Origin of the sequence: Paracoccus yeei ATCC BAA-599 (assembly GCF_000622145.1) — a bacterium.
GTDB classification, from domain to species: Bacteria; Pseudomonadota; Alphaproteobacteria; order Rhodobacterales; family Rhodobacteraceae; genus Paracoccus; species Paracoccus yeei.
Genome location: NZ_KK211402.1, coordinates 87,069 through 143,176, shown reverse-complemented (window position 1 = coordinate 143,176; position 56,108 = coordinate 87,069). Strand labels below are relative to the sequence as shown.

Below are 56,108 nucleotides of genomic sequence, written 5' to 3'. Positions count from 1 at the left end.
GGCACCGGAAACGAGCGGCTCGCCCGGCGAGCCGTCTTTTCGCATGTCCGGCGCCAGGCGGATCGTCACAGCGCCCCGGAAAGGCGCAAAGGCGCGCAGGAAGGCTGAAAATGGGAACGGGCCGTTTCCTGGAAACGGCCCGCGAGATCCAAGGAGATGGTCCGGTTAGGGTTGGTGCCCACCGTCCCAGTCAGGGTTCACGACCCTTGGGGCTGCCCTTAGGCCACGGCCCCCCTGACTGTCCCGACACCTCTCTCCACTATCACTCTCGACACTGGACCACCTCCTTTCAATGTGTTGCCGTATGGGTTGAGCCTGCCACAGCGGTCTTAACAGTCAATGAATTTGGACCGTCTCTCGATCAAATTTCCGACGATGATCCGGAAGGGGATCAGGGCGACGATCGCCTGGGCCATTTTGACCAACCAATCGGCAACTGCCAAGGAAACCCACAGCGGCTGAACGGGGCCATGGCCCAGCATCGGAACCAGTTCATTTGCCCAGGAAACGTCGTCGCCGGGAAACAGCGGCGTCAGTCCCGACGAAAAGGCGATGGTGAAAAAGACGGCGGTATCCAGCACCGAGCCGACCAGGCTGCCCGCAAGGGGTGGTAGCCACCAGTTGTATTTTCGCAACTGGTTGAAGATTGTGATGTCCATCAGCTGCGCCGAAAGGAACGCGGCGCCCGAAGCCACCGCGATGCGCAGCGTGGTCTTGTCGAAGCCGGCGGCGACGACCGAACACAGGACGCCCGTGATGAAACCCGCAAAGACCACGCGCCGCGCGGCCTGGGCGCCATAGACCCGGTTCATGATGTCGGTGACCAGGAAGGCCACGGGGTAGGTCAGCGCCCCCCAGGTCAGCCAGTCGCCCAGCAGATGCTGGACCAGGATGTTCGAGGCCACCACGACGATGGCCATGGCGATGACGCCGGGCAGGATGCGGGACATGTTGGATTCCGTTTTGACAAGGTCGCGGAGACTCGGCCCCGTCTTCGGGGCAGGGCCGCATAAGCTCCGCGCGGGGCGGCTGTCAACGCCTATTGCATCAGGGCGGCGGCCATTTCCACGGCAAAGGCGCCGTTCATCCCTTCGGTCGCGGTGTTGGTCATGGCCAGCAACGTCAGGTCGCGCGATGGCTCGATCATCCAGCTGTGGCCATAGATCCCGCCCCAGCTGAGGCTGCTGGGGGCAAGGTCCAGTCCCGCCGCCGCCGGATCGGCCAGGACCGCACCCGCCCAGGCGTGACCCCAGCCGGGCCCGCGCATCGGGTGCGGCCCGGCGATGCGGTTTTGCAGCGCGGCGCGGCGCAGGGCGTCGGGCAGGAAGGGTCCGGCCCGCAGCGCCTCGAGAAGCGCCAGCGCCGCCCGCGCCGTCCCCGACATGCCGCCGCCGCCCGAAGGATAGGCGTCGGGGTCCGTCGCGCGCTCCGGCAGATAGGAAAACATCAGGCCGTCCGAGCCCGGGATCGGCACCCGGGTCAGGCCCTGCATCCGCAAGGGGCGGGGCCGGGCGTCGGCATAGTTCGCCGCCAGCCGGGCCGGGTCGGCCAGGAAGTCGGCCTCGAGCGCCAGCGGCTCGGTCACGAGCGCGCGCATGGCCTGGGGCAGGGGCTGGTCCATGACCGATTCGATCACCGCGCCCAGCACATCGGTCGCCACGGAATAACGCCAGCCTTCCCCCGGCGCCCGGTCCAGGGGGACCGAGGCGATGCGGCGCAGGTTCTCGGCCAGGGTGATTCCGGTGTCGCCGATGCCGTCCGACACCCCGGCCCGCGCATAGGGTCCGCCCGGCGGCTGGGCAAAGCCGTAGTCAAGCCCCGCCATATGGGCCATCAGTTGCGCCACGGTGATCGTCGGCCGGCTGCCGTCCGGCAGCGCCGGGCGAAAATCGGGCAGGTGGCGCGTCACCGGGTCGTCGGGCGACAGCCGGCCCTGCGCCATCAGCCGCAGGGCGGCCATGGTGGTGAATGGCTTGGTGACCGAGGCATAGCGCAGCCAGATGTCCGGAGTCATGGCGCGCCCGGCCTCTCGGTCGGCCATCCCGGCGGCGCGGGAATACAGGGTGCGGCCGCCCTGCGCCAGCAGGACCACGCAGCCGACGATACGCTCGTCGGCCAGGGCGGCGTCGATGCCGCGATCAAGGGCTTGGGTGATGGCGGCAATCGGCATGGGTCCCCAGCGGATCAGTCGGTGATACGGTATTCGACCAGTTCGGTGCGCTGCAAGCGGCTGAAATTGTCGTCCGAAATCATCGTGACGCGGATGCCTTGTCCGTCCTGCCAGACCGCGAGCCCCTCCAGATTGTCGTATTGCAGCGGATAGGAGGTCAGCAGCACCTGTTCCCCCGAGACGCCCGCGTCGGACAGGTCAAAGCGGCGCAGGCGGGTGCGGAACCCCAAAAGGCCCATGAAATCGCGCTCCAGCAGGTAAAGCCGGCCGTCGGGGCCGACATCGGCATCGACCGCCAGCCAGTTGCCGCTGCGCGGAATGGAAAAGGGCTGATCCCAGGCGCCGTCGCGATAGCGCCAGACCGGGAACGGCCGATGCAGCGCGCCGGACCGTTCGGGGATCGCCAGCAGCGTGCCGTCTGGCAGGATGGCCAGCGATTCCAGCGAGGAATTGCGCTGCATCGCCTTGAAGGCGGCGGGGCGGGGCAGGGGCTGGGCGGGGTTTTCGGCGCGGTCGTGCAGGACGACGCGGGTCAGCCCCTCGAAGCTGATCCAGAGCCGGCCGTCCGATCCCACCGCCAGTCCCTCGCTGTCGCCGCGCCAGCCGGGGGCAAGCTTGCGCCCCTCGCTGTCCTTCAACCGGGCGTGGCCGGTGGCCTCGACCCCTTCGATCCGGCCCTGGGCGTCGCGCAGGATGCGGCCCCAGCGCAGCGTCGCCCGGTCCGACAGCGCGGTAAAGCGGCTGCCGTCCTCGCGCAGATCAAGGCCCGAGAACCCGCCGAAGTCGGGCGCGTCGATGTGCCAGACATAGGTGCCGAGATGGTCGACGCGCGGGGCCAGGGCGGCGGGGTCGTGCCCAGTCGCCCCCTGGCCGGCGACGGGATTGGTCAGCGACACCAGCACGACCGCGAGCGCCAGCGCGATCCCCGTCAGGGACCGGACCGGCTGCCGCAGGACCGCGCCCGATGCCCCTAGCGGGCGGTGGCGACGGCCTGGCATTGGCGGGGCATCTCGCTGAGTCGATAGCTGCGGGGGTGGCGATAGTTCGGGTCGGGCGGCACCGGCTTGACGCGGCTGGGGTCGATCCTGTTGCGGATCCATTCGGCGGCTTCCTCGCAGCCGTCGCCGGGCGGCGGCGGGTCCTGCACCCGGCAGGCCGAGCCGGGCGGGCAGGACAGCCGGACGTGGAAATGATAGTCATGGGCGTTGATCGGACGCACCTTGTTCAGCCAGGCCCGGTTGCCGCGCTCCATCCGGCACATCTCGACCTTGGCGACGGGATCGACGAAGATGCGCTCGACCCGCGGATCGCGGGCGGCGGCGCGGATGATCTGCATATGCGCCGTGCTCCACAGCGCCGACGGGCCGGTGCCGGCCTTGTTCACCACCGATTGCGAGCTGATCTTTTCGCGCTGGGCGGGCGTCAGCGACAGGGTTTGCGGCGGCAGCATCCAGATGTCGGCGTCCAGCCCAAGCTGGTGGCTGGCATGGCCCGTCATCATCGGGCCGCCGCGCGGCTGGCTCATGTCGCCGATGTAAAGGCCCGGCCAGCCGGCCTGGCGGGCGGCCTGCGACAGGCCGATCAGGAAGCCGACCAGCTCGGGATGGCCCCAGTTGCGGTTCCTGGACAGGCGCATGGCCTGCCAGGTGGGGCCGGTTTCCGGCAGTTCAACCGCGCCCGAGACGCAGCCTTTGGAATAAAAGCCGATGGCGGCCGGCGCGCCGCCGGTCGGCCCCGGCGTGGTGCCGAACACGTCCTTGGCCAGCGGATCGGCTGAAACAGACAGGGCGGCCGCGACGGCCAGGGCCGCTGCGGTCAGGAATGTGCGGATCACGGCTCGGCCTCTCCTTTTGCTTTGACCCAGATTAGCAAAACCAGCGACAGAAGGAACATCACGATCAACGGAGAGATGCCAAGGCGCAGATTGCCGCTGAAATCGGTGACCAGCGCGATCAGGAAGGGCGCCAGAAAGGTCGTGGCCTTGCCCGAAAGCGCGTAAAGGCCAAAGACCTCGGTCGCGCGGTCGGGGCTGGTGTGCAGGACGACCAGCGTGCGGCCGGCCGATTGCAGCACGCCGCCCGCGCCGCCGATCAGCGCCCCGCAGACGAAGAACAGCGCGTCGGGCAGCCGCGATCCGGGCGTCAGCGGAATGCCCAGGACCTGGCTGCGGTCCATGCCGACGACGATGGTGCAGACCAGGATCAGGACCAGCGTGCAGGCCGCCGTCACGGCTTTCGGGCCCCAGCGGCGGTCCGCCCGGCCGCCGATCCAGCTGATGACCGCGGCCGAGATGGCGGCGACGATCCCGAAGATGCCCGACAGGATCACCGGCCAGTGCAGCACCGCGCCCGCGTAAAGTCCGCCAAAGGCGTAAAGCCCGTTCAGCGCGTCGCGCGAGAACATCGACGACAGCAGAAAGGCGCTCAGCGACGGACGCCGGCGCAGGCCCCGGATCAGCCGCCACAGGTCCCCCAGGGCCGCGCGCAGCCGCAGCCGGCGCCGGGGCACGGGCGTCTCGCGCAGCCACAGGAAAAAGGGGATCATGAAGACCAGATACCACAGCGCGGTGAAGGGCCCGGCCGCGCGGGCGCCTTCGCGCGCCGCCGGGTCCAGGCCCAGGATCGGCGGGATCCCGATCAGCGTGCGCCCGGTCTGGGCGCTTTCGGCCAGAAACAGCAGCATGACGAACAGCGCGATCACGCCGCCCAGATAGCCGAAGGCCATGCCCGAGCCCGAGACGCGGCCGGTTTCCTCGCGCGAGGCAAGGCCGGGCAGCAGCGCGTTGGTGAAGATGGTGGCGAATTCCGATCCGATCAGGCCGATGCCGAAACAGAACACGGCCAGATAAAGCTGCGGGGCCTGCGGCGTCAGGAACCACAGCCCCCAGGCGCCCGCGACATAAAGCGCCGAGAACATGTATATCCACACGATGCGCCGGCCCGAACTGTCGGCGATGGCCCCCAGAAGCGGCGCGAGCAGCGCGATCACCGCCCCGCTGATCGCCAGCCCATAGCCCCACAGCGTCTGGGTCTGGGCCGCCGCCGCCTCGGGGGTCAGGCCCTGGCCGACGAAATGCTGGCGCGCGACCTCGCTGAAATAGACCGGAAAGATGAAGGTGGTCAGCAAGGTGGCATAGGGCTGGCTGGCCCAGTCAAAGAACCACCAGCCCCAGATCCTGCGCTTGTCCATGTCCCGTCCCGTCCGGCGATGCGCCCTGCGGGGCGCTTTCGCGCAACCCTAGCGGCGGTGGGTGACGGTGGAAAGAACCCTCAGCCCGGCAGGTCGCCGCCCCGGTCTTCGGGGGCAAGCTCGGGCAGGACGGGCGGCCAGGGCCGTTGCGCATCGGCTGCGATCCAGGCCCTGACCCAGTCGGGCAGGGGCGGGCTGTCGGGGTCGGCGCCGGCCGCCTGCATCACCTCGGCGGGTGAGACGATGCCGCCCGGGCCGGTGAACGCCCCGCGCAGCAGCATGTGGTTGCAGCATTCGCCCCGCCGCCACATGCTTTGTTCCATGTACAGGAAGCGCCCGTCCCAGCCCAGCGTGCGCGACACCATGGTAAAGCGGTGGAACGCCCGGATGCGGCGGCGATAGCGCACCGAATTGCCCGCGACCGTGATGCCCCAGCCCTGCCGGCGCAGCGTGGCGATGATCCCGGTCCGCACCACCAGCGGCACCCGACCCAGGTCGTAAAGCGTCAGCGTGCGGCCGTTGTTCAACTCGACCCAGGGGTCGAGGTCCCAGGGCCAGCAGCGGTGGGTCGAGACATGGGCAACCAGCATCCCGATCCGGGGCTTGCGGCCGAACTTCAGCATTTCCTTGGCAAAGCGCAGCATCGGATACATGGCGGGCCCTCCTTGACGGGGCGGGGCTAGCCAAGACGCCCAGGGGCGTCAATCGGGACGCTGCGGCGTCACGGCTTGCGAAAAGGGGGCGGCTGGCTTACCTCTCCCCCCGGAAACCCCGGCGAGGATGCGATGGGCACGCTTTACGAAGCACTGATGCTGATACTGGACGTGGTGTGGTTCGTGATGATCGCCCATATCATCATGTCCTGGCTGATCAACTTTCAGGTGCTGAACCTGCGCCAGCCGCTGGTCTGGCAGATCTGGAACGGGCTGAACCGCCTGCTCGAGCCGGTCTATGCCCCGGTCCGCGCCATCCTGCCCAACACCGGCGGGCTGGATCTGGCGCCCCTGGTGGTGTTCATCATCATCATCATCGCGCAGCGTGCGCTAGCCAACAACGCGATGTGGTTCTACGGCTTCTGATGTCCGCCGCGCCCCTGCTGCGGCAGGTCTTTGGCTTCGACGGTTTCCGCCCCGGCCAGGAAGAGATCGTGGATGCCGTGGCCGCAGGCCGCGACGTGCTGGCGATCATGCCGACGGGCGGGGGCAAGTCGCTGTGCTATCAGCTGCCCGCGCTGATGCGCGACGGGCTGACGGTGGTCGTCTCGCCGCTGATCGCGCTGATGCGGGACCAGGTGCGGGCGCTGACCGAGGCGGGCGTGCCCGCCGCCGCCCTGACCAGCGGCAATTCCGAGGACGAGAACGCCGAGGTGCTGCGGGCGCTGTCCGCGCGCGCGCTGCGGTTGCTGTATATCGCGCCCGAACGGCTGGCCTCGGGGGCGACGGTGCCGATGCTGCGGCGGGCGGGCGTGCAGGCCATCGCGGTCGACGAGGCGCATTGCGTCAGCCAATGGGGCCATGATTTCCGCCCCGACTACCTGCGCGTGGGCGAATTGTGCCGCGCGCTGGGCGTGCCGCTGGCCGCCTTTACCGCCACCGCCGATGCCGAGACGCGGGACGAGATCGTCCGCCGCCTGTTCGACGGCGCCGCGCCGCAGGTGTTCCTGCGCGGCTTCGATCGCCCGAACATCCACCTGGCCTTTCAGCCCAAGGACGGCCCGCGCCGGCAGATCCTGGATTTCGCCGGGGCGCGTCGCGGCCAGTCGGGCATCGTCTATTGCGGCACCCGCGCCAAGACCGAGACCTTGGCCCAGGCCCTGAACGAGGTCGGCCTGGCGGCCGCCGCCTATCACGGCGGCATGGAATCCGACCAGCGCCGCGAGGTCGAGACCCGCTTCCAGCGCGAGGACGGGCTGATCGTGGTCGCCACCGTCGCCTTCGGCATGGGCATCGACAAGCCCGACATCCGCTGGGTGGCCCATGCCGACCTGCCGAAGTCGATCGAGGCCTATTATCAGGAAATCGGCCGCGCCGGCCGCGACGGCGCCCCGGCCGAGACGCTGACGCTGTTCGGGCCCGACGACATCCGCCTGCGCCGCGGCCAGATCGACGAAGGCCTTGCGCCTCCCGAACGCAAGGCCGCCGACCATGCGCGGCTGAACGCCCTGCTGGGCCTTGCCGAAAGCCCCAGTTGCCGCCGCGTCGCGCTGCTCGGCTATTTTGGCGAAAGCTCGATGCCCTGCGGCAATTGCGACATCTGCGACGACCCGCCAGAGACGTTCGACGGCACGCAGGCCGCGCAGAAGGTGCTGTCGGCCGTTCTGCGCACCGGCGAAAGCTATGGCGCGGGCCATGTCATCGACGTGCTGCTGGGCAATGCGACCGACCGCATCCGCGCCCGTGGTCACGACCGGCTGCCGACCTTTGGCGTGGGCCGCGACCTGCCCCGCGCCGAATGGCAGGCCATCGTGCGCCAGATGCTGGGCCGCGACCTGATCCGCCCCGATCCCGAACGCCACGGCGGGCTGGCCATCACCGCCGCCGCCCATGCCGTGCTGCGCGGCGAGACCCGCGTCACCCTGCGCCGGGACCTGGTCAAGCGCGCCGCGCCCTCGGTCGTGGTACGCACCCAGGTCGATGACGAGGATGCGCCGCTGCTGTCCGCGCTGAAGGCCAAGCGCCGCGCCCTGGCCGAGGCGGCCCGGGTGCCGGCCTATGTCATCTTTCCCGACCGCACGCTGATCGAGATGGCGCAAAGCCGCCCCCGCACCCTGGACGAGATGGCGCGCGTGAACGGGGTCGGCGCGAAAAAGCTGGAAAGCTACGGGATGGACTTCCTGCAGGTCATCGCGGGGGATGTCGCGCCGCTTCATCCCGCGCGCCGGGCGCTGGTCGGGCGCGCCTCGGGCGCGCTCTACGACCGGCTGGCCGAGGTGCAGACCCGCCTTGCCCGGGGCGAGGACGGCACCGGCAAACCGCTTTCCGTCAGCAACTCGACCCTGCGCCGCATTGCCGAGGCAAGGCCGCGGGACCTGTCGCGCTATCTGGATCCGGCGCGATTGGAGCGCTTCGGCCCGGCGTTCCTAGCCGAGATCGAGGCGGAATAGTCCCCCGAGGAGCGGCGCCCGGGGTGCCGCTTCGACCAATCCGGCTGCGCAGAGGCGCGCGGCCAGGCGCCGGAACGGTCCCGTTCGGCGCGACCCCCGGAGCAGGGGATGCTGCACCCAGCGTTCGCGTTTGCACAATTGGGGGAGCCTGCCGTGCTTGGAAGCCGGGCCGCCGCCCGCGCCTTCGACCGTAGCGCGGTATGGCGCAACCGTCCGGCAGCGCCATCGGCAAAACACGAGGCTTCCTCTGCGCCACCTTCCGGCGCCGTCAGGATGCGTTGGCGTTTTCCTGCCCCGCCGGCTGGTCCTCGGGCGGCTCGACCCCGAAGACCGCGCAGTACAGCGCCGGCACAAAGACCAGGGTGACCAGCGTGCCCGCGATGATTCCGCCCATCATCGCAAAGGCCATCGGCCCCCAGAACACCTGGCGCGAGATCGGGATCAGCGCCAGGCTGGCGGCGGCGGCGGTCAGCAGGATCGGGCGGGCGCGGCTGTCCGAGGCCTCGAACACGGCCTGCCATTGGCTGTGACCCTTGCCGATCAGGACCTGGATCTCATGGACCAGGATGACCGAATTCCGGATCAGGATGCCGATCAGCGCCAGGATGCCCAGGATCGCGACGAAGCCCATCGGCACGCCGAAGGGCAGCAGCGCGGCCACCACCCCGATGACGCCCAGCGGCGCCGCGGCAAAGACGATCAGCGACAGGCGAAAGCTTTGCATCTGGATCATCACCAGCAGCGCCATGATCAGCAGCATGATCGGGACCACGGCGGCGATGGGCTGCTGGCTTTCGGCCGAGGTCTCGACCGTGCCGCCCACGGTGATGCGGACCTGATCGGGCAGGCTGGCCTGGAACTCGGCGATCCTTCCCGCCAGGTCGTTGACCAGCGTGGCGGGCTGTTCGCCGCTGGCGATGTCGGCCTTGACGGTGACCGTGGGCAGCCCGTCCCGCTGCATGATCAGGGGCTGTTCCGTCGCATATTCCAGCCTGGCCAGGGCGGCGATGGGGATGGGTGTCCCGGTCGCCGTGGCCAGTTGCAGGTTCTGGATCGATTCCAGAGAGGTCCGATCGGCGTCCGAGCCGCGGGCGACGATGTTGATCAGGAAGATCCCGTCGCGCAGCTGGGTGATGGCGCGCCCGGTGAAGGTGCCGGCCAGCGCGGCCGAGATGTCTTCGCTGCTGATGCCCAGCTTGCGCGCCAGGTCCTGGTTCACGCGCAGCCGCACGACTCGGGCCGGTTCGCTCCAGTCGAGGGCGATGTCGCGCAGCCGCGGCTCGTGCGACAGCACCGCCGCCAGGTCGCGGGCGGCATCGCGCGCCTCCTGCAGGTCGGGCGAAGACACGCGGTATTGCACAGGCTTGCCGACCGGGGGGCCGATTTCCAGGTTCTTGACATAGATGTCCGTGCCGACCAGCCTGCGGCGCGAAAAATCCACGATGGCCTCCGTCAGCCGGTCGCGCGCCGCAAGGTGGGGGGTCTGGATCAGGATCTGGCCCATGTAGGGCCCGGGCGTCGGCACGTCCATCGACAGGATGAAGCGCGGCGCCCCGCGCCCGATATAGGACGTGAAGAACAGCGCCTCTTCCTGGGTCTTCAGGAACGCTTCCAGCCGGGCGATGGACTCGTCGGTCTTGGCGATCGAGGCATTGGCCCGCTCGGTCACGTCCACGATCAGCTCGGTCCGGTCCGAGGTCGGGAAGAACTGCTGTTCGACGAAGCGCATGCCCCAGACCGACAGCAGAAAGGCCGCCAGCGTCACCGCGATGGTCGTCCACCGAAACCGCATGCCCCAAAGCAGCAGGCGATGGAACGCGCGCCGCAGCAGGCCGGCCCGTTGCTCCTTGTGCGTGGTGCTGGGCGACAGCAGCGTCGCGCCCAGAAGCGGCGCGAACAGCACCGCCACGATCCAGCTGACCAGCAGCGAGACGGCGATCACCACGAACAGCGAAAAGGTGAACTCGCCCGCTGCCGAGCTGTTCAGGCCGATGGGGATGAAGCCCGCCACCGTGACCAGCGTGCCCGTCAGCATCGGAAAGGCGATCGAGGTCCAGGCGTAGCTGGCCGCGTGCTCCAGGCTTTCGCCGACCTCGAGGCGCGAGATCATCGTTTCGATGGCGATCATGGCGTCATCGACCAGCAGCCCCAGGGCGATGATCAGCGCCCCCAGCGAGATCCGCTGCAAGGTGATGCCGTAGACGTCCAGGATGACGAAGGTGATGGCCAGCACCAGCGGGATGGTCAGCGTCACGACAAGGCCTGCCCGCAACCCCAGGCTGATGAAGCTGACCAGCAGCACGATGCCCACCGCCTCGATCAGGGCGCGCACGAAATGACCGACCGCGTCCTTGACCACATGCGGCTGGTCGGCGAACTTGGCCATCTCGATCCCGATGGGCAGGTTGCGGCCCACCTGCTCCATCAGGGCATCGACCTGCTTGCCGAATTCCAGGATGTTGCCGCCGTCGCGCATGCCGATCTGCATGCCGATGGCGTCCCGCCCGTCATGGCGGAACAACGCGCTGGGCGGGTCCTCGTAGCCGCGGCGCACGACGGCCACGTCGCCGATGTTGAAGAAGCGGTCGCCGACCCGCAGGTTGACCGCCGCGATGCTGGCCGCGTCGTCGAACTGGCCGCTGACGCGCACCAGCACCTGCTCGGGCCCGGCCTGCACGATGCCCGACGGCGCGATGGCGTTCTGGGTCGCCAGGCTTTGCACGACCTGGTTGTGGTTCAGGCCCAGGGCCGACAGCCGCGCCAGCGAGAATTCGATATAGATCTCTTCCTTGCGCACCCCCAGCAGCGAGGTCTTGCCCGCCATGGGCAGGGCCTGGACCTGCTTGCGGATATCCTCGACCCGGTCACGCAATTCGCGATGCGTGAACCCGTCCGCGGTGAAGGCATAGATATTGCCGTAGACGTCCCCGAAATCGTCGTTGAACTGGAAGCCGCCGAATTCCTGCGGAAACTCGGGGCGCAGGTCGGACATCATGTTGCGGACGCGTTTCCAGACCTCGGGAACCTGGGGGCCGCGGATCGTCGGGTCCAGTTCCAGATAGACGACCGACTGGCCCGGCATGGTGACCGAACGGGTGAACTTCAGCTCGTCCAGTTCCTCGAGCTTGGTTTCGATGCGGGTCGTCACCTGGTTCAGCGTGTCGGTGATCGTGGCGCCCGGCAGCGAGGCGCTGATCACCATGACCTTGACGGTGAAGTTCGGGTCCTCCTCGCGGCCCAGGCGCAGATAGCTGAGCGTGCCCGCCACCATCGAGACGATCAGCAGGAACCACACCAGGGAACGATGGTGCAGCGCCCAGTCGGACAGGTTGAAGGAGGGTCTGTTCATGGGCTCACCGAACGGCCGACGGCCTGGCCTTCGCGCAGGGAATGGATGCCGCGGATCACCACCTCGTCGCCGGGGACAAGGCCCGCCGTCACGGTGACGGGCTGCGCCGTGGCCGAGCCGAGGATCTGGATCGGCCGCAGCGACACCGTGCCCCGGTCGCCCTGGCGCGTGACCAGCCAGACATGGGGTCGCCCCTCGACATGCAGGATGGCCGAGGGCGGCAGGCCCGTTCCCTGGGGCGTGGTCACGGCGGGGCGGACCCGGATCAGGGCGCCCAGGCGGAACCCGGACGAATCCTCCAGCGCCAGGTGGACGCGCCGGGTCCGCGTCAGCGCGTCGGCGACCGGCTCGACCCGCGACACCGTGGCCTTCTGGCGGCTTTCGGCGTGGTTTTCCGACCAGACCTCGAAGGTGCCGCCCAGGTCCAGCCGCGCCATCACGGGGGGCGCCAGGTCGATCACCGCCTCGAGCCGGTTCTGCGCAGAGAGCTGCAAGACCGGCTCGCCCGCGCTGACGACCGCGCCGGGCGCGGCCATGACCGCGCTGATGACGCCTGAAAAGGGTGCCCGCATCTCGGCAAAGGCGGCGGTGTCGCGGGCACGGACCAGGTCGGCCCTGGCCTGCTGGTCGGCCGCGACCGCCGCCGCCAGCGCCTGCCGGACCTGTTCAAGATCGGCGGTCGAGGCGACGTTGCGCCGGAACAGGGCCTCGGTGCGTTCGGCCGCGGCACGGGCGGTGTCCAGTTCGACCGCGGCCGCCTCGGCCGCCGCTTCGGCCGCCGCGACCTCGTCCTGCAGGTCCTTGGAATCCAGCAGCGCCAGAATGTCGCCCTTGTCCACGACGTCCCCTACGTCCACGTTGCGCGCGATCAGCCGACCCAGCGTCTGGAACGCCAGGTCGACCTCGACCTCGGCGCGGATCACGCCGGGGATCGAGCCGGTGCCCGGCTGATAGGCCGAGACGACGATGCTGGCGACGGGCCGGGGCGGGACGGCCGATTCCTCCTGGGCCCAGGATCGCCCGAAGCCGAGCGCAAGGAGAAGAAGGGCAAGGACGATCCTCATTCGCCGTCCCCTGCCAGGTCGGCGGCATCGACCACCGTGCGCCCCGGGTAAAGCAGATGCGATCCGGCGCCGACCACCGTCTGGCCCGACCGGACCCCGTCGCGCAGGACGATCAGCCCGTCGCTGAACCGTTCGATGGTGACGGGCGCCAGCGCCACGCGCCGGTCGTCGCCCACGATCCACACGGCCGGCCGGCCGGCGACCTCGGCCAGGGCGGTCCAGGGCACGGCGATGCTGCGGCCGGCGGGGAAATGCACCATCCCCCGCACCGCCGCCCCCAGCAGGTCGATGTCCTGGGGCGGGTTGTCGATGGTTGCCCGCACCGTGACCGAGCCGGTCTGCGGGTCGACCAGCGGCGCGATCTCGGTCACGGTCGCGGTCATGGCGATGGCGCCGAAATCGATGGTGGTCAGGGAAACCGATGCCCCGACCGACCGGCCGAGGGCAGGAGAGTCGGGGATCTGGAACACCGCCTCGCGCGCGACCGAGGAGGCGAGCGAGATCACCGCCTGCGCCGCCCCGACGATCTGGCCCGGATCGGCGTTGCGGGCGGTGACGATCGCTTCGGCGGGGGCGCGCAGGACGGTCTCCTCAAGCGCGCGGCGGGCCCGGTCGCGGCCCGATTCCGCCTGCGCCAGGGCGCGCTCGGCGGCGGAAAGCTGCTGGTTCGCCGCGTCGAGCGCGGCCCGGGTGCCGACCCCGCGCTCCAGCATGGCCTGGGCACGGTCGCGCGCCTGCCGGGCCTGTTCCTGCGAGGCAGCGGCGCCGGCGACGCCCGCGTCGGCGACGCGCACCGCCTGTTCCTGTTGAAGCGGGTCGATCCGCGCCAGCGCCTGACCCGGCATGACCCGGTCGCCTTCGTCCACCAGGATCTCGGTGATGCGGCCGCCCTGGCGAAAACCCAGGTCCACCACGTCCTTGGCATGGATCGTGCCGGTCAGCGCCGCGTCATAGGTCAGCGGCATGTCCTGGACCGGGACCAGTTCCACCACCAGCCGGTCGTCCGCCGGCGCAGGTCCGCCGAGCAGCCAGGTCAGAAGAAAAAGGGTCGCCGGCAAGCGTGGCATAGGCGCCTCGAACAGCATTTCAGAATTGATGCCCAGATTTTGTCCTTGGCGGAACCCGGCGTGCAAGGTGACGTAGCGGCGGCCTTGACCTGTCGTAAAGTGTCAGCTGAGGAAATTGTTCGTCAAATGGTTGTATTGGACTATCTTTCCGGCAAGGCACTCTCTGTCAAGTTGCGGGGGCACGATTTTTCCTATTGATAGCTGCGCACCAGGGCCGCTGCGATCAGCCCCCAGCCGTCCACCACGACAAAGAAGGCCAGCTTGAAGGGCAGCGCCACGACGGCCGGCGGCACCATCATCATGCCCATCGACATCAGCACCGCCGACACCACCAGGTCGATGATCAGAAAGGGCAGCGAGACCAGGAAGCCGATCTCGAAGGCGCGCTGGATCTCGCTCAGCATGAAGGCGGGGACCAGCACCGACAGCCGGTCGCGCGGCGCCTGCGGATCGGGCGAGACATCGGCCAGGGTCGCGATCATCTCGGGGTCGACGCGTGCCTCCATGAAGCCGCGAAAGGGCACGATGCCACGCGAAAACGCCTGCTCGACGGTGATCTGCCCGTCGCGCAGCGGGGCGCCGGCAACGGTCCAGGCCTCGGTCAGGACCGGGCTCATCACGAACCAGGTCAGAAACATCGCCAGGCTGACGATCAGCATGTTGGGGGGCGACTGCTGCAGGCCCAGGGACTGGCGCAGGATCGAAAGGACGGTGACGATGAAGGGAAAGCAGGTCACCATGATCGCGACGCCCGGTGCCAGCGACAGTGCCGTCATCACCGCCAGCAGCGTGATCGCGTTGCGGCCGACGCCGTTCGCCACCGCCTCGGCGGCGGCCCCGACCGACGGCGCGTCCTGCGCCAGCGCCAGCCCGGGCGCCAGCAGCAGGCCGATCAGCAGGCCCAGCCGGATCACGATTGCGCCGCCGCCCCGAGGATGCGCACGCACAGCCGGTTGTCGCCATCTCCGCCGGTGGTCAGTTCACCCCGGGCGATGACCTTGTCGCCGACGCAGATGTCCACGCCATCCGACATTTCCTGGTCCAGCCGGATCACGTCGCCCGGCCGCAGGCGCGAAAGCTCGGCGACGGAAAGCTGCGTGCCGCCCAGGCGGATGGTCACCTGGACCTGGATCAGGTCGGTCGCGATCAGGCTGGCGATGTCGTCCATGGCTCAGTCCTCCTTGAGTTCGTCGATGATGGCGCGGATCTCGGCCAGGGTGCGGTCGGGATCCAGGGCGATGCCGGCCGCGCCCACGGAAAGCTCGACCGTGCCGCGATCCGAGGGCAGGGTGCGCAGCCGGGACGCCTCGATTCCCGCGCGGGCGGCGCAGTCGTGGATGTCGGGCTCCAGGTCGGGCGGGCAATGGATCACCAGGGTCGAGCCATCCTGGGTCTCGGCGACGCGCAACAGCTCGCCCCCGACTGCACCCAGAAGCCAGTCGCGGCGGGACAGGGGGGCGAGCAGGTCGACCAGCGCGGCAAGAACGGGCACCACGGCATGGATCGTCTCGCGCCGGCTGGCCGCGGTCGCGGCGTCGCTTGCCTCGAGGCCACGGGCGAAATCGGCAAGCTGGGCGCTCAGCCGGTCCAGGCTGGCCTCGCGACCCTCGGCCAGCCCGCGTTCAAGACCTGTCTGATAGGCATGTTCCAGATCGGCCTGGGTCGGCGGGGGGCGATGCCGTGCGGCTTCGGCAAAGGATTCAAGACGCAGCGCGGCCGATCTCATAGGGCATCCTCACGTTTCTCGATCCAGCCCGACAGCACCTGCAGGCTTTCTTCCTTGCGCGACTTCATCAGTTCGCGCAGGCGCGCGACCGGGTCGTTCGTCAGGCCCGCGCTGGGTGTGTAGTCGATCTCGGGGACGGCGGCCGACAGGGGCGGCATGGAGTCGGTCGCTGCCAGATCGGGCGGCACGCCCGCGGGCAGGCTTTGGTCCAGCAACCGCTCGGCCAGCTGGGGGCCGCGCGCGCGCATCGCAGGGCGCAGCAGAAAGAACAGCAGCGCCAGCGCAAACAGCCCGACCAGAACGATCTTGATCAGCCCGTTCAGGTCCAGCCGGGCCAGGAGCCCGCCTTGGCTGGCCGCCGTGCCGGCCTGGGACAACTCGGCAAAGGGCAGGGACTTGATGGTGATTGCATCGCCCCGCGCTTCGTCGAAACCCACGGCCGAGGCGACCAGTTCGCGCAGGGACTGCAACTCGGCCTCGTCGCGGGGGACAAGCTGCGGCTCGCCATTCGCATCGGGGCGGGCAACGCCGTTGACCAGCACCGCGACCGTCAACCGCCGTGTCGCGCCGGGCTGGCGGTTTATCTCGCGCGTGACCTTGCTGACCTCGAAGTTCGAGCGCTGCCTGGTCTCGGACCGAGAGGATTTGCTTTCCTTGCCCTGGTCGTCCTGGCCTTCCGGCAGGTTCGAGGCGGCGGTGACGGCGCCCGCCTGGTTGTTGGTGCTCTGGTCGGCCGATTCCTCGCTTTCCTGCGAGATCAGCGCGCGCTGTTCGGGGTCGAAGCGCTGTTCGGTCAGCAGTTCGGTTTCGGTCACCAGGTCCAGGTTCACCTCGACGATGGCGTTCCCGCCGCCGACATGGGCCTCGAGAATCCGTTCGACGTTGCGCTTCATCTCGGCCTGACGATCCTGACCGGCCATGCCGTCGTCGTCCGAGGCGACCACGCCGCGTTCGCTGTCGATCACGCTGACCCGCTCGGGCACCATGCCCGGAACGCCCGAGGAAATCAGGAAACGCAGGGCCTTGGCCTGGCTGCGGCTGATTTCGGTGCCGTTCGTGGTCAGCGTGACCGAGGCGCTGGCCTGGGCCTCGCGCCGATATCCCCGGCCGCTGGGCACGGCCAGGTGGACCCGCGCCGTCCTGACATTCGGAAGCGCCAGGATGGTGCGGGCAAGCTCGCCTTCCTTGGCGCGCCAGTAGGCGGCGTCGAACATCTGCGAGGTGGTGCCGAACCCCGACATGCCGTCGAGGATCTCATAGCCGGTGCCCCCGGCCGAGGGGATGCCCTCTCCGGCCAGGGACATGCGCAGGGCATCGCGGCGGCTTTCCTCGACCCAGATCGAATCGCCGCGGATCTGGTAGGCGGCGCCGGATTTCTCCACCGCCGCCATCACCGCGCCCGATTGCTGGGGGTCGAGCCCGGCGTAAAGCATCGCCATCTGCGGCCGGCTGGCGAACCACGACAGGCCCGCGATCGCCCCGAACGTCGCCAGGAAGGCGGCGACCAGGATCGCCCGTTGCTTCGCGCTTCGTTCGCGCCAGTAGTCTTGCAGCTTCAGCAAAACCGCCCCCTTCGAATCGGCTGGATCACATCACCCGACCGTCATGGCACGGGGGCGATTAAGAATTGGTTAGCCCCGGGCTGCTATCCAGACGGCACGCCGATGGAGAATCACCCATGTCCGATGCCGCCGCCGATGCCGTGCCTGCCCCGCCAAAGGGGGGAATCAAGAAGCTCATGCCGCTGATCCTGGCGGTGGCGATGCTGGGCGCGGGCTTTGGCTCGACCTTTCTGGGCTTCTGGTCGCCGATGGCCCTGCTGAAACCCGCCCCCCACGAACCGGTGCCCGAGGAGGCTGCCGCATCCACGGCCCAGTTCGTCAGCCTGCCGCAGATCGTCCTGACCCTGCCGTGCCCGCAGTTGCGCACCCTGGTGATGACGGTCCAGATCGAAACCGACCAGGTCCACCGTCCCGAGGTCGAGCATCTGACCCCGCGCCTGTCGGATGCCTTCAACAGTTTCCTGGCCGACATCGCCCCCGCCGCCTTCGAAAAGCGCGGCATCCTGGACATCGTGCGGGACGAACTGGCGACGCGGGCCGTTTTCGTGCTGGGCGACAAGGCCTTCAGCGACATCCTGATCACGGAGTTCCGCATCCAATGACAATTTCCCAGATCCTCCAGCTGGCGCTGCTGGCGTTCTCGATGGGGCTCTCCGTCTTCTGCTTCGTGCTGGCACGGCGGCTGCGCCGGCTCAACGACCTGGAAACGGGCTTGGGCGGCGCCATCGCCGTCATGACCAGCGAGATCGGCCGGCTGGAGCGCGCGATCCATGCCGCCAAGGCCGAGGCGACGCTGGCCACCCAGGGGCTCGCCGGAGAGATCGAGCGCGCCAAGGAAGAGCGCGCCTTCTGGATCCTGCAGAAGAAGTTCGCCGACAACACGCCTGCACGGTCCGTCCGCCTGCAGCGCCGCCGCCAGCGCAGCGAAAGGACCGAGGCCGATGCGTAGGCGTGTTCTGCCGGTGCTGGGGGCGGTGCTGACCCTGGGCGCCGCGGCCCAGGCGGTGATGCTGGTCGACGGGCCCGCCCGGCTGCGGGCCAATGCCGAGCCGGCCGAGCTGATGGCCGGCTGCACCGACGTCCCCGAGGCCGTGGCCCTGGCCGACACCCTGCGCCAGCGCGGCCTGCGGATCGAACGCTACATGCAGGACATCGACCGGCAAAAGGCGGAGCTGGCCGTCGCGCAGAAGCAGCTGACCGATCGCCTGATCGAGTTGCGCAAGCTGCGCAAGCAGATCAGCGATCATGACAGCGGCGTGCGCCAGGCCCAGACCGACGACATCAGCCGGCTGATCGCCGTCTATGACCAGATGAAGCCCGAACAGGCGGCTGTGGTGCTGTCGAACCTGCCGCCCGATTTCGCCGCGCAGATCCTGGTGCGTGTCCAGCCCGAAACCGGGGCGCGCATCATGGCCGCAGTCGAGCCGGGGCAGGCCGCCGTGCTGACGTCCTACATGGGCTCGGTCCGGGCCAGAACCAATTAGGAGACAGTCATGTTCGGAATGATCGGTATCGCGGTGACCTTCGCCATGGTCTTTGGCGGCTATGTGATGGCCGGCGGCAAGATGGGCGTCATCCTGCATTCCTTGCCCTATGAGATGATGATGATCGGGGGTGCCGCGGTCGGCTCGTTCCTGCTGTCGAACGAAACCGCCGTCATCAAGCACGCGCTCGGCGGTCTGGGCCGGTCGCTGAAGGGCCCGAAATGGCACGAAGCCGATCTTCAGGACGTGCTGTGCCTGCTGTTCCAGCTGCTGCGCATTGCCCGCGCCAACCCGGTCGAGCTGGAGAGCCATGTCGAGGACCCGGCGAACTCGGCGATCTTCCAGGCTTATCCCAAGATCCTCAAGGACGAACACGCGGTTTCGCTGATTACCGACACGCTGCGATCCTCCAGCCTGAACTACGACGACCCCTATCAGGTCGAGGAAATGCTGTCCCAGCGCATCGGCCTGATGAACGAGGAGGAAATGCACGCCCCCCACGCGCTTCAGAACATGGCGGACGCCCTGCCGGCCTTGGGCATCGTCGCGGCGGTCCTGGGCGTCATCAAGACCATGAGCGCGATCGACCAGCCCCCCGAGGTTCTGGGCGGCATGATCGGCGGCGCCCTGGTCGGGACCTTCCTGGGGGTGTTTCTCGCCTATGCGCTGGTCGCCCCCTTTGCGCAGCGGCTGCAGGCCGTCGTCAAGCAGGACCAGGCCTTTTACGACGTCATCAAGTCGGTCCTGGTCGCGGGCCTGCACCAGCATGCGACGAACCTGTGCGTCGAGGTCGGCCGCCAGGCCGCGCCCGACCACGTCCGGCCCAGCTTCGGCAGCCTTGAAACCGCGCTCCGCGATCTCAAGAGGGCGTCGTGATTTGGCCGCTTCTTCTGACTGCCGCGGTGGCGGGGACGCCTGCGCCGGCGTCGGCCGATGCCCTGATCGCCCAGGCGACCGAGGCGATGCTGGCGGGCGAGGCGATGCCCGCCGACATGGAGGCGCGGATGCGTGACCTGCCCCCGGCCGAGCGCCTGCGCGTTCTGGTGTTCCTGCGCCGCGCGGGACTGTTTTCAGGGCCGGAATGGCCCATCGACCGCGTGCTTGCCCCGGCGGGCCAGGAGAAGGCGCCGTGACCGCGGTGGATACGCTGCCCCCGGGTGGGGGGTGGCCGGCGCGCCCGCTGATCATCACGGGCGGGCTGGTCGTCATCGTGCTGTCGATGGTGTTGCCGATGCCGGCGGCCGTTCTGGACGTGGGCATCGCCTTTTCCATCGCCACCGCGACGCTGATCCTGGTCATGGCCTCGCTGGTCGAGCGGCCGACCGATTTCCAGGCGTTCCCGGTGCTGCTGCTGGTCTCGCTGCTGATCCGGCTGTCGCTGAACGTCTCGACCACCCGGCTGATTCTGACCCACGGGCAGAACGGGCCGACCGCCGCGGGCCATGTCATCAACGGGTTTTCCGAATTCGTGGCCGGCGGTTCGCTGCTGGTCGGGCTGACGGTCTTTGCGGTGATCACGGTCGTCAACTTCATGGTCATCACCAAGGGCTCGGGGCGCATGGCCGAGGTCTCGGCCCGGTTCGCCCTGGATTCGCTGCCCGGAAAGCAGCTTGCCATCGACGGCGACCTCAACTCGGGCGCCATCGACCATGACGAGGCCAAGCGCCGCCGGATGCAGGAACAGCGCGAGATCAGCTTCTACGGCTCGCTGGACGGGGCGTCGAAATTCGTCAAGGGCGACGCGATCGCCGGTCTGATCATCACGCTGATCAACCTGTTCGTCGGTCTGGCGGCAGGCATCCTGGTCCATTCGATGCCGGTGGCCGAGGCGCTTTCGACCTATTCCAGACTGACCATCGGCGACAGCCTCGTGTCCCAGATCCCGGCGCTGATCACCTCGATGGCGGCGGCGCTGCTGCTGTCGCGGGGGGGCGCGACCGAAACGACCGCGGACCTGCTGTCGCGACAGCTGATGGCGAACTGGCAGGTTCCGGCGGTGGTTGCGGGCGGCATGCTGGTGATCGGGATGATCCCGGGCATGCCGCTGCCGGTCTTTCTGACGCTGGCGGCGATCCTGGGCGCGCTGGCCTGGCGCATCCGCCGGCGCGAGGCGCAGGCTCCGGTCCTGACCGACGCGGAGCCGGCCCTGCCGGCAGCCCCCGCCCAGGCCCGGATCGGCGACGTGCTCGATACCGAGGAGATCAGCATCGAGATCGGCCCCGGCCTGATCGTCAGCGCGCTGGACCAGGGCAGGGGGCTTGGCCAGCGCATCACCAACCTGCGGCTGCACATCGCGCGGGCCTACGGGCTGATCCTGCCCGACGTGCGCATCACCGACGGCACGGGCTTTGCCGACGGAGAATATGTGATCCGGTTGCAGGGCGTCGTGCGCGGGCGCGGCCAGCTTCTGCCGCGGGGCGTGCTGGCGCTTGGGCCCGACGCCATCCTGCAGGACCTGCCCGGCGACGAGGTGCGCGAGCCGGTCTATGGCAGCGCCGCGAAGTGGATCGACCCCGACCGGCAGGAAGAGGCGGCGGTGGCCGGCGCGACCGTCGTGATCCCCATGGAGGTGCTTTCCACCCACCTGATGGAGGTGGTGAAGTCCAACCTGCCCGCGCTTCTGACCCTCTCGGCGATGCAGCGCATGATCCGCGAACTGTGCAATCTTTCCGATGAGCATCGCGCGCAGATGAACCAGCGCTTCTTTGACGGGATGGTGCCCGACAAGGTCTCGCCCGACCTGCTGCTGGCGGTCCTGCGCGGCATGCTTGAAGAACGGCTTTCGGTGCGCAACCTGGTGCTGATCACCGATGCGGTCCACGAGGCGCGGAACGCCCCCACGCCCGAGGCCTGCTATGAACTGGTGCGCCGCCGCCTGCGCGCCCAGATCACCGAACAGTTTCTGGCGGCGGACGGGCATCTGGATCTGATCCAACTGCACCCGCAATGGGAGGCCGAGATCACCCGCGCCGAAGCCGAGGCCGGGCGCGGCGGCACTGCCCCCGTCCCGCAGCTTCAGCAGCGGCTGGTCGAAGCCCTGCGCAAGGTTCTGGCCGGGCTGCCCCCCGCGACCGAGCCGGTGCTGGGCGTGCCCGACCACCGCCGGCGGCTGGTGCGGCTGATGCTGGGCTCGGCCGGCGTGGCGCTGCCGGTGCTGGGCCTGGACGAGATCGACCCGGCTGCGCGCATCCGCCTGTGCGGAACCGTCTCGCCATGAACGCGCTGCTGCTGGACCCCCATCTGGCGGAACTGGGCCTGGCCTGGCTTCTGACCTATTGCCGGGTTCAGGCCTGCGTGCTTTCGGTGCCGGGCTTTTCGGCCCGCACCCTGCCAGCGCGGGTCCGGGTGGCGCTGGCCATGTGCCTGACGCCCCTGCTGGCCGAGCATGCCCGGCTGGCCGCTCCGCCTGACAGCCTGCCCGGCCTTGCCCTGCTTTGCGCGGCCGAGACGGTCGTGGGACTGGTCCTTGGCGGGATGGTGCGGCTGTTCGCGCTGGCGCTGGATATCGCGGCCTCGGCCATCGCGGCGACTGCCTCGCTGTCGCAGCTGATCGGCGCCGAAAGCGAATATTCGCCCCATCCGGTCGGCAGCCTGATGCACCTGGCGGGGCTTGCCCTGCTGATGGCACTGGGGTTTCCCATCCTGCTCTGCGATCTTTTGCGCGAAAGCTTCGCGATCGGCCCGCTGGGGCAATGGCCCGCCATCGCCGACCTGCTGCCGCGCGTCATCGCGCTGGTCCAGCGTGCCTTCATGCTGGCGATGCTTCTGGCCGCGCCCTTCATCCTGGGCGGGTTCCTGTTCCAGGTCCTGTCGGGCATGGTCAGCAAGGTCATGCCCGCGCTGCCGGTCATGTTCATCGCGGCGCCCGGCGCGATCCTGATGGCGCTGCTGGCGCTGGTCTTGCTGACGCCGTCGATCCTGTGGGTCTGGGCCGATGCGGTGCTGGCGATGATGGGGAATGACCTGCCATGAGCGAGGACTCTGACGACAAGCAATACGACGCCTCGGAACAGAAGCTGCGGCGGGCCCGGGAAAAAGGCGACATCGCGCGTTCGCCCGAACTGCCGGCCGCGCTGATGTATGTCGGGCTGTGGCTGGGGCTGGCCTTTGCCGCGGCCTGGGCGGTGCCGTCCTGGGTCCGCATGGGCGCGCGCGCGATGGGGGCCGAACCCTGGCCCGAGGCGCGCGGCCAGTCGGTCATAGACCTGGCGCGGCAGATGGCGGTCGGGGCGGCCGGGGGCCTGCTGGCCTTTGTCGCAATCGTCGCCCTGCCGATCCTGGCCGGACTGGTCGTGCAGCGCCAGATCCTGTTCACGCCCGAAAAGCTGCTGCCCGACCTGAACCGCATCAATCCCTTCAAGAACGCGGCGCAGAAATTCGGCGCCTCGGGCCTGGTGACCTTTGCCGTGTCGCTGACGAAGGTCGGTTTCCTGGGGGTCGGAGGCTGGATGCTTTACGCCTCGCTTCTGGGTCGGATCATGTCGGCCGAGGGGATGGGCGACGCCCAATGGGTCGCGGGGCTCGGCCGGGTTCTGGACCAGGCCGTCCTGCTGGCGCTGGGGATCGGCTGCGTCTTTGCCGCCGTCGACATGCTGTGGAAGCGGATGGAGTATCTGCGCCGCCAGCGCATGTCCCGCCAGGAGATGCAGGACGAGCACAAGGAAAGCGAGGGCGACCCCCATTTCAAGGCCGCCCGCCGGCAGAAGGGCGTCGATATCGTGATGAACGCCATGCTGGCCGATGTCGAGAAGGCCGACGTGGTCATCGTCAACCCGACCCACTATGCCGTCGCGCTGGAGTGGAAGCGCGGCAGCGGCCGGGCGCCGGTCTGCCTGGCCAAGGGCGTGGACGAGGTCGCCCGCCGCATCCGCGAACGGGCGGGCGAACACAAGGTGCCGATCTGGTCCGACCCGCCCGCCGCCCGCGCGATCCACGCCACTGTCGAGATCGGAGAGGAGATTCGCACCGAACATTTCGCCCCCGTCGCCGCCGCCATCCGCTTTGCCGAGGCCATGCGCAAGAAGGCGCGCGCAGGCTGGGGCGCCGCGCCGATGTGGGGAGGGCCGAGATGACCGGCCGCGCCGCCGCGCTGGCCCAGCTTGAACGCCTGGCCCGGCTGAAATCCGACCTCGAGATGCGCCGGTTTTCCGCCTATCGCGCCCATGTCAAAGCGGCCGAGGAGCGGATCGCGGCGATCCGCGACGATCTGCAGGCGATCCATGCCGCGCCAGCCGCTTTTTCCGTCGCCGAGGCGCGGTTGGCCAATGCCCTTGCGGGCGAGCGCACGCGTGCCCTGCTGCGCGCCGAGGCCGACCTGCGCCAGATGCTGCCGGGGTTCGAGGCGGCGCGCGCCCTGGCCAAGCGCGAATTCGGCCGGGTCGAGGTTCTGAAGACCCTGGGGCAAGACGCGGCCAAAGCCGCGCGGGACCGCGCAGAGCGGAAGCTGCGGCCCTGACGGAAACCGCGCCGACCATCCGGACCGATCCTTGCAAGACTAGGCCCGTTGAAAGGACCCGCAGACTTCCGGCATCCGCCTGATACCGCGCGGGCACAGGCATGCGGTCCGATGCGCGGCCATCTTTGCAAGAATCGCGAATTCGCCTATGACGAGTATGCTGGCGAATATCGGCTTGTTTTGGATCAGTGGTTTTTTTCCCGGCCCATGCCGCCGGATGGTTAACGAGGGGGTGGGCATTGATGTCGAAGGCTCTTCCGATTGCGCGGGGGCGCAAGTTCCAACAGGTTCTGGAAGGGGCTCGGGCGATCTTTCTGCGCGACGGGTTCGAAGGGGCCAGCGTTGACGACATCGCGCGTGAGGCGGGCGTGTCCAAGGCGACGCTCTACAGCTATTTTCCAGACAAGCGCGTGATGTTCATCGAGGTCTTTCGCAGCGAACTGGCCCGCGAGGCCGCCGATGCCAGCGCCCTGATCGAGGTCGACCTGCCGGTGGCGCAGGTCCTGCCCTTTATCGTGCAGATCATCTCGGCGCACATGGTGTCGGACTTCGGGCTGCGCATGTTCCGCATCAGCGCCAGCGAGGCCGAGCGGTTCCCCGCGCTGGCGCGCGAATATTACGAGGCGGGCCCGCTTCTGCTGCGCCAGCAGCTCGTGCGCTATCTGCGCCAATGCGTCGAGCGGGGCGAGTTGCGCATTCCCGACCTGGATCTGGCCGCCGACCAGCTGATCGAGCTTGCCAGCGTCAGCATCCACGACCGCGCGCTGTTCCTGGGCAGCGGGGCGGTCGACAAGGACATCCTGCGCAAGGTCAATTCGGCCGCGGTCCAGATGTTTCTGGCCTATTACGGCGGGGCCAAGACGGCCTATGCCATGGCCGCCGAATAGGGGCTGCGGCGGCCAGGACACGGGGCGGGGCGCGCGTTTCCGGGGGCGCTTCTCATTTTCGGGGCGGATGCCTATGATGCCGGATCAGAATTTCAAGCACCCTGGATGACTTCGCAATGATCCGACCCTTCCTTGCCCTTGCCGCCCTGGCCATGCTGACGGCTTGCGCCCCCACCCCCGCCCCCGTGGTCGAGCCGGTGCCCGCGGTCCAACCCGTGCCCGTGACCCCGGTCGCCGGCGTCACCGGCCTCGAATCGCGCGAACCCGACGCCTGCCACGCCAAGAACTATATCTCGGCCTTGGGTCAGCCAGGCTCGGTGATTCCCGGTCTGGGCGTTACCCGCGAATACCGCGTCGTCGAATACCGCGGGATCGAGCCGCAGGAATACAACCCCCTGCGCATCGTCTTCCGCCTGGATGCCGCGGGCAACATCTACAACATCGACTGCGGCTGATCCGATGCGCCCCGCACCCTGGATGCTGATCCTCGGCCTGGCGGTGGCGGGTTGCGACCAGCCCGCGCCGCCTTCGGATAAGGGCACGTCGGCCCCGTCGCTGCCGCAGGGCGATTGCGGCGCGGAGAAGCTGCAGGGTCTGGTGGGCCAGCCCGAGTCGGTCGTCCGGCAGATGACCCTGCCGCAGTCGGCGCGGGTGATCCGGCCGGGCCAGGCCATCACCGCCGATTTCCGCCCCGACCGCCTGAACGTCGAAATCGGCAAGGACGGTCGGATCGGGCGCATCGGCTGCTACTGAGACGCCGGCGGTCGCGGTGTGCGGAGCGGGATCACTGGGCGGGGGCGCTGCCCTCGCCTGCAGTGTTGTCCGGTGCCTCGACGCTGGCCGGGTCTTCCTGCTGTGTTTCGGCATGGAAGAACTGGCGCAGGACGAAGATCGCGACCACCATCACCAGGATGATGACCACGACCGAGATGGCGGCGCGGCTTGCCCGGCGCGGGCCCGGCTTTTCGTTATGAGGATCGGGACGGTTCATCTGGGACTCCGGCGCGTGACTTCAGGTGAACCCGCAAGCCGCCGCCCGCGTTCCCTGCCCGGAACGGCGGGGCGTCGAATTTGTCCGCGCCCTGGCCAGCCCGGAGGCCATGCCTCTTTCCTTTCCGGCCGAGACGCCGCAGCCTGACGGGATGACTGGCAAGCGGAGCCGCCCGGATGCTTCATTCCATCGACCTCAACAGCGACCTTGGCGAAGGGTATGGCGCCTGGACGATGGGCGACGATGCCGCCATGCTGGACACCGTCAGCTCGGCCAATGTCGCCTGCGGCTTTCATGCGGGCGATCCCGCCGGCATCCTTGCGACCCTGCGCCAGGCCGCACGCCGGGGCGTGGCCGTGGGGGCGCATGTCTCCTATCCCGACCGGGTGGGCTTTGGCCGCCGCGCGATGCAGATCGACCCGGACGATCTGGCGGCCGACGTGATCTACCAGATCGGTGCCCTGCAGGGCATGGCGCGGGCCGCCGGCACCCGCGTCGCCTATGTCAAGCCGCATGGCGCGCTTTACAACACCATCGCCAGCGACCTGCGCCAGGGCGATGCCGTGATCGCTGCCATCCGCGCCGTCGACCCAAGCCTGATCCTGATGGGCCTGGCGGGCGCGCCGATCCTGTCCCGCGCGCGCGAGGCAGGGCTGGCCACGGTGGCCGAGGCCTTTGCCGACAGAGCCTATACGGCGCAGGGCACACTTGTGCCCCGGGGGCAGGCGGGGGCGGTCCTGCACGACCCCGGGACGATTGCGGCGCGCATGGTGCGGCTGGCGACCGAAGGCCTGGTCCAGGCGGTGGACGGCTCGACCCTGCGGCTGGCGGCGGACAGCATCTGCGTTCACGGCGACAGCCCCGGCGCGGTCCGGATGGCGCGCGAACTGCGCGCGGCCCTGGTCGCGGCGGGGATCGGCGTGGCGTCCTTCACCGGGCCCGCGCCGAACCGGATGCCGGGGGGCGGCTCGGCGGCGGGCTAGTCCTTGCCGGGCCGGGCCTGCCGGCGCCGTGCGGGCCAGCGGGGCAGGGCCGGCACCGCCAGCGCCTCGCCCGGGCGGATCGCGCCCGCCAGCCAGATCAGGTCCCGGCGCGCCATGGCGATGCAGCCTGCGGTCGGAAATCCCGGCCGCCGCCACTGGTGCAGGAAGATGGCCGAGCCCGCGCCCGCGACCGCATGGGGGTGGTTCCAGTCCGTCACCAGCACGATGTCATAAAGCGGGTCGGGCCGGCGCATCGCCTCGTGGCTGGGACCGAAAGGGACGCGCGCCGGCTGGTTGTAGTCGGGATGGCCCGAGGCGTCGCACCACAGATCGCCCGGCAGGATCGGCCGCGCCCAGGCGGCCGGCCGGGCCAGCCGGTCGGGGCGGTACAGCAGGCCGACGATCCGGTGGCGCCCCACCGGGGTCGCGCCGTCGCCTTCGCGCTTGTCCGGGCGGATGCCGCCCCGGCCCACCGCGCAGGGGATCAGCCGGCCGCGGAACAGCAGGCCCATGGGCGTCAGGCGGATCACAGCAGATGGCCCGACTTCGCGGCCTTCACGTCCAGATAGCCGGTGTTGTGTCGGTTGCGCGGCGTGACCAGGGGAACGCGCTCGGTCACGGCGATGCCATGGCTTTCCAGCATGGCGACCTTGCGCGGGTTGTTCGTCATCAGCCGGACCGAGGCGAAGCCCATCTCGCGCAGGATGCCGGCGCCGACGCGAAAGTCGCGCTCGTCATCCTCGAAGCCCAGGCGGTGGTTGGCCTCGACCGTGTCGAACCCCTGGTTCTGCAGGGAATAGGCGCGCATCTTGTTGGCCAGGCCGATGCCGCGCCCCTCCTGGTTCAGGTACAGCAGCACGCCTTCCCCGGCCTGGCCCATCGCCGCCAGCGCGGCGTGCAGTTGCGGGCCGCAGTCGCATTTCAGGCTGCCCAGCACGTCACCGGTGAAACAGGCCGAGTGCAGCCGCGCCAGCACCGGTCGGGCGCGGGACGGGGCGCCGATCTCGACCGCGTAATGTTCGGCGGCGCCGTCGTCGGGGCGAAAGATGTGCAGCTTGGAATTTTCCGCCGCCAGCAACGGCAGGCGGGCGGCGGCGACCGGGGCTAGCCGGGATTCGGCCGCCAGTTGATCAAGCACGGGGCCAGGTGCCAGCTGCACCAGCCCCTGCGGCGGCTCGGCCAGGGCGACCAGCAGCACCGCCGGCAGAAGCTGCGCCGATTTCGCCAGCGCGATGGCGGCGCGGTGGGCGGTCACGTCGCCGCCGCGCGCCAGGCGAAAGGGCCCCTTCATCGGCGTCATCAGATCGCCCGCGGGATCGGCCACCGCCCGCAGCCAGGCCGGGTCCGCGTCCCGGGGCAGCTCGATCCGCGCCAGGTCGCCGTCATAGACCATCGCCTTGAGCGTGCCGGCGCGGCGTTCGGTCACCGCCAGGACGGCGGGGCCCAGGGCCAGCATCTGCGCCATCCGGTCGGGCGGCAAGGTCTCGACCGCGGCCGCCAGATGGGCGCCCAGCACCACCGGCAGGCCCATGCGCAGATCGGTCCGGGCGCGCGAGACGCTTTCCGCCAGGGTCGGGATCAGGGTGGGGGTCAGGGTCATCGGCAGCCCGCATTGAAACAATCTGAAACATAGGGGCGATTTCCGACAACTCCATGTGAGGATCGCCGCAATGCGCTGGACGCATGCCCCCCGCATCATCACCTTTCCGCCATAAAGCCAAAGGAGGCAAGAATGGCCGGACTGAAAAAGATCCTGCTGGTCGACGACGAGGAAGACCTGCGCGAGGCCCTGGCCGAGCAACTGACCGCCACCGAGGATTTCGAGGTCTTCGAGGCCGGCTCGGGCCACGAGGCCGTGGAACGCACCAAGGGCGCGATCTTCGACCTGGTGGTGCTGGACGTGGGCCTGCCCGATACCGACGGGCGCGAACTGTGCAAGAAGCTGCGCAAGCAGGGCGTGAAATGCCCCATTGTCATGCTGACGGGCCACGATACGGATGCCGACACCATCCTGGGGCTGGATTCGGGCGCCAACGACTACATCACGAAGCCCTTCAAGTTTCCCGTGCTGCTGGCCCGCCTGCGGGCGCAGTTGCGCACGCATGAACAATCTGAGGACGCGATCTTCCAGCTTGGCCCCTATACGTTCAAGCCGGCGATGAAGATGCTGGTCGATCAGAAGGACCGCAAGATCCGCCTGACCGAGAAGGAAACCAACATCCTGAAGTTCCTGTACCGCGCCCAGGACGGCGTGGTGCCGCGCGACATCCTGCTGCACGAGGTCTGGGGCTACAACGCCGGCGTCACCACCCATACGCTGGAAACCCACATCTATCGCCTGCGCCAGAAGATCGAGCCCGATCCGTCAAACGCGCGGCTGCTGGTGACGGAATCCGGAGGCTACCGGCTGGTCGCCTGAGCGCGCGGGAACCGGCGGCGGTCCGCGCGGGTTTGGCCTGCGAAGCCCGGTGGCCGGAGGATGCGGCCACATGACGACCCGGCCCCCGGTCCCCACCGGCGGCCGGGTTTCCTTTTGGCAGCCGGGCAGGGGGACTTCGCGTCCCCCGTCCGCCGCTGCGCGACGGCCTCCCCCTGCGGGATATTTGGGCAAGAAAGAAGCTTGGGCAGCTTCGTTCTTTCTTGCCCAAATATCCTCGGGGGGTCCGGGGGGCGAAGCGCCCCCGGCTGACGGCGCCGGTGGACAAGCGGGGCCTTGCGCCCTAGGGTCCGCTGCCGATCCAAGGAGACGCCGCCATGTTCACCATCGCCACCTGGAACATCAACTCGGTCCGCCTGCGCGAGACCCTGGTCTGCCGCCTGCTGTCCGAGGAAATGCCCGACGTCTTATGCCTGCAGGAAACCAAGAGCCCGGTCGAGAAGATCCCGCTGGAGCTGTTCCGGGGCCTGGGCTATCGCCATATCGTGGCGCGCGGGCAAAAGGGCTATAACGGCGTCGCGATCCTGTCGAAGCTGCCGCTGGAGGACGCGGGCGACCGCGACTATGCCGGTCTTGGCCATGCCCGCCATGTCGCGGCGCGGCTGGAGAACGGCGTCACCATCCACAATGTCTATGTCCCGGCCGGCGGCGACATTCCCGACCGCGAGCAGAACATCAAGTTCGGCCAGAAGCTGGATTTCCTGACCGAGATGCGCGACGCCTTTCACGCCGACCGGCCTGCGCGCTCGATCCTGGTGGGCGACCTGAACATCGCCCCGCGCGAGGATGACGTGTGGAACCACAAGGCCCTGCTGAAGATCGTCAGCCACACGCCCGTCGAGGTCGAGCATTTCGGCGCCGCCCAGGACGCCGGCAAATGGGTCGACATCACCCGCCAGGACATTCCCCAAGGCCTGCTTTACAGCTGGTGGAGCTATCGCGCGCGCGACTGGGACGCGGCCGACAAGGGCCGGCGGCTGGACCACATCTGGGCCACGCCCGACATTGCCGGCGCCGGCCACGACAGCCGCATCCTGCGTCCCGTCCGCGGCTGGGAACAGCCCAGCGACCATGTGCCGGTGCTGGCGAAATTCGACCTTTAGGCGAAACCTTGCAAGCCGGCGCGGCCTGCTCCATCTAAGGAGCAACCCGAAGCGCCATGAGGAATCCGATGCTCGAACTTGGCAGCAAGACCGCAGAAGCCGCCCCCGCCGACCTGGTCCGGGACGTGACCGAGGCCACCTTCATGGCCGAGGTCGTGGACGCCTCGATGACGGTGCCGGTGATCGTGGATTTCTGGGCGCCCTGGTGCGGTCCCTGCAAGACGCTGGGCCCGCAGCTCGAGGCCGAGGTGATGCGCCACAAGGGCCGCGTCCGCATGGCCAAGGTCAACGTGGACGAAAATCAGATGATCGCGGGCCAGCTGCGGGTGCAGTCGATCCCGACGGTCTATGCCTTCTTCCAGGGCCAGCCGGTCGACGGCTTCCAGGGTGCGATTCCGCAAAGCCAGATCAAGCAGTTCGTGGAAAAGCTGGCGGCGCTGGGAGGCGACGACGGCGGGCTGGCCGATGCGCTCGAGGCGGCCGAGGCGATGCTGGCCGAAGGCGCCTTCGAGGATGCGGCCGAGACCTTTGCCGCCATCGCCGAGGAAGAGCCCGAGAATGCCCAGGCGCGCGGCGGCCTGGTGCGCGCGCTGATCGCCGGGGGCGACCTGGAGGGCGCCGAGCAGGCGCTTGAGGCTGCCGCCCCCGCCATCGCTAAGGCCGCCCCGGTCGAGGCGGCGCGCGCGCAGTTGCAGCTGGCGCGCCAGGCGGCTTCGGCCGGGCCGCTCGACGACCTGCGCGCCCGGGTCGAGGCCGATCCGGCCGACCAGCAGGCGCGCTTCGACTATGCCACCGCGCTGCATGCCGGGGGCGATGTCGAGCAGGCGATCGAGCAGTTGCTGGAGGCCTTCCGCCGCGACCGCGACTGGAACGACGGCGCGGCCAAGGCGCAGCTTCTGACCATCTTCGACGCGCTGAAGCCCACCGATCCCCTGGCCCAGAAAGGCCGCCGACGGCTGTCGTCGCTGATCTTTTCCTGACCATGCCGCGGGCCGTCGACCTGCCGGCCAGCGTGCCGTTGTTTCCGCTGTCGGGCGCGATCCTGCTGCCCCGCACGCGGTTGCCGCTGCACATCTTCGAACCCCGCTATCTGCAGATGGTCGAGGACGTGCTGAAGACCCCGCAGCGGATGATCGCCATGATCCAGCCGGTGGACGCGGGTCACCAGCGCCTGTCCCAGATCGGCTGCGCGGGGCGGATCGTGTCCTTCACCGAACTGGACGACAACCGGCTGATGATCGCGCTGCGGGCGGTGTCGCGGTTTCGCCTGGTCGAGGTCGAGCAGGGATTTTCCCCCTATCTGCGCGGCAGGCTGGATTGGGCCGGGTTCGAGGGCGACCTGACCTCGCGCCCCGAGACGCTGAAGGGGGCGCATGACCGCCAGGCCCTGATCGCGCGCCTGGCGCGCTATGCCGCGCGGCGTGGCCTGTCCGCCGACTGGGAGGCCGCCAAGGCCTCGGACGAGGAGATGCTGGTCAATTCGCTGTCCATGATGCTGCCCTTTTCCCCCGAGGAAAAGCAGGCGCTGCTGGAAAGCCCGACCCTGTCCGACCGGCGCGAGATGCTGGACGGCTTGCTGGAATTCGCCCTGCGGGGCGGCGATGACGAGGAGACGATCCAATGACCGATGCGCCCGAACGCCGTTTCGATCGCCACATGCTCGAGGCGCTGGTCTGCCCCGTGACCCATGCCACGCTGCGCTATGACGCGGAGCGGCAGGAACTGGTCTCGGATGCCGCGGGTCTGGCTTTCCCGATCCATGACGGCATCCCGATCATGCTGATCGACGAGGCGCGCCAGATCAAGGCAGACTGACGGGCGCGCCGGACCGGCGGCGGGGCCCTACAGCCCCGCGCCTTCGTCTGTTCCCAGCATCAGGTTCAGGTTCTGCACCGCAGCCCCCGAGGCACCCTTGCCCAGGTTGTCGAGCACCGCGACCACGACCGCGCAGCCGTTGTCGTCGCTGCCGTGGACCGAAATTTCGAGCCGGTTCGTGTCGTTCAGCCGGGTCGGCACCACGCGGGCCTCAGGCTCGACCAGGGCGATAAAGCGTTCGCCGGCATAGTGCTGGGCGATGGCCTGGCGCAACCCGTCCAGCGTGCGTCCCTGGCCCAGGTGCAGCGGTACCTGCACCGCCATGCCCTGCGCGAAATCCCCGACTGAAGGCGCAAAGATCGGCCGCCGGGTCAGGCCGGAGTATTTCACGATCTCGGGCAGGTGCTTGTGGCCCTGCGCCAGGGCATAGACGAAGGCCGGCGGCGCCTCGCCGCGTTCGTATTCGCCGATCAGTTCCTTGCCCCCGCCGGTATAGCCCGAGACGGCGTTGATGGACAAAGCCTCGTCGGGGGCGACCAGGCCCGCCGCGACCAGCGGCGCCAGGATCGCGATGGCGCCGGTCGAATAGCAGCCGGGGTTCGAGACATATTGCGCCTTCGCGATGGCCTCGCGCGCGCCGGGGGCCAGTTCGGCGAAGCCGAAGGTCCAGGCGGGATCGACCCGATGCGCGGTCGAGGCGTCGATGAAGCGGGTGGGCAGCCCCTGGGCCAGCGCCACCGCCTCGCGCGCGGGGCCGTCCGGCAGGCACAGGATCGCGACATCGGCCTCGGCAAAGGCCTCGCGCCGGGCCTCGGCGTCCTTGCGGCGGGCGGGGTCGATCTGGATCAGCGTGATGTCGGCGCGCCCCAGCAGCCGGTCGCGGATCTGCAACCCGGTCGTGCCTGCCTCGCCGTCGATAAAGACCTTGTGCGCCATGTCGGACTCCCTCTGCTGCGTTCCCGGATGTAGCGTGCCGGGCTGCGGCCGGCAACCGGCGGCCGCATCGCGACGGCGTCAGGTCGCGCAAAGATCCGAGCGCACGAGGAAGCGCTTCTCGCGCCCGTTGTCCAGGCTGAACATGCCGCCGCGGCCAGGCACCACGTCGATGGTCAGCCGCGTGTGGCGCCAGGTTTCGTACTGGCTGGCCGAGATATAAAAGGGCATGCCCCCGATCTGGCCCATCTGCACGTCGCGCTGGCCGACGCGGAATTCGCCCTGGGGATAGCACATGGGGGATGATCCGTCGCAGCAGCCGCCCGACTGGTGGAACAGGACCGGGCCGTGATCGGCCACGATCTCGGCCAGCAATTCCAGCGCCGCGGGCGTTGCCTCGACCTGGTCCAGTTCCTTGTCCATGGGCTTTCCCCTCAGCTTGCCATGTCCAGCACGATGCGGCCCTCGATCTGGCCCTTGTGCATCTTGGCGAAGATGTCGTTGATGTCTTCCAGCTTGCCCTGGTGAACGGTCGCCCTGACCTTGCCCTGGGCCGCGAAATCGAGCGATTCCTGCAGGTCGAGCCGGGTGCCCACGATGGACCCGCGCACGGTCACGCCGTTCAGCACCATGCCGAAGATATCCAGCGGAAAGTCGCCCGGCGGCAGGCCGTTCAGCGCCACGGTGCCGCCGCGCGCGACCATGCCGATGGCCTGCTCGAACGCCTTGCGCCCGACCGCCGTCACCAGCACGCCCTGCGCGCCGCCATCCGTCTGCCGCTTGATCGCGGCGGCGGGGTCGGGCTCGGTCGCGGCATTCACCGTCACGGTGGCGCCCAGCTTGCGGGCCAGGTCCAGCTTGGCGTCGTCGATGTCGACGGCGGCGACGTTCATGCCCATGGCCTTGGCGTATTGCACGGCCATATGGCCCAAGCCTCCGATGCCCGAGATCACCACCCAGTCGCCGGGCTTGGTGTCCGTCACCTTCAGCCCCTTGTAGACCGTCACGCCCGCGCACAGCACCGGGGCGATGTCCAGAAAGTCGATGTTCTTGGGCAGGTGGCCGACATAGTTCGGATCGGCGACGACGTAATCGGCAAAGCCGCCGTTCACCGAATAGCCGGTATTCTGCTGGCTTTCGCACAGCGTTTCCCAGCCGCCCAGGCAATGCCGGCAATGGCCGCAGGCGGTATAAAGCCACGGCACGCCGACGCGGTCTCCCTCTTTCACATGCTTGACGCCCTGTCCCACGGCGGACACGAAGCCCACGCCTTCATGGCCGGGGATGAACGGCGGGTTCGGCTTGACCGGCCAGTCGCCCTCGGCCGCGTGCAGGTCGGTGTGGCAGACGCCCGAGGCCTGGATCCTGACCTGGATCATGCCGGGCCCGGGTTCGGGGATCGGCACCTCGTCGATGGTCAGGGGCTTGCCGAATTCGCGCACGACGGCGGCTTTCATGGTTTTGGCCATGAAGGTCTCCTTGCTTGTCTTGAACGTGGGTGGGGAGGCTCTCCGGGCGCGTCGCCACGCCCGGAGTGGATCATGCGATCAGAAGAAGCCCAGTTTCTTGGGCGAATAGCTGACCAGCATGTTCTTGGTCTGCTGATAGTGGTCCAGCATCATCTTATGGGTTTCGCGCCCGATCCCGGACTGCTTGTAGCCGCCGAAGGCCGCATGCGCGGGATAGGCGTGATAGCAGTTGGTCCAGACCCGGCCCGCCTTGATGCCGCGTCCCATGCGGAAGCAGGTGTTGGCGTCGCGCGACCAGACGCCCGCGCCCAGGCCGTAAAGGGTGTCGTTGGCGATTTCCAGCGCCTCGGCCTCGTCCTTGAAGGTCGTGACCGAAACCACGGGGCCAAAGATTTCCTCCTGGAAGATGCGCATCTTGTTGTTGCCGCGGAAGATCGTCGGCTCGATATAGAAGCCGCCCGACAGTTCACCCCCCAGGTCGGCCGCCTTGCCGCCGGTCAGGACCTCGGCGCCTTCCTTCTTGCCGATGTCCAGATAGGACAGGATCTTTTCCTTCTGCTCGGACGATGCCTGCGCGCCGATCATGGTGGCGGCGTCGCGCGGGTCGCCCTGGGTGATCGCCTGGACCCGTTTCACCGCGCGTTCCATGAAGCGGTCATAGATCGATTCCTGGATCAGCACGCGCGACGGGCAGGTGCAGACCTCGCCCTGGTTCAGCGCGAACATCGCAAAGCCTTCCAGCGCCTTGTCGAAGAAGTCGTCGTCTTCGCGTGCGACATCGGCAAAGAACACGTTCGGGGACTTGCCGCCCAGTTCCAGCGTGACCGGGATCAGGTTTTCGGCCGCGTATTGCATGATCAGCCGCCCGGTCGAGGTCTCGCCCGTGAAGGCGATCTTCGAGATGCGCGGGTTCGAGGCCAGCGGCTTGCCCGCCTCCAGGCCGAAGCCGTTCACGATGTTCAGAACGCCCGGCGGCAGCAGGTCGCCGATGACATTGATCCAGACCATGATGCTGGCCGGGGTCTGCTCGGCCGGTTTCAGCACCACGCAGTTGCCGGCAGCCAGCGCAGGCGCCAGCTTCCAGCAGGCCATCAGCAGCGGAAAGTTCCACGGGATGATCTGGCCCACGACGCCCAGCGGTTCGTGGAAGTGATAGGCGACGGTGGTCGAATCGATTTCCGAGATCGAGCCTTCCTGGCTGCGCAGCACGCCCGCGAAATAGCGGAAATGGTCGATGGCCAAGGGCACGTCGGCAGCCATCGTCTCGCGGATGGGCTTGCCGTTGTCCCAGGTCTCGGCGGTGGCGAGCAGTTCCAGGTTCGCCTCCATCCGGTCGGCGATCTTCAGCAGGATGTTCGAGCGCTCGGCCGGGGCGGTATGGCCCCATTTGTCCTTGGCGGCATGGGCTGCGTCCAGCGCCGCCTCGATGTCGTCGGCGTTCGAGCGGGCGATCTCGCCGATCTCGGCGCCGGTGATCGGGGTGGTGTTGGTGAAATACTTGCCCGATTTCGGCGCAACCCATTCGCCGCCGATGAAGTTGTCGTAACGCTTGGCAAAGGGCATGACGCCCACACCCTTGAAGTCGTGCGTCTGGTCGTTCGGCATCTTATCCTCCTGTCAATCCGGCTCCTCCTGCCGGTTCCTTCAAGACGTTGCGGCGCACTGGGCCGCAAATCAACGCGCCGCCTTCGCCGCAGCGCGGAATGTGTTTCAGGGCCGAGACAGTCGGCCCGGATTTTCGTCGATGCCCAGCCGCTGCATCCGCCGGTACAGCGTCGCCCGCCCGACCCCCAGCGCGCGGGCCGCGGCCGAGACATTGCCTTCGGCCCGCGCCAGGGCGCGAATCACGGCGGCGCGCTCGGCCTTTTCGAAGCCCGTCGCGTCGTCCTCGCGCCCCAGAAGGTCGGATGCAGGGCGGGGGCGCAGCCTGCCTTCCTTTTCCAGGCCGAAGGCGCGGCGGGCGGCGCGGTTCGCGCCGATGGCCAGGTCGTCGCGGTCCACCGCGATCAGCAGCGCCGCGTCCTCCGGCCCCGCACCCTGCGCGGTGACGATCCGGGCGCCGGGAAAGCTGGTGCGGAAATAGGCGGCTTCGATCTGGCGGGCGCTTTGCGCGACCTGGGCCGCGATCAGCGCGTTCCAGCGGTCCGTATGGTCGTCGCGGGCCGAGCTGACGTCCAGCGCCGCGATCAGCCGTCCGTCCGGTCCCCAGATCGGCGCGTCCATGCACGACAGGCCGGTGTTGCGGGCATAAAAATGCTCGTCGCGGTGGATCGTGACCTGCCGCCCCTCGGCCAGGCAGGTGCCGATGCCGTTGGTGCCTTCGGCCGGTTCCGACCAGTCGGCGCCGGCGCACAGGCCCCAGTCGCGAAAGGTCGCCAGGTCGCTCTCGTTCATGCGCTGTTCCAGCACGATCCCGGAGGCGTCGGTCAGAAGCACGTTGCAGCCGGTCGGGCAGACAAGCTGGAACAGGTGGTCCAGCTGCGGCCGCGCGACGGCGATGAACCCGTCCAGCCGCTCGCGCCGCTCAGCCAGTTCGCGCGCGCTCAGCCGGCGCAGTTGCGGCGGCCGCGCGGGGTCCAGCCCGTGCTTGACCATCGAGCGGCGCCAGCTGGCGGCCAGACGGCTGACGGCGGCGGGCGATTGCGAAGCCTGCGCGACGCGGTCCTCGTGACGTTCGGGCAAGGTCACCTCCCTCTCCCTTATCGACACCGGGGAGTATGGCGCGCCGGCACGGCCTGCGGCAAGCAAAGCTTTCGTGCGCGGCGCCCGGTCAGGGCGTCACCTCGACCGTGCCGCCGTCGCTCCAGGCGCGGAACTCGGGGCGATACATGTCCTCGACGCTGGCGGCGGGGTGGCGGAACCGTCCCGGCGTCACCGCGCGCACGATATAGGCCAGGCTGAAGGGTTCGGCCCCGGTCCAGGTCAGCGCCGCGGCAAAGCGGTCGGCCCGGAACTCGGTCATCTCGGCGCCGGTCTGGCCGTCCAGCCAGTCGAGCGCGCCGATGTCGCCCGCGCGCAGCAGGTTGGGGTTGTCGATTTCCCACCCTGCCGGCAGCGGGTCGGTGACGATCAGCCGGCCGCCGCCTTCGGCGTGGGGCGAGACCTTGACCTGCACCACCATGCGCGTGCCCTGCGGCAGGCTGGCGGGGTCCAGCGGCTCGCCCTCGATGCTGAAATAGCTGCGGGCGATGGCATAGCCGCGCCCGCCCGCCGGGGCATCGCTCAGGGGCTTGCCGGTCGCGGTCAGGGTGATGTCCAGGGGCGTATCGCCAGGGTTGGCGATCACGGCCGCGTCGTCGGGCAGGGTCGCGACCGGCCGGGTCAGCGCCACGCCGTTCATCGTCGCGGGCGGCACGTCCCCGGACAGGGCATGCGCCGCCATCACCGTCCAGACCGATTCCTGGGTCGACAGGCTCTGGCCGGCCTGCTCGGCCTCGGCGATCCGCTGGGCCAGGCGGGTGGCAAGGTCGCTCCGGTCGACGACCTGGCTGCCCGCCTCGGCCGACAGGGCCAGCAGGGCCGCCGCGTCGCGCAGCCGGGTGCCATAGTCGGCGCGGAACACCTGCGGCTCCGGTCCGGCGGGGTTCAGCAGGTCGCGCCCCTGGGCGAACATCCGGTCGGCGCGCGCCTGGTCGCCGTAGGAGGCCAGCGCCGCCCCCAGGTTCCCCGCCGCCATCGGCGTCGAGAAGGCCGCCGCGGCCGTGTCGGCGTAATAGCGCAGATCGCCCACGGTCGCGGCGCGTTCCCGCGCCAGCACCGCCAGCGCATAGGCCAGCGCCGCGTTGTCCTCGGCCGAGGCGGCGGCGGGGTCGGTGGCGTAATTGGCGCGATTGCGCAGGTTGTCGATGGCCTGGCGGAAGGCCACGTCGGGCACCGCATGGCCCGCGGCGCGGGCCCGCGACAGGAAATCGGTGACATAGGCTTCCAGCCACAGGTCGCCTGAATCCGCCGACCACAGGCCAAAGCCGCCGTTCGCCCCCTGCCGGGTCAGGATCTGGGCGATGGCCGTGTCGACGGCCGGGTCGGTGTCGCCCGCCGCCACCCCCGCCTCGGCGGCAAGGCCCGGCACATAGATCAGCGGCAGCGCACCCGAGGCGAGCTGTTCCGTGCAGCCATAGGGATACCGGGCCAGCCGCGCGATGGCGCCCGCCACGTCGAGCCGCGCCCAGGCGCCGGCCGAGACGGTCAGCAGCGCCCCCGGCATCATGCCTTGCGTCAGCGCGGCGGGCGGGGTGACGCTTTCGCCGGGCTGGACCGTCAGCCGGTCGCGGGCCTGGATGTCGGGCTGGTTCAGCGCCACGGGAATGGCGATGTCCTTGGTCAGCGCCTGTCCGTCGGGCGTGGTCAGGGTCAGGCGCAGGTAGGCCCGGCCCTGCGCGTCGCCCGCCGTCACCGGCATCCGGACCTGCGCCTCGGCCCGCTCGGCCAGGGTCACGCGGTCCTGCGGCAGGCTGACGCTCAGCGCCGCGTCGCCGCCGGTCTGGGCGACGGTCAGCCGCATCTCTCCGGCGGGGCCCGAGGCATGGGTCAGGCGCAGTCCGACCTGCGCGCTGTCGCCGGGCGCCAGGAAGGCGGGGGCGGTCACGGTCATCACCACCGGGTCGCGCACCAGCACGCTGGCGTCCGCCTGGCCCAGGGCCGCATCGGACCAGACCACGGCCATCAACCGGATCTCGCCGTTGAAGTCGCCCACGGGAACCTCGAGGCTGGCGCGGCCGTCCGGGCCCAGCGTCACGGGCCCGGAAAACCAGCTCATCAGCTTTTCGGTGGGCGGCGGCGCCTCGGTCCCGACCTGCATGGCGTCGCCGCCTTCGCGCAGCGCGCCGTCGGGCGCGCCGCTGGGCAGGATCAGCCGGCCGTAAAGATCGCGCAGGCCCACCCCCAGCCGGCGCTGGCCAAAGTAATGGCCGGCCGGGTCCGGGGGTTCGAAGCCGGTCAGGTTCAGGATGCCCTGGTCCACGGCGGCGATGGTTGCATGAACCGTCTGTCCCGCCGCGCCCTCGACCGCCAGCGTCACCGGAAGCGTCCCGCGCGGCCGCGCCTCGGCCGGGGCCTCGATCCGCGCGTTCAGGCGCATGGCGCCGGGATCGACCGCGGCATGGGCCAGCCCCAGCGCGCGGACCGGCAGGCGGTTGCCCGGCGCGGCGTCGCCCAAGGGCCGGATCGCGGCGACGGTGACATAGACCCCCGCGCCCCAATCGTCGGTGACCGGCAGGTCCAGGCTGTTTTCGCCCTGCGCCAGAGCGACCGTCTGCATCGAGACCACGCGGTCCGACAGCACCGAGACGATGGCAAGCCCGTCGGCCGCCGCCTGCACCCGGACATGGGCCGTGTCGCCGCTGCGATAGGCGGGCTTGTCCAGCACCACCTGCAGCCGGTCCGGCGTGGGCGTCGAGCCATTGGCCGGCGCCCCCCAGCCCGCGTTGAACCGGACCGAGGCCGCGCCGCCCGCGCCCGAGGCGGGCTCTGCCAGCAGTTCATATTCGCCCCATTCGACCGGCACGGCGATTTCAGCGGCGATCGTGTCGGGGGTCTGGCCGGGCTCGGCTGTGCCTTCGGTCACGCGGCTGCGGCGGGTCACGGCCTCCCAGTTCCACTGGCCGCCCAGGGAATACCATTGGTAATCGGTGTCGATCCGGTTCAGCACCCAGCGGACCGGCTCGGCCACCGGCGCAAGGTCGGGGCCCACGGCGACCAGCGAAAAGCGGGCCTCGGCGTTCTCGGCCACGGTGTCGCCCTGAAACAGCGGGCGGATGCCGATGATGGGCTGGTCGGGCATCACCACGCGGTCGATGCTGCGCTCGACCGGGCGTCCGGCGCCTTCGCGGATGTCCACGAAGACCTCGGCCCGGAAGGGGCGGGGGCCAAGCGCGCTGGCGGGGGGCAGGGTCACTTGCGTCTGAAAGCGGCCCTGCGCGTCGGTTACCCCGGCCGGCAGGCTTTGGCTGACCGGGGCGGTGTCGTCGTCGGACAGGCCGAACTGGTAATTCTCGAACCCGTCCAGCGCGCGTTCGGGCGACAGCCGCAGCGTGCCTTCGACCGGCAGGTTCGCGGCCGGCGCGCCGAACAGCCAATGCGCGGCCAGGCTCAGGCCCAGCTGACCGCCGGCCCGCGCCGCGCCTTCGGGCAGGGTGGGGGTGAAGTCGATGCGCTCGGGCAGGAAATCCTCGACCAGCAGCCGGGCCGAGGCCAGGGCCGGCCCGTCCGCCTCGGCCCGCAGGTCCAGCCGCCAGGTGCCGCGCGGCGCATTGCCCGGGATCGGCCACGAAACCGTCACCCCGCCCGCGCCCGCATCGGCCGCCGGCAGGCGTGCGGCCTCGACCCCGTCGGGGCGCAGGATCACGGCGGTCAGGGGCAGGTTGTCCAACGCCCTGGCGCGGGGATCGCGGATCAGCGCCGTCGCGTTCACCGTCTCGCCCGCGCGATAGGCGCCGCGGTCGGTGGTCAGGAAGACGTCGATGGGCGGCGCGGGCGGGCGCCCCTCGACCCCCCGGTCCGACAGGTCGAATTCGGGATCGCCAAGCGACAGGAAGGCCATGTCCTGCGGCGCGCGCTCGGCCCCCTCGCCCTGCCAGCGGGTCACGGTGACCAGCGCGGGTGCCGCGCCGTCCTGCCCCAGCGCCAGCCCCGGTGCAAAGCGCGCCACGCCCTGTTCGTCGGTCACGGTCCGCGCCAGCACCTCGTTCGAGCGGCTGACCAGCGCCACCTCGGCCCCCGGCTTGGCCGAGGTGTCGCGCAGGCTGCGCACCGCGACGGTCAGCCCGTCGCTGCCAGAGAAGGTCGAGATGCCGAAATCCGAGATCACGAACCATTGCACCGCCAGCCCCGCGTCCGAGGCATTCTGCCCCGAAATTCCGGCCTCGAGGATATAAATGCCGGGTTCCAGCGGCCCGGCCTCGGCCGGGATCGCCAGGCTGGTGGTCAGTTCCTGGTTCAGCACGTCGCGGCCCACGGGCCTGGCGACCTGGGCCGAGCCCTTCCAGACCTCGCGCGCCATGCCGGCGTCGAAATAGCCGCTGCGCCAGCTGTCCAGGGGCGTGGCGAACATGTCCTCGGCCATGGCGCGGATCAGGTTGCGGTCGGAAATGCGCAGCAAGGTCAGGTCCACCCGGTCGGCGTTGACCGTGACCATCGACAGCCGCTGGTCGCCCGAGGCCGGCAGCACATAGGCCCGGCCCGGAAAGCGGACGACGGGCGAGCGGTCGCGGACATAGCCTTTCAGCGTCACGTCGCGCATCAGGGTTTCGCCGTCGGCGGCGGGCAGGCCCGCGCGCAGGGTCATCTGCACCTCTTGCCCATGGGTCAGGCCCGCGACGCAGAGCCGGTTGCCCTCGGCCTCGACGGTCAGGTCGCCCTGGGGCAGGCGCAGGAAGGGGGCATAGTCGGTGCCGCGCGCCAGATCGCGCGACAGCACGGCGCAGAACCGGGGCAGGGCGCCCTCGGGTTCCGCCTGGGTGTCGGTCACGCGCAGCCCGTTGCGGGCCTGCGACTGCTCCAGGGCCGTCGCGATGTCGCGGTCCTGCGGCGCAAGGCGCGCCGCCAGCCGCAGCGCCGACAGCGCGTCGGGGCCGCGGTCCTGCCGTTCCAGCGCCATGGCCAGCCAGGACAGCGCCCGCGCGGCCACCCCGTCGTCGGCCGCGCGGAGATAGCCGTTCGTGGCCATCTGGGCGATGGCATTGGCGGCGTCGCGGTCCTCGGCTTGGCTGGTGTAAAGCGTCAGCCGGGCCAGGTCGGTCCAGTCCACGCCGCGGTCGTCCTGGGCCACGGCCTGGGCCATCAGCCGGGCGGCGCCGGCCATGTCGCCCTGGACCTCGGCCCGGCGTGCGGCGGCGCGCAGATCCTCCCCTGGCGCGGGCGGGTTCATCGCGGCCAGCCCCTGCGCCTGGGTCAGCGCCCCGGCGCGATCCGCGTCGGTCAGGAAGGGCGCGGCCTCGGCCCGGGCGCGGGCGCGGGCAAGCGCGTCCGGGGCTGGGGCGACGACCCGGCCCGACAGCGCCCCCGCGAAGGTCTGCGGATCGCCCGCCGCCTCGCCCTTGGGAAAGCACGAGCGGGCGTTCTGGTTGTAGGTCAGCGCCTTGCACTGGGCATCGCCCAGGCAGGCCTGAATGCAGGCCTGCAGCGTGGTGTCGAAGATCCGGCCCAGATCGCCGCCCGGCAGGTCGGTGTCGGGCGCTAGCTGGATGCGGGCGGGAGGCAGGGGCCCGTTCTGCCCGTCCTGCGCGGCGGCGGGCGGCGGCGACAGTACCGCCGTGGCAAGGGCAAGCGCCAGAAGAAGCCGAGCTTTCGTCATCATTCCCCCCTTTGGGCCAGCCTGCCCGCGCGGGCAGGCCCCGCAGGCGGGATCATGCGCCGCCCTGCCCGGTCGCGCAACCGTGACGGGCAGGTTCGGCCGGCGGGCCTTTGATATAAGAGTCTTGTAAGACCTTTGGCGGGTTGACTGGGATCGCGCTTGTCCTACCTTTATGGTGTTCGCACCCCGCGACATCCTGAGGAGGAGGACTATTCATGGCATGGACCAAACCCGCGCTGAAGGAAATTTCCTGCGGCATGGAAATCAACATGTATGCCCCGGCCGAAGACGAGCCGGTTCTGTTCTGATCTGACCTGGGCGTAAATCCGGTCGGCCCCTGCGGAAGGGGGCCGGCCGCGCCGGGAAGCTTTGACCATGCGTATCGTGATTCTCGGCACCGGCGCCGGTGGAGGGCTGCCGCAATGGAACTGTGGTTGCCCGAACTGCAAAGCCGCACGGGCGGGCCGCATTCCGTCCATGACCCAAAGCAGCATCGCCGTGTCGGCCAATGGGGCCGACTGGGCCCTGGTGAACGCCTCGCCCGATCTGCGCGTGCAGATGCAGGCGGTGCCGGCCTTGGCTCCGGCTGACTTGCGCGGATCGCCGATCCGCTCGGTGCTGGTCACGAATGGCGACATCGACCATGTCGCCGGGCTTCTGACCCTGCGCGAGGGGCAGCGGTTCGACCTGTTCGCGACCCCTGCCATCCATGGCGTGCTGGCCGACAATCCGATGCTGGGTGCGCTGGATCCCCGGCTGGTCGCGCGCCGCGACGTGGCGCTGGACCAGCCCTTCGACCTGGCGCCGGGACTGTCGGCGGAACTGTTCGCCGTGCCGGGCAAGGTGCCGCTTTACCTGGAGGGCGAGGCGGTCGAGACCGAGGTGATGGGCGAGCAGACCGTGGGCGTCGAACTGACCGCCAATGGCCGGCGCGTGCTTTATGTTCCCGGCTGCGCCACGGTGCCGGACTGGCTGCGGCAGCGGGCGTCCGGTGCCGATGCGCTGCTGTTTGACGGCACGCTCTGGACGGACGACGAAATGGTCCGCGCGGGGCTTGGGGCCAAGACGGGCCGGCGCATGGGGCATGTGCCCGTGTCCGGCGAAGGCGGCAGTCTGGGGGCGTTCGACGCCGTGCCCCTGTCGCGTCGCATCTATGTCCACCTGAACAATTCGAACCCGCTGGTCGATCCCGCCAGCCCCGAGCGCGCCCGCGCCGAGGCGGCGGGCTGGCAGATCGGCCATGACGGCATGGAGATCGTGCCATGAAGCTTGCCGACAACCGACCGCTGTCCCGCGCGGAGTTCCACGAACGGCTCAGGCGCATCGGCGCCGAACGCTATCACGACCGCCACCCGTTCCACGCCCGGCTGCACGGCGGCGAGTGTTCCCCGGACGAGGTGCGCGCCTGGGTCGTCAACCGCTGGCAGTACCAGTCCCGCATCCCGATGAAGGACGCAGCCTTCATGTCCCGGATCGAGGACCCGCAGCTGCGCCGCGTCTGGCGGTCCCGGATCGAGGATCACGACGGCGGCGTGGATGAGGGGGGCGGCATCCGCCGCTGGCTGGCCCTGGCCCGCGCGGTGGGACTGGACCCCGACTATGTCGCCAGCGGCGTGGGCGTGATGCCTGCCACGCGCTTTGCGGTCGATGCCTATGTCCGCTTCGTGCGTGACATGCCGCTGCTGGATGCCGTCGCCGCCAGCCTGACCGAGATGTTCGCGCCCAAGATCCACGCCGAGCGCATCGAGGGGCTGCTGAAGCACTATGACTTCGCCGACGAGACGAGCCTGTCCTATTTCCGCCAGCGCCTGACCGAGGCGCGCAAGGACGTGGAATTCGGCCTGACCTATGTGCTGGACCACGCCGACACGCTGGAAAAGCAGGACGCGGCGGCGGCGGCGCTGGTCTTCAAGACCGATGTGCTGTGGGCGCAGCTCGACGCACTGTGGCACGGCTATGTCGAAGGCAACATCCCTCCCGGAGCATGGCGCCCGGGTGAGGGGCTGCTGGCGCCCTCGCGCGAACTGGCCGGGGCGGGTTAGATGCAGGCCCGGCACCGGATCAGCAACGCCTGCGTGCCCTATCTGCCTCGGGGCGTGCGGCTGCACGACGACCGGGTGCGCGGCATCCGGGTGCTGCTGGCGCCGGAACGGGCGATGCAGCTTGATCCGGTGGGCGATGCCATCCTGTCGGAACTGGACGGCACGCGCAGCCTGGCCGAGGTGATCCTGGCGCTGTGCACGCGCTATGCCGCGCCCGCCGAACAGATCGAGGGCGACGTGCAGGATTTCATCGCCGGCCTCGTTGATCGCCGCATGGTCTTTCTGGCCTGCGGCGGGAAACAGCACGAACAGGAGGCCGCGCATGGATGACGGTATCCTTCCCCGCGACATCCGGGGCAATCCCGTGACGGTCGGCCTGCCGATGGCGATGCTGGCCGAACTGACGCACCGCTGTCCGCTGGCCTGCCCCTATTGCTCGAACCCGGTGGAGCTGGCGCGCGCCACCAGCGAGCTGACGGCGGCCGAATGGGCCGACGCCTTTCGCCAGGCGGCAGCGCTGGGGGTCCTGCAGGTGCACCTGTCGGGGGGCGAGCCCGCATCGCGCCGGGACCTGGCCGAGATCGCGCGCTCGGCCCGGGACGCGGGGCTTTATGTCAACCTGATCACCTCGGGGATCGGGCTGACGGAACAGCGGCTGCGCGAACTGGACGGCGTGGTCGATCATGTCCAGCTGTCGCTGCAGGGCATCGACGCCGAGATGGCCGACTGGATCAGCGGCTATGGCGGCAGTTTTGCGCGCAAGATGCAGGTCGCGGAATGGATCGGCCAGATCGGCTTTCCGCTGACGCTGAACGCGGTGGTCCATCGCCAGAACCTGGACCGCCTGCCCGAGATGATCGACCTGGCCGAGCGCCTGGGGTGCCGCCGGATCGAGGTCGCGACCGTGCAGTTCCACGGCTGGGCCGACCTGAACCGCCGGCCGCTGATGCCGACGCAGCCTCAGGCTCAGCGCGCGCGCGAGGTGGTCAATGCCGCGCGCGAGCGGCTGCGCGGCCGCATGGTCATCGACTATGTGCCTGCCGACCACCATGCCGCCTATCCCAAAAGCTGCATGGGGGGCTGGGGCTCGACCGGGCTGAACATCGCGCCCGACGGGGTGGTGCTGCCCTGCCACGCCGCCCAGACCATCCCGTCGCTGCGCTTCGACAACATCCGCGACAGGCCGCTGGAATGGATCTGGCGCGACAGTCAGTCCTTCAACGCCTTCCGCGGCACCGCCTGGCTGCCCGAGCCCTGCCAGTCCTGCGCGCGGCGCGACGTGGATTTCGGCGGCTGCCGCTGCCAGGCGATGGCGATGGCGGCCGATCCCACGGCGACCGACCCGGTCTGCTCGCGCTCTCCGCTGAACGCCCGCCTGCGCGCCGAGGCCGAGGCGGATGCCGCCAGCGACGACACGGCTCTGGTCTATCGCCGCATGGCGCGCGAACGGCGGGTCTGACGGGCGCCGCCCCTTCGGTCCCGGCCAACGGGCTTGCGCGGCGCGGGCTTGGGTCTAAGATGGAGGCCTGCAAAGGCCGGCCACGAACCGGCGAACCTTCGTGTCTTTGGGAGGAGATGACGATGGCTTCAGCCATTCCGCAGCTAAAGGAACAACCCGGCCCGTCCCGACAGTCGGCGGACCGCGTACGCGAGATCCTGATCGTCGACGACCACCCCCTGATGTGCGACGCGCTGGCGCTGACGCTGAAGATCAGCTTCGGGCTGAAGAACGTGCGCACCGCCCGCAGCCTGGCCGCGGCCCAGGAACAGATCCGCGCCCAGGGCGTGCCAGATGCCGTCATCCTGGACCTGAACCTGCCCGACGCCCGTGGCGCCGAGGGACTGGTGACGCTGCGCCGCCAGATCCCCGGGGTGCCGATCACCATGATCTCGGCCGATCTGGACAATGCGATGATCTCGGCCGCGATGGCGGCGGGGGCGCAGGGCTATATCAGCAAGTCGCTGGGCCGCGAGGCGCTGGTCGACAGCCTGCGCCGCATGTGGGAGGGCGAGCACGTCACCCCCGAGGGCTATGAGCCCGAGAACGCCGGCGAGGGCGATGCCGCGCGCGCGGACCTGGCGCGCCGCTTCGCCAGCCTGACGCCCCAGCAGATGAAGATCCTGCGGCTGATCTGCCAGGGCAAGGCGAACAAGGAAATCAGCTACGAACTGTCGATCGCCGAGGCCACGGTCAAGACCCACATCACCGCCATCATGTCCAAGATCAACGCCCGCCGCCGCACCCAGGCGGTGCTGCTGGCCAACAGCGTCAGGCTTTTCGAACCCGCATGAGCCCGGCCCTGCCCGCCGCGCCCTGGCCGGGCGATCTGCCCGGGCCGCCCGGCGCGCCGCCCGCCCCGTCCTGCATCGCGGTCCCTGCCGACGCACCGGACCTGACGCGGCAACTGCACGACGCCCTGGCGCCGCTGCGGCCGGCGCTGGTCCTGATGTTCGGCGACCCGGCGGGCGGGCTGGCCGCCGCCGGCGCCGCACTGCACGACTCGCTGGGCTGCCGGGTGGTGGGCTGTTCCTCGGCCGGGGAAATCGGGCCGGGGGGCTATTGCAAGAACAGCGTCGTGGCGCTGGGGTTTCCCTCGGTCAGCTTCCGGGTGGGGGTCTGCCTGCTGCGCCACCAGGCCCAGATCCCGGTATCGGAATGGATGGCAAGCCTGCGCCGGTTCCAGGCGGATTTCCCGCGCAGCCCGGCGCGTTCGCGCTTTGGCATCCTGCTGGCCGACGCCCATGCCCGGCAAGAGGACGTGCTGGTCGCGACGCTGGATGCCGCGATGCCCGACCTGCCGGTGATCGGCGGCTCGGCCGCGGGGGGGCTGCGGTTCCTGCCCACCTGCCAGATGGTCGACGGAGAGGAGCAGCCCGGCGCCGCCGTCTTTCTGCTGGTCGAGACCGACCTGGCCGTGGCCGAGGTCTCGTTCGCGCATTTCCGTCCGACGGAAAGCCGCGCGGTGGTGACGGCGGCCGACCCCCATGACCGCATCATCTGGGAGTTGAACGCCGAGCCCGCCGCCCAGGAATACGCCCGTCTGGCGCGCATTCCCGGCGGCGCGTTGACCGCCACTGAATTCGCCCGTCATCCGCTGCTGCTGCGCACCGGACGGCGCCATCATGTCCGCGCCATCCGCGCCGTGACGCCGGACGGCGGGCTGCAACTGCTGTCGGGGGTCGAGCCCGGCAACATCCTGACCGTGGGCCGGGCCGTCGACATGACACGCGGCTTTGCCGAGGCGATGGACGCGCTGCCGCGCCCGCCGCTGATGGTCCTGGGCTTTGACTGCATCCTGCGCCGGCTGGCCCTGGAGCGCGCGGGCATGACCGAGCAGATGTCGGACCTGCTGGCGCGCTATCGGGTGGCGGGCTTCAACACCTATGGCGAACAGCTCAGCGGGATGCATGTGAACCAGACCTTCGTCGGCATGGCCCTGATGCCGCCCGAGGGGGGCTAGGCCATGTTCCTGCGCGACGACGACACCGAGGCCCGCCAGGTCGAGAAGCTGACCCGCATCTCGACCGTGCTGGCCGAGCGGATCGACCGGCTGGAAGCCTCGCGCGGGTCGGCGTGGTCGATGTTCCAGGCCGCCGTCGCGCTGGAGCAGGAGGTCCAGGTCCGTACCCGCGAGCTGGAACAGGCGCTGGCCGATCTGTCGGAACGGAACCGCGAACTGGCCGTCGCCCGCGCCCTGGCCGAAGAGGCGAACCGTTCCAAGACCCGCTTCCTGCGCGCGGCCAGCCACGACCTGCTGCAACCGCTGTCGGCTGCCAAGCTGTTCCTGTCCGCGCTGAAGGACACCCCGCTGGACGACTTGCAGGCGGAACTGGCGAACCGCCTGTCCGGCGCCTTCGAATCGGTCGAGGAGCTGATGCACGCGGTCCTGGACATCTCGCGCCTGGACAGCCAGCGGATCGAGTTCCAGCGCAAGCCGGTGGTGCTGAACGACCTGTTCCGCCGCCTGGCCGTCGAATATGCCCCCATGGCCGAGGCCAAGGGGCTGAAGCTGGCCTTTGCGCCGACCTCGGCCGTGGTGGAAAGCGACCCGACCTTCCTGCGGCGCATCGCCCAGAACCTGGTGTCGAACGCGATCAAGTACACCGACCGCGGCGGCGTGCTGGTCGGCGTCCGCAAGCGGGGCGGTCGCGCCTGGCTGGAGATCATGGACACTGGCATCGGCATCGCCGCGACCGACCGCGCGCGCATCTTCGACGAATTCCAGCGCATCGGCCGCGAGGGGGGCGCGCCCGGCATGGGCCTGGGCCTGTCGATCGTGCGCCGGGCTTGCGCCAAGCTGGGCCATCCCATCGCCATGGACAGCGAGCCGGGCCGCGGCACGGTGTTCCGCATCAGCCTGCCCCTGGTCCAGCCCGAGACCGAGGCGCGGGGTGTCCTGCCCGCCTGGAGCGATCCCTCGCTGCGGGGCCGGGTCGCGCTGGTGGTGGAAAACGACCACGCCATGCGCCGCGCCTATGAGCTGATCCTGCGCGACCGGCTGGGCATGGTGGCGCGCGTCACCGGCGGCACCGCCGAGGCGCTGGCCCAGATGGGCGACGACCCGCCCGATGTCATCATCGCCGACTACAACCTGGACAATGGCGATACCGGCCTGCAGGCGATCGGGGAATTGCGCGCCCGCGCGGGCCAGCCGGTGCCGGCGATCATCGTCTCGGCCCGGCGCGACCCGGATATCAGCCGCGCCAGCCTGGAGATGGGCGTGCCGGTGCTGGAAAAGCCGCTGCGGGCCGAGGACCTTCAGGCGGCGATCCGGCACACGCTGGCGATGGAGCCTGTGGCCTGAGGCAAGGCGCGCGGGGCGACGCGGCTGGACAATCCGGCCGGGGCGGGGTTCCCTTGGGCCCGGACCGAATCCAAGGGGGAAGCACATGGATCTGGGCATCAGGGGCAAGCGCGGGCTGGTCTGCGCCGCGTCGAAGGGGCTGGGGCGCGGCTGCGCCGAGGCCCTGGCCGAGGCCGGGGTGGACCTGGTCATCAACGCCCGCGGCGCCGAGGCGCTGGAACGGACCGCGCGCGAGATCGCCGAGAAGCACGGCGTCTCGGTCATGCCGGTCGCGGCCGACATCACCACCCAGGACGGCCGCGCCGCCGTGCTGGAGGCGCTGGGGGGACAGGCCGACATCCTGGTCACCAACGCCGGCGGCCCGCCGCCCGGCACCTGGACCGACTGGTCGCGCGAGGATTTCATCAAGGCCATCGACGCCAACATGCTGACCGCCGTGGCCCTGATGCAGGCGCTGGTGCCGGGCATGATGGAGCGCGGCTGGGGCCGGGTCGTCAACATCACCTCGCAATCGGTCAGGACCCCCATCGCGATCCTGGGCCTGTCGAACACCGCTCGCGCCGGGCTGACCGGGTTCGTCGCCGGCATGTCGCGGCAGGTGGCGCCGCATGGCGTGGTGGTCAACAACCTGCTGCCCGGCATCCACGCGACCGACCGCGCGGACAGCCTGGACGCGGGCGTCGCGAAATCCGAAGGCATCGGCATCGACGAGGCCCGCAGGCGGCGCGAGGCCACCATCCCGACCCGCAGCTATGGCCGGCCCGAGGATTTCGGCGCGACCTGCGCCTTCCTGTGCAGCCAGCAGGCGCGCTTCATCGTGGGCCAGAACGTCCTGCTGGACGGCGGGGCGTCGAACATCACCATCTAGGGGGCTTGTCAGGCGGGTCGCCCCCCGCTACGACTTAGGTCGGAAATCGGGAGACGCTGGCGCAAGCCAGGGCCGAAGGAGCAACCGCCCCGGGAATCTCTCAGGCAAAGGGACCGTTTTCCGCCGAACGTTCTGGAGAGTGGCGGCTCGACCCCGCCCGCCGAAGGGATAACGATCTCAGGCGCCCCTGATGGGGTAAGGACAGAGGGGGCATCTGGAACGGGCGGAATCGGTCCGCCCGCGAAACAGGGGATGCCCATGGCCGAGCTTGCGCGCACGCCGCTTTACGACCTGCATTTGTCCCTGGGTGCCCGCATGGTGCCCTTTGCCGGCTGGGAGATGCCGGTCCAATATCCGATGGGCGTCCTGGCCGAGCATCTGCACACCCGCGCCCAGGCCGGGCTGTTCGACGTCAGCCACATGGGGCAGGTGATTCTGCGCGGGCCCGATGCGGCGGCGGCGCTGGAAACGCTGGTCCCGGCCGATATCGTCGGTCTGGCCGCCGGGCGGCAGCGCTACGGGCTGTTCACCGACCCCGAGGGCGGCATCCTGGACGACCTGATGATCGCGAACAAGGGCGATCACCTGCTGCTGGTGGTGAACGCCGCCTGCGCCGAACAGGACATCGCCCATCTGCGCCAGTTGGAAGCGGCCGGCGTCTCGGTCGAGCCGGTGACGGATCGCGGGTTGCTGGCCCTGCAGGGGCCGGGGGCCGAGGCGGCGCTCTCGGCGCTGGTGCCCGGCGCGGCGGCGATGCGCTTCATGGACGTGGGCGATTTCGACTGGCAGGGGGCGCGGCTCTGGGTCAGCCGCTCGGGCTATACCGGCGAGGACGGGTTCGAGATCTCCGTCCCCGCCCAGCGGGCCGAGGCGCTGGCGCGCGCCTTGCTGGACCAGCCCGGCGTCGCCCCCATCGGCCTTGGGGCCCGCGACAGCTTGCGGCTTGAGGCCGGGATGCCGCTTTACGGCCATGACATGGATCGCGACACCAGCCCTGCCGAGGCGGGCCTGGGCTGGTCCATTCCCAAGGTCCGCCGCCTGGGCGGCGCCCGTGCGGGCGGCTTTCCCGGCGATGGCGGCATCCTGCACGAACTGCACGATGGTCCCGCGCGCCTGCGCCGGGGCCTGCGCCCCGAGGGCCGCGCCCCGATCCGCGAAGGGGTCGAGATCTTTGCCGCGCCCGAGGGCGGCGCGGCCCTGGGCCGGGTCTGTTCGGGCGGGTTCGGTCCTTCGGTCGGGGGGCCGGTGGCGATGGCGCTGCTGCCCCCCGACCTGCCCGAGGGCGCGACCCTGTGGGCCGAGTTGCGCGGCAAGCGCATCCCCGTCACCCTGACCCCGCTTCCTTTCCACAAACCCGGCTACAAGCGCTGAGAGGCCAGAGATGCTGAAATACACCGAAGACCACGAATGGCTGAAACAGGAGGGCGACGAGATCACCGTCGGCATCACCGCGCATGCCAGCGAGCAGCTGGGTGATGTGGTGTTCATCGAACTGCCCGAGGTCGGCCGCACAGTCGAGGCGGGCGAGGAGATCGTGGTGATCGAATCGGTCAAGGCCGCATCCGACATCGTGGCCCCGGTCGCGGGCGTGATCACGGCGGTGAACGAGGCACTGCCCGACACGCCCGGCGCGGTGAACGAGGACCCGATGGGCGCCTGGTTCTTTCGCATCAAGCCCGCTGCGGTCGATCTGTCGGGCTTCATGGACGAGGCAGGCTATCGGGCGCTGATCGGCTGAGCGGTGCCGGGCCTGATGGCCCGGCGCGCGCCCGGGGGCGCTTCGCCCCCCGGACCCCCCGAGGGTATTTGCAAAACAGTGAAGGGCGGGGCGCACGCATGGTCGCGGCCTGCAGCCAGCGGATTTTCCTGATCGAGGCAGACGATGGGCACGTGGACGCCGACCGACTATAACCCTAACGATTTCGCGAACCGGCGCCATATCGGCCCGTCCCCGGCCGAGATGGCGGAGATGCTGAAGGCGGTGGGCGTGGACAGCCTGGAGGCGCTGATCGACCAGACCGTGCCCGCCGGCATCCGACAGGCCGCGCCCTTGGACTGGCCCGCCCTGTCCGAGGCCGCGCTGCTGGCCCGGATGCGCGCGGTGGCGGGGCGCAACAGGGTGATGACCAGCCTGATCGGGCAGGGCTATTACGGCACCGTCACACCCCCGGCGATCCAGCGCAACATCCTGGAGAACCCGGCCTGGTATACCGCCTATACGCCCTACCAGCCCGAAATCGCCCAGGGCCGGCTGGAGGCGCTGCTGAACTTCCAGACCATGGTCGCCGACCTGACCGGCTTGCCGGTCGCCAATGCCAGCCTGCTGGACGAGGCCACCGCCGCGGCCGAGGCCATGGCCATGGCGCAGCGGCTTGCGAAGTCGAAAGCGCGCGGGTTCTTCGTCAGCGAGGACCTGCACCCGCAGACCATCGCCGTGATCGAAACCCGCGCCGCGCCTCTGGGGATCGAGATCGTTCGCGGCGGGGACTGCGACCCGTCGCAGGTGTTCGGGGCAATTTATCAATATCCCGGCACCTATGGCCATGTCCGCGACCTGTCGGCGGATTGCGCCGCCCTGCACGCGGCGGGCGCGGTCGCCATCGTCGCGACAGACCTGCTGGCGCTTTGCGTGCTGAAGGAGCCGGGCGCGATGGGTGCCGACATCGCCGTGGGCAGCGCCCAGCGGTTCGGCGTCCCCATGGGCTACGGCGGCCCGCATGCCGGCTTCATGGCGTGCCGGGACGAGATGAAGCGCGCGATGCCGGGCCGCATCGTCGGCGTGTCGATCGACGCCAAGGGCAACCGCGCCTATCGCCTGTCCCTGCAGACGCGCGAGCAGCATATCCGCCGCGAGAAGGCGACCAGCAACGTCTGCACCGCCCAGGCGCTGCTGGCGGTGATGGCGTCGTTCTATGCCGTCTTCCACGGGCCCGAAGGCTTGCGCGCCATCGCGCAGCGCGTGCATCTGAACGCGGTGACGCTGGCCGATGCGCTGCGCGAGGCCGGGGCCCAGGTCGAGCCGGAGGCGTTCTTCGACACCGTGACCGTGCGGGTGGGGGTGGGGCAGGCGGGCATCCTGGCCGCCGCCCGGCACCGCGGCATCAACCTGCGCAAGGTCGGGCGCGACCGGGTGGGGATCTCGGTCGACGAGACCACGGATGCCGAGGTGATCGCGCGGGTGCTCGATGCGTTCGGGATTTCGGATGCGGCGGTTCCCGCGAGGGCGCCGGCGATACCGCAGGCGTTGCTGCGCGACAGCGACTACCTGACCCATCCCGTGTTCCACATGAACCGGGCCGAGTCCGAGATGATGCGCTATATGCGCCGCCTGTCGGACCGCGACCTGGCGCTGGACCGGGCGATGATTCCGCTGGGCAGCTGCACGATGAAGCTGAACGCGGCGGCCGAGATGATGCCGATCACCTGGCCCGAGTTCGCCGCCATCCATCCCTTTGCGCCCGAGGACCAAGCGGCGGGTTATCACGAGGTCTTTGCCGACCTGACCGAAAAGCTGTGCCGGATCACCGGCTATGACGCGTTCTCGCTGCAGCCGAACAGCGGCGCGCAAGGGGAATATGCGGGGCTGCTGACCATCGCCGCCTATCACCGTGCGCGGGGCGAGGCCCGCGACATCTGCCTGATCCCGGTTTCGGCGCATGGCACCAACCCGGCCTCGGCGCAGATGGCGGGGATGCAGGTCGTGGTGGTCAAATCTGCCCCGAACGGCGATATCGACCTGGAGGATTTCGCCCAGAAGGCCGCGCAGGCGGGCGAGCGGCTGGCCGCCGTGATGATCACCTATCCCAGCACGCATGGCGTGTTCGAGGATACCGTCCGCGAGGTCTGCGACATCGCCCATCGCCACGGCGGGCAGGTCTATATCGACGGGGCGAACATGAACGCGCTGGTCGGCCTGGTGAAGCCCGGAGAGATCGGTGGCGATGTCAGCCACCTGAACCTGCACAAGACCTTCGCCATTCCGCATGGCGGCGGCGGCCCCGGCATGGGGCCGATCGGCGTCAAGGCGCATCTGGCGCCCTTCCTGCCGGCCGATCCGCGCACCGGCGAGGAGGGCGCGGTGTCGGCGGCGCCCTGGGGCAGCGCCTCGATCCTCCTGATCTCCTGGGCCTATATCCTGATGATGGGGGGCGCGGGTCTGACCCAGGCGACGCGGGTGGCGATCCTGAACGCGAACTATATCGCCAGCCGGCTCGCCGCGGCCTATCCGGTCCTGTTCATGGGCAATCGCGGCCGGGTCGCGCATGAGTGCATCCTGGACATGCGGCCCTTTGCCGCCCATGGCGTGACCGTGGACGACATCGCCAAGCGCCTGATCGACAACAGCTTCCACGCGCCCACCATGAGCTGGCCGGTCGCCGGAACGCTGATGGTCGAGCCCACCGAGTCCGAGACCAAGGCCGAGATCGACCGCCTGATCGCCGCCTTCCTGGCGATCCGCGACGAGATCACCGAGGTCGCCGAGGGCCGCATCGCCCCCGAGGCCAGCCCCTTGCGCCACGCCCCCCATACGGTCGAGGACCTGGTCGCCGACTGGGACCGGGCCTATTCGCGCGAGCAGGGCTGCTTTCCGCCCGGCGCCTTCCGGGTGGACAAGTACTGGCCTCCGGTGGGGCGGGTGGACAACGCCTATGGCGACCGCAATCTGGTCTGCACCTGCCCGCCGGTCGAAGACTACGCCCAGGCGGCCGAATGACCGGCACGGGGGCGCGCGGAACCGATCCCGCGCCCCTGCCGCCCGTCTCGCAGAAAGGCGCGGCGGCCCCTCTTGACTTTCCTTTCGGCGCGGTCCAGATACCCCGCCAGTGTGGGGCCGTAGCTCAGTTGGTAGAGCGCATCGTTCGCAATGATGAGGCCAGGGGTTCGATTCCCCTCGGCTCCACCAATCATGTTTACACCATATATTTCAAGGGTTTATCGCAGCCCTTTCCCACTGGTGTTTCCCACCTGTCAGTCTCACAGATTTTTTTGTAGAATCAGGGGAAACCCATAGAGGCTTTTCCTCTACAGGCTGAAGGATTTGAATTTTATTTTTGAAATGGGTGGCTCTACCCCGACAAGACAGGGGGCCTAGAGTCAGGACCTATAAATTTCCCTGAGCGCCGGCGGGCGGCATGATTCAAACTCCCGACTTGGGGAGGGATCATGAGCGCGCTTTATTGGCTGACAGATGCGCAGATAGAGCGGCTGCGGCCGTTCTTTCCGAAGTTCCGAGGCAGGCCGAGGGTCGATGACCGGCGCGTTCTGAGCGGGATAATCTTGATCCAGCGCAATGGGTTGATGTGGAAGCATGCTCCG

General features: G+C 69.5%; 55 protein-coding genes, 1 tRNA gene and 1 riboswitch. Of the genes, 34 read left to right on the top strand and 22 right to left on the bottom strand.

All coding sequences use genetic code 11. The annotated features are described in order from the left end of the window. Positions 1-329: 329 nt before the first annotated feature. The 6 genes from BU28_RS0118400 to BU28_RS0118375 form a co-directional block, all read right to left on the bottom strand. A complete protein-coding gene (locus BU28_RS0118400; protein WP_028720722.1) occupies positions 330-950 on the bottom strand; it encodes a VUT family protein in 621 nt (206 codons plus the stop codon). Positions 951-1,039: 89 nt separating this feature from the next. Continuing rightward, the gene (locus BU28_RS0118395; protein ID WP_028720721.1) at positions 1,040-2,170 is read right to left on the bottom strand and encodes a serine hydrolase domain-containing protein; all 1,131 of its coding nucleotides are present in this window, start codon (positions 2,168-2,170) and stop codon (positions 1,040-1,042) included. Positions 2,171-2,184: 14 nt separating this feature from the next. Further along, entirely contained in the window at positions 2,185-3,168 is a 984-nt protein-coding gene (locus BU28_RS0118390) for an esterase-like activity of phytase family protein (protein WP_028720720.1), read from the bottom strand. Next, positions 3,141-4,004 (bottom strand): penicillin-insensitive murein endopeptidase, encoded by an 864-nt coding sequence (gene mepA, locus BU28_RS0118385; protein ID WP_028720719.1) that lies wholly within the window; start codon positions 4,002-4,004, stop codon positions 3,141-3,143. The genes BU28_RS0118390 and mepA overlap by 28 nt, the downstream gene beginning before the upstream one ends. After that, positions 4,001-5,359, bottom strand: coding sequence for an MFS transporter (locus BU28_RS0118380; protein ID WP_028720718.1), 1,359 nt, complete (start codon positions 5,357-5,359; stop codon positions 4,001-4,003). Before BU28_RS0118380 ends, mepA begins: the two co-directional genes overlap by 4 nt. Positions 5,360-5,439: 80 nt before the next feature. After that, positions 5,440-6,012, bottom strand: a complete 573-nt coding sequence (locus BU28_RS0118375) for an acyl-CoA thioesterase (protein ID WP_028720717.1) — start codon at positions 6,010-6,012, stop codon at positions 5,440-5,442. A 132-nt stretch (positions 6,013-6,144) separates the two neighbouring features. Here BU28_RS0118375 and BU28_RS0118370 point away from each other — a divergent pair, with 132 nt between their 5' ends. Continuing rightward, positions 6,145-6,438, top strand: a complete 294-nt coding sequence (locus BU28_RS0118370; protein WP_028720716.1) for a YggT family protein — start codon at positions 6,145-6,147, stop codon at positions 6,436-6,438. Continuing rightward, positions 6,438-8,462 (top strand): DNA helicase RecQ, encoded by a 2,025-nt coding sequence (gene recQ, locus BU28_RS0118365; RefSeq protein ID WP_028720715.1) that lies wholly within the window; start codon positions 6,438-6,440, stop codon positions 8,460-8,462. Before BU28_RS0118370 ends, recQ begins: the two co-directional genes overlap by 1 nt. Before the next feature lie 268 nt (positions 8,463-8,730). Here recQ and BU28_RS0118360 read toward each other — a convergent pair whose 3' ends face one another. The 7 genes from BU28_RS0118360 to fliF all read right to left on the bottom strand — a co-directional run bounded on the left by BU28_RS0118360 (position 8,731) and on the right by fliF (position 17,230). Next, positions 8,731-11,811 carry an efflux RND transporter permease subunit gene (locus tag BU28_RS0118360; RefSeq protein WP_028720714.1) on the bottom strand — a complete coding sequence of 1,027 codons (3,081 nt, stop codon included), beginning with the start codon at positions 11,809-11,811 and terminating at the stop codon, positions 8,731-8,733. Then, positions 11,808-12,875, bottom strand: coding sequence for an efflux RND transporter periplasmic adaptor subunit (locus BU28_RS0118355; protein ID WP_028720713.1), 1,068 nt, complete (start codon positions 12,873-12,875; stop codon positions 11,808-11,810). Before BU28_RS0118355 ends, BU28_RS0118360 begins: the two co-directional genes overlap by 4 nt. Further along, complete coding sequence (locus tag BU28_RS23755; protein ID WP_036763646.1) at positions 12,872-13,942, bottom strand: efflux RND transporter periplasmic adaptor subunit; 1,071 nt, start codon at positions 13,940-13,942, stop codon at positions 12,872-12,874. The genes BU28_RS0118355 and BU28_RS23755 overlap by 4 nt, the downstream gene beginning before the upstream one ends. A 191-nt stretch (positions 13,943-14,133) precedes the next feature. Then, positions 14,134-14,856 (bottom strand): flagellar type III secretion system pore protein FliP, encoded by a 723-nt coding sequence (gene fliP / locus BU28_RS0118345; RefSeq protein WP_088239158.1) that lies wholly within the window; start codon positions 14,854-14,856, stop codon positions 14,134-14,136. Beyond that, positions 14,853-15,110 carry a FliM/FliN family flagellar motor C-terminal domain-containing protein gene (locus tag BU28_RS0118340; protein WP_028720711.1) on the bottom strand — a complete coding sequence of 86 codons (258 nt, stop codon included), beginning with the start codon at positions 15,108-15,110 and terminating at the stop codon, positions 14,853-14,855. Before BU28_RS0118340 ends, fliP begins: the two co-directional genes overlap by 4 nt. Positions 15,111-15,113: 3 nt before the next feature. Beyond that, positions 15,114-15,668 carry a hypothetical protein gene (locus BU28_RS0118335; protein ID WP_028720710.1) on the bottom strand — a complete coding sequence of 185 codons (555 nt, stop codon included), beginning with the start codon at positions 15,666-15,668 and terminating at the stop codon, positions 15,114-15,116. Further along, complete coding sequence (gene fliF, locus BU28_RS0118330) at positions 15,665-17,230, bottom strand: flagellar basal-body MS-ring/collar protein FliF (protein ID WP_051578310.1); 1,566 nt, start codon at positions 17,228-17,230, stop codon at positions 15,665-15,667. The genes BU28_RS0118335 and fliF overlap by 4 nt, the downstream gene beginning before the upstream one ends. 116 nt (positions 17,231-17,346) lie before the next feature. On the opposite strand from fliF, the gene BU28_RS0118325 reads away from it, so the two are divergent. The 12 genes from BU28_RS0118325 (at position 17,347) to BU28_RS0118265 (ending at position 25,809) form a co-directional block, all read left to right on the top strand. Then, complete coding sequence (locus BU28_RS0118325; RefSeq protein WP_028720708.1) at positions 17,347-17,832, top strand: flagellar basal body-associated FliL family protein; 486 nt, start codon at positions 17,347-17,349, stop codon at positions 17,830-17,832. Continuing rightward, positions 17,829-18,179, top strand: coding sequence for a hypothetical protein (locus tag BU28_RS24340; protein WP_028720707.1), 351 nt, complete (start codon positions 17,829-17,831; stop codon positions 18,177-18,179). Before BU28_RS0118325 ends, BU28_RS24340 begins: the two co-directional genes overlap by 4 nt. After that, positions 18,172-18,714, top strand: a complete 543-nt coding sequence (locus tag BU28_RS0118315; RefSeq protein WP_028720706.1) for a MotE family protein — start codon at positions 18,172-18,174, stop codon at positions 18,712-18,714. The genes BU28_RS24340 and BU28_RS0118315 overlap by 8 nt, the downstream gene beginning before the upstream one ends. Before the next feature lie 9 nt (positions 18,715-18,723). After that, a complete protein-coding gene (motA, locus tag BU28_RS0118310) occupies positions 18,724-19,590 on the top strand; it encodes a flagellar motor stator protein MotA (protein ID WP_028720705.1) in 867 nt (288 codons plus the stop codon). Further along, the gene (locus BU28_RS0118305; protein ID WP_028720704.1) at positions 19,587-19,847 is read left to right on the top strand and encodes a hypothetical protein; all 261 of its coding nucleotides are present in this window, start codon (positions 19,587-19,589) and stop codon (positions 19,845-19,847) included. Before motA ends, BU28_RS0118305 begins: the two co-directional genes overlap by 4 nt. Continuing rightward, a complete protein-coding gene (locus BU28_RS0118300; RefSeq protein ID WP_051578309.1) occupies positions 19,844-21,931 on the top strand; it encodes a flagellar biosynthesis protein FlhA in 2,088 nt (695 codons plus the stop codon). The genes BU28_RS0118305 and BU28_RS0118300 overlap by 4 nt, the downstream gene beginning before the upstream one ends. Then, a complete protein-coding gene (locus BU28_RS0118295) occupies positions 21,928-22,686 on the top strand; it encodes a flagellar biosynthetic protein FliR (protein WP_028720702.1) in 759 nt (252 codons plus the stop codon). Before BU28_RS0118300 ends, BU28_RS0118295 begins: the two co-directional genes overlap by 4 nt. Further along, on the top strand, positions 22,683-23,786 hold the full coding sequence (flhB, locus tag BU28_RS0118290) for a flagellar type III secretion system protein FlhB (RefSeq protein ID WP_028720701.1): 1,104 nt from the start codon (positions 22,683-22,685) through the stop codon (positions 23,784-23,786). Before BU28_RS0118295 ends, flhB begins: the two co-directional genes overlap by 4 nt. Next, positions 23,783-24,169, top strand: coding sequence for a hypothetical protein (locus BU28_RS0118285; RefSeq protein ID WP_028720700.1), 387 nt, complete (start codon positions 23,783-23,785; stop codon positions 24,167-24,169). The genes flhB and BU28_RS0118285 overlap by 4 nt, the downstream gene beginning before the upstream one ends. A gap of 242 nt (positions 24,170-24,411) precedes the next feature. Then, complete coding sequence (locus BU28_RS0118275) at positions 24,412-25,056, top strand: TetR/AcrR family transcriptional regulator (protein ID WP_080621181.1); 645 nt, start codon at positions 24,412-24,414, stop codon at positions 25,054-25,056. Positions 25,057-25,172: 116 nt separating this feature from the next. Next, positions 25,173-25,511: a hypothetical protein gene (locus tag BU28_RS0118270; RefSeq protein ID WP_028720698.1), complete on the top strand. Its 339-nt coding sequence runs from the start codon at positions 25,173-25,175 to the stop codon at positions 25,509-25,511. Between the two features lie 4 nt (positions 25,512-25,515). Next, on the top strand, positions 25,516-25,809 hold the full coding sequence (locus BU28_RS0118265; protein ID WP_028720697.1) for an I78 family peptidase inhibitor: 294 nt from the start codon (positions 25,516-25,518) through the stop codon (positions 25,807-25,809). A gap of 31 nt (positions 25,810-25,840) precedes the next feature. On the opposite strand, the gene BU28_RS0118260 is transcribed toward BU28_RS0118265, so the two are convergent. Next, positions 25,841-26,047: a hypothetical protein gene (locus tag BU28_RS0118260; protein ID WP_028720696.1), complete on the bottom strand. Its 207-nt coding sequence runs from the start codon at positions 26,045-26,047 to the stop codon at positions 25,841-25,843. A gap of 176 nt (positions 26,048-26,223) precedes the next feature. Between BU28_RS0118260 and BU28_RS0118255 the strand changes: the two genes are divergently transcribed. After that, on the top strand, positions 26,224-27,030 hold the full coding sequence (locus BU28_RS0118255; RefSeq protein ID WP_028720695.1) for a LamB/YcsF family protein: 807 nt from the start codon (positions 26,224-26,226) through the stop codon (positions 27,028-27,030). On the opposite strand, the gene BU28_RS23745 is transcribed toward BU28_RS0118255, so the two are convergent. Both BU28_RS23745 and ribA read right to left on the bottom strand, forming a co-directional pair. Further along, entirely contained in the window at positions 27,027-27,542 is a 516-nt protein-coding gene (locus tag BU28_RS23745; protein ID WP_190941610.1) for a L,D-transpeptidase family protein, read from the bottom strand. The genes BU28_RS0118255 and BU28_RS23745 overlap by 4 nt on opposite strands. Before the next feature lie 14 nt (positions 27,543-27,556). Next, positions 27,557-28,630: a GTP cyclohydrolase II gene (gene ribA, locus BU28_RS0118245; RefSeq protein WP_036763537.1), complete on the bottom strand. Its 1,074-nt coding sequence runs from the start codon at positions 28,628-28,630 to the stop codon at positions 27,557-27,559. A gap of 132 nt (positions 28,631-28,762) precedes the next feature. Between ribA and BU28_RS0118240 the strand changes: the two genes are divergently transcribed. From BU28_RS0118240 to BU28_RS0118220, 5 genes are all read left to right on the top strand, one after another. Then, the gene (locus BU28_RS0118240) at positions 28,763-29,449 is read left to right on the top strand and encodes a response regulator transcription factor (RefSeq protein ID WP_028720693.1); all 687 of its coding nucleotides are present in this window, start codon (positions 28,763-28,765) and stop codon (positions 29,447-29,449) included. 335 nt (positions 29,450-29,784) lie between these two features. Next, entirely contained in the window at positions 29,785-30,570 is a 786-nt protein-coding gene (locus BU28_RS0118235) for an exodeoxyribonuclease III (protein WP_028720692.1), read from the top strand. A gap of 68 nt (positions 30,571-30,638) precedes the next feature. Next, on the top strand, positions 30,639-31,550 hold the full coding sequence (locus tag BU28_RS0118230; RefSeq protein ID WP_028720691.1) for a thioredoxin family protein: 912 nt from the start codon (positions 30,639-30,641) through the stop codon (positions 31,548-31,550). Between the two features lie 2 nt (positions 31,551-31,552). Next, on the top strand, positions 31,553-32,194 hold the full coding sequence (locus BU28_RS0118225) for an LON peptidase substrate-binding domain-containing protein (RefSeq protein ID WP_028720690.1): 642 nt from the start codon (positions 31,553-31,555) through the stop codon (positions 32,192-32,194). Further along, entirely contained in the window at positions 32,191-32,385 is a 195-nt protein-coding gene (locus BU28_RS0118220; RefSeq protein ID WP_028720689.1) for a Trm112 family protein, read from the top strand. The genes BU28_RS0118225 and BU28_RS0118220 overlap by 4 nt, the downstream gene beginning before the upstream one ends. Before the next feature lie 27 nt (positions 32,386-32,412). Here BU28_RS0118220 and argC read toward each other — a convergent pair whose 3' ends face one another. From argC to BU28_RS0118190, 6 genes are all read right to left on the bottom strand, one after another. After that, entirely contained in the window at positions 32,413-33,321 is a 909-nt protein-coding gene (gene argC, locus BU28_RS0118215; protein WP_028720688.1) for an N-acetyl-gamma-glutamyl-phosphate reductase, read from the bottom strand. Between the two features lie 78 nt (positions 33,322-33,399). Beyond that, positions 33,400-33,741 carry a DUF779 domain-containing protein gene (locus BU28_RS0118210; RefSeq protein ID WP_028720687.1) on the bottom strand — a complete coding sequence of 114 codons (342 nt, stop codon included), beginning with the start codon at positions 33,739-33,741 and terminating at the stop codon, positions 33,400-33,402. A gap of 11 nt (positions 33,742-33,752) precedes the next feature. Continuing rightward, a complete protein-coding gene (gene adhP / locus BU28_RS0118205) occupies positions 33,753-34,787 on the bottom strand; it encodes an alcohol dehydrogenase AdhP (RefSeq protein WP_028720686.1) in 1,035 nt (344 codons plus the stop codon). Positions 34,788-34,865: 78 nt separating this feature from the next. After that, positions 34,866-36,392 carry an aldehyde dehydrogenase gene (gene adh / locus BU28_RS0118200; protein ID WP_051578307.1) on the bottom strand — a complete coding sequence of 509 codons (1,527 nt, stop codon included), beginning with the start codon at positions 36,390-36,392 and terminating at the stop codon, positions 34,866-34,868. Positions 36,393-36,497: 105 nt separating this feature from the next. Further along, complete coding sequence (locus BU28_RS0118195) at positions 36,498-37,469, bottom strand: helix-turn-helix domain-containing protein (RefSeq protein WP_081791484.1); 972 nt, start codon at positions 37,467-37,469, stop codon at positions 36,498-36,500. Between the two features lie 88 nt (positions 37,470-37,557). Further along, positions 37,558-43,077, bottom strand: coding sequence for an MG2 domain-containing protein (locus tag BU28_RS0118190; protein ID WP_028720683.1), 5,520 nt, complete (start codon positions 43,075-43,077; stop codon positions 37,558-37,560). A gap of 215 nt (positions 43,078-43,292) precedes the next feature. Here BU28_RS0118190 and pqqA point away from each other — a divergent pair, with 215 nt between their 5' ends. The 14 genes from pqqA to BU28_RS25110 form a co-directional block, all read left to right on the top strand. Next, on the top strand, positions 43,293-43,385 hold the full coding sequence (pqqA, locus tag BU28_RS0118185; protein ID WP_028720682.1) for a pyrroloquinoline quinone precursor peptide PqqA: 93 nt from the start codon (positions 43,293-43,295) through the stop codon (positions 43,383-43,385). A gap of 67 nt (positions 43,386-43,452) precedes the next feature. Then, positions 43,453-44,343: a pyrroloquinoline quinone biosynthesis protein PqqB gene (gene pqqB / locus BU28_RS0118180; protein WP_081791470.1), complete on the top strand. Its 891-nt coding sequence runs from the start codon at positions 43,453-43,455 to the stop codon at positions 44,341-44,343. Next, positions 44,340-45,119 carry a pyrroloquinoline-quinone synthase PqqC gene (gene pqqC, locus BU28_RS0118175; protein ID WP_028720680.1) on the top strand — a complete coding sequence of 260 codons (780 nt, stop codon included), beginning with the start codon at positions 44,340-44,342 and terminating at the stop codon, positions 45,117-45,119. Before pqqB ends, pqqC begins: the two co-directional genes overlap by 4 nt. After that, positions 45,120-45,449, top strand: a complete 330-nt coding sequence (pqqD, locus tag BU28_RS23740) for a pyrroloquinoline quinone biosynthesis peptide chaperone PqqD (RefSeq protein WP_051578306.1) — start codon at positions 45,120-45,122, stop codon at positions 45,447-45,449. Next, complete coding sequence (gene pqqE / locus BU28_RS0118165) at positions 45,442-46,578, top strand: pyrroloquinoline quinone biosynthesis protein PqqE (RefSeq protein WP_051578305.1); 1,137 nt, start codon at positions 45,442-45,444, stop codon at positions 46,576-46,578. The genes pqqD and pqqE overlap by 8 nt, the downstream gene beginning before the upstream one ends. Positions 46,579-46,700: 122 nt before the next feature. Beyond that, a complete protein-coding gene (locus tag BU28_RS0118160; RefSeq protein WP_028720678.1) occupies positions 46,701-47,411 on the top strand; it encodes a response regulator transcription factor in 711 nt (236 codons plus the stop codon). After that, positions 47,408-48,580 carry an FIST N-terminal domain-containing protein gene (locus BU28_RS0118155; protein WP_028720677.1) on the top strand — a complete coding sequence of 391 codons (1,173 nt, stop codon included), beginning with the start codon at positions 47,408-47,410 and terminating at the stop codon, positions 48,578-48,580. Before BU28_RS0118160 ends, BU28_RS0118155 begins: the two co-directional genes overlap by 4 nt. A gap of 3 nt (positions 48,581-48,583) precedes the next feature. Next, positions 48,584-49,924 (top strand): ATP-binding response regulator, encoded by a 1,341-nt coding sequence (locus BU28_RS0118150; RefSeq protein WP_028720676.1) that lies wholly within the window; start codon positions 48,584-48,586, stop codon positions 49,922-49,924. 85 nt (positions 49,925-50,009) lie between these two features. Further along, positions 50,010-50,792 carry an SDR family oxidoreductase gene (locus BU28_RS0118145; protein ID WP_028720675.1) on the top strand — a complete coding sequence of 261 codons (783 nt, stop codon included), beginning with the start codon at positions 50,010-50,012 and terminating at the stop codon, positions 50,790-50,792. Positions 50,793-50,829: 37 nt separating this feature from the next. Further along, a riboswitch (glycine riboswitch) is annotated at positions 50,830-50,918 on the top strand. Positions 50,919-51,050: 132 nt separating this feature from the next. Continuing rightward, a complete protein-coding gene (gene gcvT / locus BU28_RS0118140; protein WP_028720674.1) occupies positions 51,051-52,163 on the top strand; it encodes a glycine cleavage system aminomethyltransferase GcvT in 1,113 nt (370 codons plus the stop codon). Positions 52,164-52,173: 10 nt separating this feature from the next. Then, positions 52,174-52,530, top strand: a complete 357-nt coding sequence (gene gcvH, locus BU28_RS0118135) for a glycine cleavage system protein GcvH (RefSeq protein WP_036763534.1) — start codon at positions 52,174-52,176, stop codon at positions 52,528-52,530. A gap of 144 nt (positions 52,531-52,674) precedes the next feature. Then, entirely contained in the window at positions 52,675-55,506 is a 2,832-nt protein-coding gene (gene gcvP, locus BU28_RS0118130) for an aminomethyl-transferring glycine dehydrogenase (RefSeq protein WP_028720672.1), read from the top strand. Between the two features lie 113 nt (positions 55,507-55,619). Then, positions 55,620-55,695, top strand: a tRNA-Ala gene (locus BU28_RS0118125). A gap of 260 nt (positions 55,696-55,955) precedes the next feature. Continuing rightward, on the top strand, positions 55,956-56,108 hold a 153-nt coding region (locus BU28_RS25110), incomplete at its 3' end, for a transposase (RefSeq protein ID WP_211254170.1).

Coding starts and splice junctions, on each gene's coding strand:
- BU28_RS0118400 (WP_028720722.1), bottom strand. CDS start 950: ATGTCCCGCATCCTGCCCGGCGTCATCGCCATGGCCATCGTCGTGGTG.
- BU28_RS0118395 (WP_028720721.1), bottom strand. CDS start 2,170: ATGCCGATTGCCGCCATCACCCAAGCCCTTGATCGCGGCATCGACGCC.
- BU28_RS0118390 (WP_028720720.1), bottom strand. CDS start 3,168: ATGCCAGGCCGTCGCCACCGCCCGCTAGGGGCATCGGGCGCGGTCCTG.
- BU28_RS0118380 (WP_028720718.1), bottom strand. CDS start 5,359: ATGGACAAGCGCAGGATCTGGGGCTGGTGGTTCTTTGACTGGGCCAGC.
- BU28_RS0118375 (WP_028720717.1), bottom strand. CDS start 6,012: ATGTATCCGATGCTGCGCTTTGCCAAGGAAATGCTGAAGTTCGGCCGC.
- BU28_RS0118370 (WP_028720716.1), top strand. CDS start 6,145: ATGGGCACGCTTTACGAAGCACTGATGCTGATACTGGACGTGGTGTGG.
- recQ (WP_028720715.1), top strand. CDS start 6,438: ATGTCCGCCGCGCCCCTGCTGCGGCAGGTCTTTGGCTTCGACGGTTTC.
- BU28_RS0118360 (WP_028720714.1), bottom strand. CDS start 11,811: ATGAACAGACCCTCCTTCAACCTGTCCGACTGGGCGCTGCACCATCGT.
- BU28_RS0118355 (WP_028720713.1), bottom strand. CDS start 12,875: ATGAGGATCGTCCTTGCCCTTCTTCTCCTTGCGCTCGGCTTCGGGCGA.
- BU28_RS23755 (WP_036763646.1), bottom strand. CDS start 13,942: ATGCCACGCTTGCCGGCGACCCTTTTTCTTCTGACCTGGCTGCTCGGC.
- BU28_RS0118340 (WP_028720711.1), bottom strand. CDS start 15,110: ATGGACGACATCGCCAGCCTGATCGCGACCGACCTGATCCAGGTCCAG.
- BU28_RS0118335 (WP_028720710.1), bottom strand. CDS start 15,668: ATGAGATCGGCCGCGCTGCGTCTTGAATCCTTTGCCGAAGCCGCACGG.
- BU28_RS0118325 (WP_028720708.1), top strand. CDS start 17,347: ATGTCCGATGCCGCCGCCGATGCCGTGCCTGCCCCGCCAAAGGGGGGA.
- BU28_RS24340 (WP_028720707.1), top strand. CDS start 17,829: ATGACAATTTCCCAGATCCTCCAGCTGGCGCTGCTGGCGTTCTCGATG.
- BU28_RS0118315 (WP_028720706.1), top strand. CDS start 18,172: ATGCGTAGGCGTGTTCTGCCGGTGCTGGGGGCGGTGCTGACCCTGGGC.
- motA (WP_028720705.1), top strand. CDS start 18,724: ATGTTCGGAATGATCGGTATCGCGGTGACCTTCGCCATGGTCTTTGGC.
- BU28_RS0118295 (WP_028720702.1), top strand. CDS start 21,928: ATGAACGCGCTGCTGCTGGACCCCCATCTGGCGGAACTGGGCCTGGCC.
- flhB (WP_028720701.1), top strand. CDS start 22,683: ATGAGCGAGGACTCTGACGACAAGCAATACGACGCCTCGGAACAGAAG.
- BU28_RS0118285 (WP_028720700.1), top strand. CDS start 23,783: ATGACCGGCCGCGCCGCCGCGCTGGCCCAGCTTGAACGCCTGGCCCGG.
- BU28_RS0118275 (WP_080621181.1), top strand. CDS start 24,412: ATGTCGAAGGCTCTTCCGATTGCGCGGGGGCGCAAGTTCCAACAGGTT.
- BU28_RS0118270 (WP_028720698.1), top strand. CDS start 25,173: ATGATCCGACCCTTCCTTGCCCTTGCCGCCCTGGCCATGCTGACGGCT.
- BU28_RS0118265 (WP_028720697.1), top strand. CDS start 25,516: ATGCGCCCCGCACCCTGGATGCTGATCCTCGGCCTGGCGGTGGCGGGT.
- BU28_RS0118260 (WP_028720696.1), bottom strand. CDS start 26,047: ATGAACCGTCCCGATCCTCATAACGAAAAGCCGGGCCCGCGCCGGGCA.
- BU28_RS0118255 (WP_028720695.1), top strand. CDS start 26,224: ATGCTTCATTCCATCGACCTCAACAGCGACCTTGGCGAAGGGTATGGC.
- BU28_RS23745 (WP_190941610.1), bottom strand. CDS start 27,542: ATGGGCCTGCTGTTCCGCGGCCGGCTGATCCCCTGCGCGGTGGGCCGG.
- ribA (WP_036763537.1), bottom strand. CDS start 28,630: ATGACCCTGACCCCCACCCTGATCCCGACCCTGGCGGAAAGCGTCTCG.
- BU28_RS0118240 (WP_028720693.1), top strand. CDS start 28,763: ATGGCCGGACTGAAAAAGATCCTGCTGGTCGACGACGAGGAAGACCTG.
- BU28_RS0118235 (WP_028720692.1), top strand. CDS start 29,785: ATGTTCACCATCGCCACCTGGAACATCAACTCGGTCCGCCTGCGCGAG.
- BU28_RS0118230 (WP_028720691.1), top strand. CDS start 30,639: ATGCTCGAACTTGGCAGCAAGACCGCAGAAGCCGCCCCCGCCGACCTG.
- BU28_RS0118225 (WP_028720690.1), top strand. CDS start 31,553: ATGCCGCGGGCCGTCGACCTGCCGGCCAGCGTGCCGTTGTTTCCGCTG.
- BU28_RS0118220 (WP_028720689.1), top strand. CDS start 32,191: ATGACCGATGCGCCCGAACGCCGTTTCGATCGCCACATGCTCGAGGCG.
- argC (WP_028720688.1), bottom strand. CDS start 33,321: ATGGCGCACAAGGTCTTTATCGACGGCGAGGCAGGCACGACCGGGTTG.
- BU28_RS0118210 (WP_028720687.1), bottom strand. CDS start 33,741: ATGGACAAGGAACTGGACCAGGTCGAGGCAACGCCCGCGGCGCTGGAA.
- adhP (WP_028720686.1), bottom strand. CDS start 34,787: ATGGCCAAAACCATGAAAGCCGCCGTCGTGCGCGAATTCGGCAAGCCC.
- adh (WP_051578307.1), bottom strand. CDS start 36,392: ATGCCGAACGACCAGACGCACGACTTCAAGGGTGTGGGCGTCATGCCC.
- BU28_RS0118190 (WP_028720683.1), bottom strand. CDS start 43,077: ATGACGAAAGCTCGGCTTCTTCTGGCGCTTGCCCTTGCCACGGCGGTA.
- pqqA (WP_028720682.1), top strand. CDS start 43,293: ATGGCATGGACCAAACCCGCGCTGAAGGAAATTTCCTGCGGCATGGAA.
- pqqB (WP_081791470.1), top strand. CDS start 43,453: ATGCGTATCGTGATTCTCGGCACCGGCGCCGGTGGAGGGCTGCCGCAA.
- pqqC (WP_028720680.1), top strand. CDS start 44,340: ATGAAGCTTGCCGACAACCGACCGCTGTCCCGCGCGGAGTTCCACGAA.
- pqqD (WP_051578306.1), top strand. CDS start 45,120: ATGCAGGCCCGGCACCGGATCAGCAACGCCTGCGTGCCCTATCTGCCT.
- pqqE (WP_051578305.1), top strand. CDS start 45,442: ATGGATGACGGTATCCTTCCCCGCGACATCCGGGGCAATCCCGTGACG.
- BU28_RS0118160 (WP_028720678.1), top strand. CDS start 46,701: ATGGCTTCAGCCATTCCGCAGCTAAAGGAACAACCCGGCCCGTCCCGA.
- BU28_RS0118155 (WP_028720677.1), top strand. CDS start 47,408: ATGAGCCCGGCCCTGCCCGCCGCGCCCTGGCCGGGCGATCTGCCCGGG.
- BU28_RS0118150 (WP_028720676.1), top strand. CDS start 48,584: ATGTTCCTGCGCGACGACGACACCGAGGCCCGCCAGGTCGAGAAGCTG.
- BU28_RS0118145 (WP_028720675.1), top strand. CDS start 50,010: ATGGATCTGGGCATCAGGGGCAAGCGCGGGCTGGTCTGCGCCGCGTCG.
- gcvT (WP_028720674.1), top strand. CDS start 51,051: ATGGCCGAGCTTGCGCGCACGCCGCTTTACGACCTGCATTTGTCCCTG.
- gcvH (WP_036763534.1), top strand. CDS start 52,174: ATGCTGAAATACACCGAAGACCACGAATGGCTGAAACAGGAGGGCGAC.
- gcvP (WP_028720672.1), top strand. CDS start 52,675: ATGGGCACGTGGACGCCGACCGACTATAACCCTAACGATTTCGCGAAC.